Annotated in this window: 49 protein-coding genes and 2 pseudogenes (2 of these 51 running past the window's edge); 17 read left to right on the top strand and 34 right to left on the bottom strand. The window is 71.0% G+C overall.

The genetic code is table 11. From position 1 onward, the window contains the following. On the bottom strand, positions 1–328 hold the 5' portion of the coding sequence (locus H4N64_RS06910; protein WP_186281198.1) for a DoxX family protein. Its footprint begins 200 nt before the window's first position; the window shows 328 of its 528 coding nt (coding positions 1–328); its start codon is at positions 326–328; its stop codon lies beyond the left edge, outside the window. Positions 329–486: 158 nt separating this feature from the next. Continuing rightward, positions 487–1,764, bottom strand: a complete 1,278-nt coding sequence (locus H4N64_RS06905) for a hypothetical protein (protein ID WP_186281197.1) — start codon at positions 1,762–1,764, stop codon at positions 487–489. Positions 1,765–1,930: 166 nt separating this feature from the next. Here H4N64_RS06905 and H4N64_RS06900 point away from each other — a divergent pair, with 166 nt between their 5' ends. Then, a complete protein-coding gene (locus H4N64_RS06900) occupies positions 1,931–2,818 on the top strand; it encodes a DUF4429 domain-containing protein (RefSeq protein WP_186281196.1) in 888 nt (295 codons plus the stop codon). On the opposite strand, the gene H4N64_RS06895 is transcribed toward H4N64_RS06900, so the two are convergent. After that, positions 2,815–3,609 (bottom strand): class II aldolase/adducin family protein, encoded by a 795-nt coding sequence (locus H4N64_RS06895; protein WP_186281195.1) that lies wholly within the window; start codon positions 3,607–3,609, stop codon positions 2,815–2,817. The genes H4N64_RS06900 and H4N64_RS06895 overlap by 4 nt on opposite strands. 163 nt (positions 3,610–3,772) lie before the next feature. Between H4N64_RS06895 and H4N64_RS06890 the strand changes: the two genes are divergently transcribed. After that, the gene (locus tag H4N64_RS06890) at positions 3,773–4,384 is read left to right on the top strand and encodes a hypothetical protein (protein ID WP_186281194.1); all 612 of its coding nucleotides are present in this window, start codon (positions 3,773–3,775) and stop codon (positions 4,382–4,384) included. A 52-nt stretch (positions 4,385–4,436) separates the two neighbouring features. Further along, positions 4,437–4,910: a pyridoxamine 5'-phosphate oxidase family protein gene (locus H4N64_RS06885; protein ID WP_186281193.1), complete on the top strand. Its 474-nt coding sequence runs from the start codon at positions 4,437–4,439 to the stop codon at positions 4,908–4,910. 3 nt (positions 4,911–4,913) lie between these two features. On the opposite strand, the gene guaA is transcribed toward H4N64_RS06885, so the two are convergent. Then, the gene (gene guaA, locus H4N64_RS06880; RefSeq protein ID WP_186281192.1) at positions 4,914–6,488 is read right to left on the bottom strand and encodes a glutamine-hydrolyzing GMP synthase; all 1,575 of its coding nucleotides are present in this window, start codon (positions 6,486–6,488) and stop codon (positions 4,914–4,916) included. 308 nt (positions 6,489–6,796) lie between these two features. Here guaA and H4N64_RS06875 point away from each other — a divergent pair, with 308 nt between their 5' ends. Then, positions 6,797–7,102, top strand: coding sequence for a chorismate mutase (locus H4N64_RS06875; protein WP_186281191.1), 306 nt, complete (start codon positions 6,797–6,799; stop codon positions 7,100–7,102). Positions 7,103–7,741: 639 nt separating this feature from the next. After that, entirely contained in the window at positions 7,742–8,770 is a 1,029-nt protein-coding gene (locus tag H4N64_RS06870; protein WP_186281190.1) for an LPXTG cell wall anchor domain-containing protein, read from the top strand. Positions 8,771–8,853: 83 nt separating this feature from the next. Here the strand turns inward: H4N64_RS06870 and H4N64_RS06865 are convergent, their stop codons facing one another. The 8 genes and pseudogenes from H4N64_RS06865 to H4N64_RS06830 form a co-directional block, all read right to left on the bottom strand. Beyond that, positions 8,854–10,629 (bottom strand): GMC oxidoreductase, encoded by a 1,776-nt coding sequence (locus H4N64_RS06865; protein ID WP_186281189.1) that lies wholly within the window; start codon positions 10,627–10,629, stop codon positions 8,854–8,856. 39 nt (positions 10,630–10,668) lie between these two features. Next, positions 10,669–12,282 (bottom strand): succinic semialdehyde dehydrogenase, encoded by a 1,614-nt coding sequence (locus H4N64_RS06860; protein WP_186281188.1) that lies wholly within the window; start codon positions 12,280–12,282, stop codon positions 10,669–10,671. Between the two features lie 104 nt (positions 12,283–12,386). Further along, a complete protein-coding gene (locus tag H4N64_RS06855) occupies positions 12,387–13,910 on the bottom strand; it encodes a protein kinase domain-containing protein (protein ID WP_186281187.1) in 1,524 nt (507 codons plus the stop codon). Between the two features lie 14 nt (positions 13,911–13,924). Then, positions 13,925–15,580 carry a serine/threonine-protein kinase gene (locus tag H4N64_RS06850; protein ID WP_186281186.1) on the bottom strand — a complete coding sequence of 552 codons (1,656 nt, stop codon included), beginning with the start codon at positions 15,578–15,580 and terminating at the stop codon, positions 13,925–13,927. A 114-nt stretch (positions 15,581–15,694) separates the two neighbouring features. After that, positions 15,695–16,783, bottom strand: a pseudogene (locus H4N64_RS06845) (serine/threonine-protein kinase); the annotation flags it as partial. A gap of 82 nt (positions 16,784–16,865) precedes the next feature. Beyond that, positions 16,866–18,488, bottom strand: a complete 1,623-nt coding sequence (locus H4N64_RS06840; protein ID WP_186281184.1) for a serine/threonine-protein kinase — start codon at positions 18,486–18,488, stop codon at positions 16,866–16,868. Between the two features lie 129 nt (positions 18,489–18,617). Then, entirely contained in the window at positions 18,618–21,284 is a 2,667-nt protein-coding gene (locus tag H4N64_RS06835) for a protein kinase (RefSeq protein WP_186281183.1), read from the bottom strand. A gap of 175 nt (positions 21,285–21,459) precedes the next feature. Continuing rightward, on the bottom strand, positions 21,460–23,382 hold the full coding sequence (locus H4N64_RS06830; RefSeq protein WP_186281302.1) for a serine/threonine-protein kinase: 1,923 nt from the start codon (positions 23,380–23,382) through the stop codon (positions 21,460–21,462). A 170-nt stretch (positions 23,383–23,552) separates the two neighbouring features. Here H4N64_RS06830 and H4N64_RS06825 point away from each other — a divergent pair. Further along, a pseudogene (locus tag H4N64_RS06825) lies at positions 23,553–24,587 on the top strand (serine hydrolase domain-containing protein); the annotation flags it as partial. A 101-nt stretch (positions 24,588–24,688) separates the two neighbouring features. Here the strand turns inward: H4N64_RS06825 and H4N64_RS06820 are convergent. Then, complete coding sequence (locus H4N64_RS06820; RefSeq protein WP_186281182.1) at positions 24,689–26,395, bottom strand: FAD-dependent oxidoreductase; 1,707 nt, start codon at positions 26,393–26,395, stop codon at positions 24,689–24,691. 293 nt (positions 26,396–26,688) lie between these two features. Between H4N64_RS06820 and H4N64_RS06815 the strand changes: the two genes are divergently transcribed. Continuing rightward, entirely contained in the window at positions 26,689–27,897 is a 1,209-nt protein-coding gene (locus tag H4N64_RS06815) for a nucleotide sugar dehydrogenase (RefSeq protein WP_186281181.1), read from the top strand. A gap of 408 nt (positions 27,898–28,305) precedes the next feature. Here H4N64_RS06815 and H4N64_RS06810 read toward each other — a convergent pair whose 3' ends face one another. The 4 genes from H4N64_RS06810 to H4N64_RS06795 all read right to left on the bottom strand — a co-directional run bounded on the left by H4N64_RS06810 (position 28,306) and on the right by H4N64_RS06795 (position 32,629). Continuing rightward, positions 28,306–29,430 carry a GuaB3 family IMP dehydrogenase-related protein gene (locus H4N64_RS06810; protein ID WP_186281180.1) on the bottom strand — a complete coding sequence of 375 codons (1,125 nt, stop codon included), beginning with the start codon at positions 29,428–29,430 and terminating at the stop codon, positions 28,306–28,308. Positions 29,431–29,537: 107 nt separating this feature from the next. Next, the gene (gene guaB / locus H4N64_RS06805; RefSeq protein WP_186281179.1) at positions 29,538–31,043 is read right to left on the bottom strand and encodes an IMP dehydrogenase; all 1,506 of its coding nucleotides are present in this window, start codon (positions 31,041–31,043) and stop codon (positions 29,538–29,540) included. Positions 31,044–31,185: 142 nt separating this feature from the next. Then, on the bottom strand, positions 31,186–31,773 hold the full coding sequence (locus H4N64_RS06800; RefSeq protein WP_127178445.1) for a sigma-70 family RNA polymerase sigma factor: 588 nt from the start codon (positions 31,771–31,773) through the stop codon (positions 31,186–31,188). A 244-nt stretch (positions 31,774–32,017) separates the two neighbouring features. Beyond that, positions 32,018–32,629, bottom strand: coding sequence for a response regulator transcription factor (locus H4N64_RS06795; protein WP_003948568.1), 612 nt, complete (start codon positions 32,627–32,629; stop codon positions 32,018–32,020). 381 nt (positions 32,630–33,010) lie between these two features. On the opposite strand from H4N64_RS06795, the gene H4N64_RS06790 reads away from it, so the two are divergent. Then, positions 33,011–33,340 (top strand): WhiB family transcriptional regulator, encoded by a 330-nt coding sequence (locus H4N64_RS06790; RefSeq protein ID WP_186281178.1) that lies wholly within the window; start codon positions 33,011–33,013, stop codon positions 33,338–33,340. A 68-nt stretch (positions 33,341–33,408) separates the two neighbouring features. Here H4N64_RS06790 and H4N64_RS06785 read toward each other — a convergent pair whose 3' ends face one another. Beyond that, positions 33,409–34,326, bottom strand: a complete 918-nt coding sequence (locus H4N64_RS06785) for a LysR substrate-binding domain-containing protein (RefSeq protein ID WP_186281177.1) — start codon at positions 34,324–34,326, stop codon at positions 33,409–33,411. Between the two features lie 80 nt (positions 34,327–34,406). Here H4N64_RS06785 and H4N64_RS06780 point away from each other — a divergent pair, with 80 nt between their 5' ends. The 3 genes from H4N64_RS06780 to H4N64_RS06770 all read left to right on the top strand — a co-directional run bounded on the left by H4N64_RS06780 (position 34,407) and on the right by H4N64_RS06770 (position 36,716). Continuing rightward, the gene (locus H4N64_RS06780; RefSeq protein WP_186281176.1) at positions 34,407–35,075 is read left to right on the top strand and encodes an MOSC domain-containing protein; all 669 of its coding nucleotides are present in this window, start codon (positions 34,407–34,409) and stop codon (positions 35,073–35,075) included. Positions 35,076–35,163: 88 nt separating this feature from the next. Next, a complete protein-coding gene (locus H4N64_RS06775; protein ID WP_186281175.1) occupies positions 35,164–35,937 on the top strand; it encodes an SDR family NAD(P)-dependent oxidoreductase in 774 nt (257 codons plus the stop codon). A 71-nt stretch (positions 35,938–36,008) separates the two neighbouring features. Further along, positions 36,009–36,716 carry an ester cyclase gene (locus tag H4N64_RS06770; protein ID WP_186281174.1) on the top strand — a complete coding sequence of 236 codons (708 nt, stop codon included), beginning with the start codon at positions 36,009–36,011 and terminating at the stop codon, positions 36,714–36,716. A 54-nt stretch (positions 36,717–36,770) separates the two neighbouring features. Here H4N64_RS06770 and groL read toward each other — a convergent pair whose 3' ends face one another. From groL to H4N64_RS06750, 4 genes are all read right to left on the bottom strand, one after another. Beyond that, positions 36,771–38,396, bottom strand: a complete 1,626-nt coding sequence (gene groL / locus H4N64_RS06765) for a chaperonin GroEL (RefSeq protein ID WP_186281173.1) — start codon at positions 38,394–38,396, stop codon at positions 36,771–36,773. A gap of 122 nt (positions 38,397–38,518) precedes the next feature. Next, positions 38,519–38,827 carry a co-chaperone GroES gene (gene groES / locus H4N64_RS06760; protein WP_015658413.1) on the bottom strand — a complete coding sequence of 103 codons (309 nt, stop codon included), beginning with the start codon at positions 38,825–38,827 and terminating at the stop codon, positions 38,519–38,521. 300 nt (positions 38,828–39,127) lie between these two features. Beyond that, positions 39,128–39,823 (bottom strand): polysaccharide deacetylase family protein, encoded by a 696-nt coding sequence (locus H4N64_RS06755; RefSeq protein WP_186281172.1) that lies wholly within the window; start codon positions 39,821–39,823, stop codon positions 39,128–39,130. Then, entirely contained in the window at positions 39,820–40,749 is a 930-nt protein-coding gene (locus H4N64_RS06750) for a polysaccharide deacetylase family protein (RefSeq protein WP_186281171.1), read from the bottom strand. The genes H4N64_RS06755 and H4N64_RS06750 overlap by 4 nt, the downstream gene beginning before the upstream one ends. A 90-nt stretch (positions 40,750–40,839) precedes the next feature. Between H4N64_RS06750 and H4N64_RS06745 the strand changes: the two genes are divergently transcribed. Further along, the gene (locus H4N64_RS06745; RefSeq protein WP_186281170.1) at positions 40,840–42,000 is read left to right on the top strand and encodes a THUMP-like domain-containing protein; all 1,161 of its coding nucleotides are present in this window, start codon (positions 40,840–40,842) and stop codon (positions 41,998–42,000) included. 22 nt (positions 42,001–42,022) lie between these two features. On the opposite strand, the gene H4N64_RS06740 is transcribed toward H4N64_RS06745, so the two are convergent. From H4N64_RS06740 to H4N64_RS06730, 3 genes are all read right to left on the bottom strand, one after another. After that, positions 42,023–43,066 (bottom strand): LCP family glycopolymer transferase, encoded by a 1,044-nt coding sequence (locus tag H4N64_RS06740; protein ID WP_186281169.1) that lies wholly within the window; start codon positions 43,064–43,066, stop codon positions 42,023–42,025. 73 nt (positions 43,067–43,139) lie between these two features. Further along, positions 43,140–44,492 (bottom strand): glycoside hydrolase family 10 protein, encoded by a 1,353-nt coding sequence (locus H4N64_RS06735; RefSeq protein WP_186281168.1) that lies wholly within the window; start codon positions 44,490–44,492, stop codon positions 43,140–43,142. Positions 44,493–44,592: 100 nt separating this feature from the next. Further along, on the bottom strand, positions 44,593–45,657 hold the full coding sequence (locus H4N64_RS06730) for a LacI family DNA-binding transcriptional regulator (RefSeq protein WP_186281167.1): 1,065 nt from the start codon (positions 45,655–45,657) through the stop codon (positions 44,593–44,595). A gap of 122 nt (positions 45,658–45,779) precedes the next feature. Between H4N64_RS06730 and H4N64_RS06725 the strand changes: the two genes are divergently transcribed. Next, positions 45,780–48,074 (top strand): beta-xylosidase/alpha-l-arabinosidase, encoded by a 2,295-nt coding sequence (locus H4N64_RS06725; protein ID WP_186281166.1) that lies wholly within the window; start codon positions 45,780–45,782, stop codon positions 48,072–48,074. Positions 48,075–48,104: 30 nt separating this feature from the next. Beyond that, positions 48,105–48,620: a hypothetical protein gene (locus H4N64_RS06720; protein ID WP_186281165.1), complete on the top strand. Its 516-nt coding sequence runs from the start codon at positions 48,105–48,107 to the stop codon at positions 48,618–48,620. On the opposite strand, the gene H4N64_RS06715 is transcribed toward H4N64_RS06720, so the two are convergent. Genes H4N64_RS06715 through tsaB form a run of 4 tightly spaced genes read right to left on the bottom strand, consistent with a single transcriptional unit; the run spans position 48,571 to position 51,098 of the window. Continuing rightward, a complete protein-coding gene (locus H4N64_RS06715) occupies positions 48,571–48,828 on the bottom strand; it encodes a hypothetical protein (protein WP_186281164.1) in 258 nt (85 codons plus the stop codon). The genes H4N64_RS06720 and H4N64_RS06715 overlap by 50 nt on opposite strands. Then, a complete protein-coding gene (gene tsaD, locus H4N64_RS06710; protein WP_186281163.1) occupies positions 48,825–49,934 on the bottom strand; it encodes a tRNA (adenosine(37)-N6)-threonylcarbamoyltransferase complex transferase subunit TsaD in 1,110 nt (369 codons plus the stop codon). The genes H4N64_RS06715 and tsaD overlap by 4 nt, the downstream gene beginning before the upstream one ends. After that, positions 49,927–50,424, bottom strand: coding sequence for a ribosomal protein S18-alanine N-acetyltransferase (gene rimI / locus H4N64_RS06705; RefSeq protein ID WP_186281301.1), 498 nt, complete (start codon positions 50,422–50,424; stop codon positions 49,927–49,929). The genes tsaD and rimI overlap by 8 nt, the downstream gene beginning before the upstream one ends. Positions 50,425–50,441: 17 nt before the next feature. Continuing rightward, on the bottom strand, positions 50,442–51,098 hold the full coding sequence (gene tsaB / locus H4N64_RS06700) for a tRNA (adenosine(37)-N6)-threonylcarbamoyltransferase complex dimerization subunit type 1 TsaB (protein ID WP_186281162.1): 657 nt from the start codon (positions 51,096–51,098) through the stop codon (positions 50,442–50,444). 108 nt (positions 51,099–51,206) lie between these two features. On the opposite strand from tsaB, the gene H4N64_RS06695 reads away from it, so the two are divergent. Continuing rightward, positions 51,207–51,761 (top strand): hypothetical protein, encoded by a 555-nt coding sequence (locus tag H4N64_RS06695; RefSeq protein WP_186281161.1) that lies wholly within the window; start codon positions 51,207–51,209, stop codon positions 51,759–51,761. A 4-nt stretch (positions 51,762–51,765) separates the two neighbouring features. Here H4N64_RS06695 and H4N64_RS06690 read toward each other — a convergent pair whose 3' ends face one another. The 5 genes from H4N64_RS06690 to H4N64_RS06670 form a co-directional block, all read right to left on the bottom strand. Next, a complete protein-coding gene (locus H4N64_RS06690) occupies positions 51,766–51,924 on the bottom strand; it encodes a hypothetical protein (RefSeq protein ID WP_186281160.1) in 159 nt (52 codons plus the stop codon). 130 nt (positions 51,925–52,054) lie between these two features. Next, positions 52,055–52,561 carry a tRNA (adenosine(37)-N6)-threonylcarbamoyltransferase complex ATPase subunit type 1 TsaE gene (tsaE, locus tag H4N64_RS06685; protein ID WP_186281159.1) on the bottom strand — a complete coding sequence of 169 codons (507 nt, stop codon included), beginning with the start codon at positions 52,559–52,561 and terminating at the stop codon, positions 52,055–52,057. After that, complete coding sequence (locus H4N64_RS06680; protein ID WP_186281158.1) at positions 52,533–53,750, bottom strand: alpha/beta fold hydrolase; 1,218 nt, start codon at positions 53,748–53,750, stop codon at positions 52,533–52,535. Before H4N64_RS06680 ends, tsaE begins: the two co-directional genes overlap by 29 nt. 42 nt (positions 53,751–53,792) lie before the next feature. Next, positions 53,793–54,971, bottom strand: a complete 1,179-nt coding sequence (alr, locus tag H4N64_RS06675) for an alanine racemase (protein WP_186281157.1) — start codon at positions 54,969–54,971, stop codon at positions 53,793–53,795. Positions 54,972–55,015: 44 nt separating this feature from the next. Further along, a complete protein-coding gene (locus H4N64_RS06670) occupies positions 55,016–55,879 on the bottom strand; it encodes a L,D-transpeptidase family protein (RefSeq protein WP_186281156.1) in 864 nt (287 codons plus the stop codon). 101 nt (positions 55,880–55,980) lie between these two features. On the opposite strand from H4N64_RS06670, the gene H4N64_RS06665 reads away from it, so the two are divergent. Then, entirely contained in the window at positions 55,981–56,352 is a 372-nt protein-coding gene (locus H4N64_RS06665) for a holo-ACP synthase (RefSeq protein WP_186281155.1), read from the top strand. Between the two features lie 22 nt (positions 56,353–56,374). After that, on the top strand, positions 56,375–57,465 hold the 5' portion of the coding sequence (locus H4N64_RS06660; RefSeq protein ID WP_186281154.1) for an NAD(P)H-hydrate dehydratase. It continues 343 nt past the right edge of the window; only the first 1,091 of its 1,434 coding nucleotides appear in the window; it begins with the start codon at positions 56,375–56,377; the stop codon falls past the right edge of the window.

The following is a 57,465-nucleotide window of genomic DNA, read 5'->3' as shown; positions in this document are numbered from 1 at the left end:
CGAACAGGCCGAGGAGGGTGCCGATGCCGACGGCCAACTCGCCGAAGGCGATGGCGTAGCCGAAGGCGACGGGGTTGTCGAGGGCGGTGTCGACCAGGGAGGGGATGGCGGAGGAGTCGCGGACGGCGCGCATCATGTCGCCGATGGAGCCCGAGCCGGAGTCCTTCAGGAAGGAGCTGTCGGTGAGTTTGTCGAGGGAGGCGTAGATGAAGGTGACGCCCAGGAAGATACGGAGAGGGAGGAGGGCGTAGCGGGTGGCCAGGTCCCGCCAGTCGTGGCCGCCGTCCAGATAGGGGTCATGTGTGTCGGTACGGAAGCCATGAGTCATCGGTGCCGCCTCTCGCCCATCGGGACGTGCCCCTCAAGGGACGATACGTACACCGACCGGGGCCCGCTCAATCCTGACCGGACCATTTTCTCCGGCTTGACGGTTTTTCGCCCCCGCCCTCATTGACGCAGGCGCGGTCAGTATTGCCGGAGGCGCGGTCACTCCGTCACATCGATCGCGTACCGCCCCGTCTCCACCCCCGCGACCGTCACCACCTGCACCTCCACCCGTCCCGGCTCCACATCCGCGGGGACCGGGACCGTCAGGACCGTGTCTGTCGGGTTGCTGAAGCCTCCGGTGACCGGGACCAGGGGGACGTGGACGTTGACGGGGCCGATGCGGACGACCATGCGGGAGAGGCGGTCGGCCGTGCCCGCGCCGGGTGGGACGAAGCCGGCGCCGCGGATCTCGATGTCGTCGCCCGTGCGGATCGGGCCGTCGAGGTCGCCGGCCTCGCGGGAGCGGACCACGGAGAGGATCACCGGGCGGCCGCCCTCGGCGTACTTGCCGGCCAGGTAGGTCGCCGAGGAGATCAGGACGACCACCGCCAGGCCCCAGGGGAGGTCGGGGAGTTGGTCGGGGCGGCGGGCGAGGCGTACCGCGGCGAACAGGAGGGCCACCGCGCTGATCACCACGTACTGGATGTCGGCGAAGGTTCCCCGGCCCGCGTCGTCCGTCAGGAGGTCGGAGGCCCGGGGGCGGTCCGCGCGTACCTTCTGCAGGCGTTGGCCCAGCACCCGCAGGCCCACCACCCGGCGCACCAGCACCGCAAGGGCGCAGACCACCGCGAGGACGGTCACCACACCGACCCCGCGGGCGAGTTCGAGGCCGGAGATCAGGGCGTCGCGTTCGGCGGGGTCGGAGGCCGCTGCGAGGCGGCCCACCAGGACCAGCACCGCGTACGCCATGAACAGCACCCACGCCGCGGCCACCGCGCGGGAGGTGGACAGCCGGTTGTCCTCGCCGATGACGGGGGCGAGCGCGCCGCCCCGGGCGCGGTGGAACCACGAGGCCGCCGTCAGCCCGCCCGCGGTCACCACCGCCGCCAGCAGTCCGGCCGTACGGGCGCTCGTCCAGCCCGCGCCGATCGCGGTGAGCGCCTGCACGAGGAGCAGGGCGACGACCAGGGCCCATACCGTGTACGCGGTACGGCGCCACAGGCGGGCCAGCCAGGCCTCGCCCTCGGCGCGGCCGCGTTCGGCGACCAGTTCGGCGGACTGGGTGAGCTCCTCCGAGACCCACTGCCGGGACGCCGACGCCGAGTGGGCGACCGCCGCGGGCAGCCCCTGCCCGGCCGCGAACTCGTCCCGCTTCAGCAGGAATTCGGCCACCGCGCGCCGGTGCCCCGCACGCGCCCCGTGCGGACAGTCCCCGCAGGTGCAGCCACCCGCGTGGACACCCGTGTCCGAGCCCTGTCTCGCCTCCTGCACCGCCACGTCCGACGCCCGCCTTCCCGCGCTCCAGTACCGCCACAACTCCAGTGCGACGACAGCGAATTGTGCCCTACACCACCCCGGGCCACCTCGCCAGGTCCGGTCCGCGGAAGGCCTGTCGGGAGTGATGTGCGGGCCGCCGTGTTGACCCGGCTGGGAGAATTCCCCTATGGCCGAGATCATCCAGCGCGACGGGACCTGGGCCTTCGACGGCACCACGGTCAGGATCACGCCGGGTCTGCACCGATCGGTGCCGCTGTTCCGGCAGACGTACGGGGAGATCGCCGTACCGCTGGAGGCCGTCGCCGGGGTCGTCTTCGAACCCGAACGCAAGCGCGGACGGCTGCGGATGCGCCTGCGCGAAGGCGCCGACCCGCTGCTGCACGCGACCGGCGGGCGGCTGCCCGATCCGGCGGACCCGTACCGGCTGGCGGTGGACGTCGACCGCGCCGGGGTCGCCGAGTACGTGGCCGAGGAGATCCGCCGCTCCCTGCTGCTGGACCAGATCCCGAACGATCCCACCAAGGCCTATCTGCTGCCCGGTCCCCCGGTGCCGGTGTCGGTCCGTTCCTCCGACGGCACGGTCTCCTTCGACGGCATCCAGGTGCGCATCGACTGGGCCGACACCTCCGACCGGGTCAAACGGGCCACCGGGCCCCGGATCATCAACATCGCCGATGTCGTCGGGGTCGAGTGGCTGCCCAACTCCGGCTACGAGGACGGCTTCCTGCGCTTCGTGACCCGGGAGACGACGTTCTCCAAGCTCCCGCCGGAGAAGGACCCCTACGCCCTCGACCTGTGGGGCAGCGCCCGCCGCGACCTGCTCACCGCGCTCGTCGCCACCGCCGTGACCGCCCGCCTCCCGCACCCCTCCACCCGCACGGGTGTGGAGTACGCGGAACGCGACCGCCGGCTCACCGCGGCCGTACCGCCGTCGGCCGACCATCACGACGTACTCCTGCGCAGGCTGCGCGAGTTGGGCGAGCTGTACCGGGACGGAGTGCTCACGGACGAGGAGTTCGCGATGACCAAGGCAGCCGTGCTCAGGGGCTTCTAGCTCAGCAGGTCCGGCTCGCTCCGGCTCACGTCCTGCCACAACGGCTGATAGTTGATCCACGCCACCAGATCCCCGCCGAGCTGCTCCCGCGTCGCCACCGCCGCCTTGTGGTCGATCAGCACCGGCCGGCCCGCCGCCTTCGCGGTCAGCTGCACCTGACAGGAGCGCTCCAGCGACAGAAACCACCAGGCCGCCGCGTCCACCGAGTCCCCCACGGTCAGCAGCCCGTGGTTGCGCAGCACGAGCGCCTTGTTCGAGCCGAGCGCGGCGGCGATACGACGGCCCTGCGCAGCGTCGACGGCGACACCGCTGTAGGCGTCGTACAGGGCGATGTCCTCGTAGAAGGCGCAGCTCTCCTGGGTGATCGGGTCGAGGAGCTCGCCGAGGGCCGCGAGCGCGCGGCCGTGCACGGAGTGACAGTGGGCGACGGCGACGACATCGGGGCGGGCGGCGTGCACCTGGGCGTGGACGGTGAAGGCGGCCTGGTTGACGTGATAGCGGCCCTCGACGACCTGTCCGTCCGAGTTGGCCAGCACCAGATCGCTGACGGTGACGTGCTTGAAGGGCATCCCGAAGGGGTTCACCCAGAAGCAGTCGCTGAACTCCGGATCGCGCGCGGTGATGTGCCCCGAGACCCCGTCCTCGAAGCCGAGGCGCCCGAAGATCCGCAGCGCGCCCGCGAGCCGTTCCTTGCGGTGCCGGCGTTCGTCCTCGACCGACTCGTGCATCGGCGGCATGGCGAAGCGCAGCCGGTCGGTGGGGAGCGGAAGCGGCGGCGTGGGCCCGAGCATGTGGCAGCCTCCTGCACTGGTTCCTTTACGGCCCGGAAGTTACCGCCGGTCAGGGCAAAAGGGCAGGGCCGAGTTGTAAAGATGACGCACAACCCTTTCAGGGACTCGGCGGTCTGGGATGCGGAATCAGTAGTTCAGCAGCATTTTTCAGCCAGGAGCCCCCGTGAGCCTCGCCGACCGTCACGTCACCGCCCTCATGCGGCAGCTCGCGTCCCAGGACGTCGTCGAGCTCGTCCACCCCTTCGCCGAGTGGGAGACCCTCGGCGCCCTCGTGTACATCGCCGAGTGCTACGGCTTCCGGTTCGCGGACGTGCGCCACATCGGCAAGCAGAAGTCCGTGTGCGTCCGTCTGGTCCGGGACGCCGACCCGCGGGCCCAGCAGCGCGCGGCGGCCAACGCGGCCGCGTTCCCGCAAGCGGGTGCGGGCGGCCCGGTGCCCGGCATGTACCAGGGCTCGCTGACGCCGGTCCCCGAGGCACAGCCGGACGTCGACCTGATCACGATGCTCATCCGGTACGACGCCCTGGGCGCCGCCGCCAACCGCAAGCAGTTGATCACCATGTCCTGGGCGTTCCCGCTGTTGTTCGTGCTGCTGGCAGCGCTGACCGGCAAGTTCGCGGTCCTGCTCACGCTCGCCGCGCTGACTCCGGCGTTCCTGCTGATCACCCTGCGCGTGAACGAGGCCCGCCGCGCCAAGCTGGCCCAGCGTCTGACTGCGGCGGGCTGCACGCCGGTGCGGGACGAGCAGGGGCGGGAACGGTTCGTACGCGTCTGAAGGCACCGGATAGCAGACAGAAGATGTCGGGATTCGGCGCCACACTCGTCGTATGACGAACAGCTGGGCCACCTTCACCACCGCCGAACCCGACCTCGCCGAGCTCATCGAGGAGCGCTTCGGCGCCTTCACCCACCACATCCTCGCCACCCTCCGCAAGGACGGATCCCCGCGCACCACCGGCCTCGAGGTCCGCTTCCTCAACGGCGAGCTCTGGCTCGGCATGATGCCGGACTCGCTCAAGGCGCTCGACCTGCGCCGCGACCCGCGCTTCGCGCTCCAGGCGAACCCGGGGGACGGTACCGGCATGGGCGGCGGTGACGTCCGGATCAGCGGGCGGGCGGTCGAGGTCCAGGACCCGGCGGAGAAGGCCCGATACGGCGAAGAGGTGGAACCGCCGGAGCCGTTCCACCTCTTCCGTGCCGAGCTGACGGAGGTCGTGCGGACCTACGTCGAGGACGACAAGTACCTCGTCCTCCAAGTCTGGAAGCCCGGCGAGCCCCTGCGCCTGATCAAGCGCACGTAGGCCTTACTCCCACTCGATCGTGCCCGGCGGCTTCGACGTCACGTCGAGGACCACGCGGTTGACGTCCCGCACCTCGTTCGTGATCCGCGTCGAGATCTTCGCCAGGACGTCGTACGGCAGGCGCGACCAGTCGGCCGTCATGGCGTCCTCGGAGGAGACCGGGCGCAGGACGATCGGGGGGCCGTAGGTGCGGCCGTCACCCTGGACGCCGACCGAGCGGACGTCCGCGAGCAGGACCACCGGGCACTGCCAGATGTCACGGTCGAGGCCGGCCGCGGTGAGCTCCTCACGGGCGATGGCGTCGGCCTCGCGCAGCAGGTCGAGCCGCTCCTTGGTCACCTCGCCGACGATCCGGATACCGAGGCCCGGGCCCGGGAACGGCTGGCGCTGGACGATCTCCTCCGGCAGGCCCAGCCCTTGGCCGACCATGCGGACCTCGTCCTTGAACAGCTTGCGCAGCGGCTCGATGAGCTTGAACTCAAGGTCCTCGGGGAGGCCGCCGACGTTGTGGTGCGACTTGATGTTCGCCGTGCCGGTGCCGCCGCCGGACTCGACCACGTCCGGGTACAGCGTGCCCTGGACCAGGAACTCCACCGCAGGACCCGCGTCCGCGATGATCTCGGCCTGCGCCTGCTCGAAGACCCGGATGAACTCGCGCCCGATGATCTTCCGCTTCTCCTCGGGGTCGGAGACCCCGGCCAGCGCCTTCAGGAACCGCTCCTCGGCGTCCACGACCTTCAGCTGTACGCCGGTCGCCGCCACGAAGTCCTTCTCGACCTGCTCGGTCTCGCCCTTGCGCATCAGACCGTGGTCGACGTACACGCAGGTCAGCTGGGAGCCGATGGCCTTCTGGACCAGGGCCGCCGCCACGGCGGAGTCGACGCCGCCGGACAGACCGCAGATGGCGCGCTTGTCGCCGACCTGCTCGCGGATCGCCGCGACCTGCTCCTCGATGACATTGCCCGTGGTCCACGACGGGGTGAGCCCGGCGCCGCGGTACAGGAAGTGCTCCAGCACCTGCTGCCCGTGCGTGGAGTGCATGACCTCGGGGTGGTACTGGACGCCGTAGAGCTTCTTCTCGTCGTTCTCGAAGGCGGCGACCGGGACGACGTCCGTGGAGGCCGTGACGGAGAAGCCCTCGGGGGCGGCGGAGCAGGCGTCGCCGTGCGACATCCAGACGTGCTGCTCGGCCGGGGTGCCCTCGAAGAGGGTGGAGGACGTCCGGGAGACATGCAGGTCGGTGCGGCCGTACTCGCGGGCGCCGGTGTTGTCGACGGTGCCGCCGAGGCTCTGGGCCATCAGCTGGAAGCCGTAGCACATGCCGAAGACGGGGACGCCGGCCTCGAAGAGCGCGCGGTCGAGGCGGGGGGCGCCCTCCTCGTAGACCGACGAGGGGCCGCCGGAGAGGATGATCGCCGCCGGGTTCTTGGCGAGCATCTCCGCCACCGGCATGGTGCTCGGCACGATCTCGCTGTAGACCCGGGCCTCACGGACGCGACGGGCGATGAGCTGGGCGTACTGCGCGCCGAAGTCGACGACCAGAACGGTGTCGGGGGCGGCGGGGGTCGCTGGTGACACGGGTTGCCTTCCGGCGGCTTGAAAGTGGCTGTGCCACCGATTCTAACGGGGCGGCCGACGGCGGATTGCGTCTCAGGATGCGAACCGGGTTGGCGGTCACCGTGGGGAACGGCATACTGACCGCATGCTCACGCACCCGACCTTCCTCTTTACCTATGGCATCCGGCCCGCCGGCTGCCATGGTCGTGCTGCTTGAGCAACTGACAAGCGACTTCCCAGGCGCCCCGGGCCGACAAGGCCCGGGGCGTCTGTCGTTTCCGGGCCGTGTCGCCCCGGGGCACCCCCACCCCGTACAGGAGACCCCCGCCATGACCGCCACCGCAGCAGAGAAGACCACCGCGGCAGAGAAGACCGGCGCCCGCACCGACGAGGCCGCCTCGGTGATCACCGGTGCCAGGGAGCGCATCGACTCGCTCGACGACCGGATCATCGGTCTGATCCAGGAACGGATGGCCGTCTCGGCCGTCATCCAGGAGGCCCGGATCGCCTCGGGCGGGCGCCGGGTGAACCTCTCCCGCGAGATGGAGATCCTGGACCACTTCCGGGAGGCCCTCGGCAAGCCGGGCACCGCCCTCGCGATGACGCTCCTCGAACTGTGCCGCGGTCGCATCTGAGTTCGGTCCCGCCCTCACCCGTACGGCGCGTGACCGTGACGCGAAGCGCTTCGTTGGTGCTGGTGTCCGTGCCAGCCAGGGGCGGGCCCGAAAGAACCACGCGTGGCTCACTGGAGCGATGAGACGTACGGATCGTGCCGTGCGTCGTGGGACCTCGCTCCAGTCAAGTGACCGGACGGCAGGGGACAGCAGCCCGGTCACCCAAGAGAACGGTCGGCTCCGGGGACGCCCGGGGCCGACCGGCGGGAAACGATCAGGCAGCTCCCGACAGGACAACTCCAAGGCTGGGTCAAACGGTTGCAAAGACCGTGGCGATCCAGCACGATGCGAACAAGGCTCCGAAGTCCCAGAGGTCCAGACCTCCGCCCACGGCACACAAGCAAGCGGCGCAACCCCCCGGCGCCGCTCCCAGGCACCGGCGCTGCCCTGACGTCGGTGCTGACGAAAGAAGGGCCCCGCGGCTCCGTCCCGCGGGGCCCTTCGCCGTGCCCGGACGGCACCGACCGGACGGCACCGACATAAAAAACATGTGAGTGCGGGGGCAACCATTCACAGGGCTCGCGGATCAAACCAGGCGAACCAAGGGCCACGCCCGCGCCCCCATCGCGGAGGCCTCAGCATCGACTCTCCGAGGTCTTCATGAAGCTTCGCCGGGCCCTCGCCGTCGCGGCCGCGACGGCCGCCATCGCGCCGATCGCGCTGATGTCCGCCCCACCCGCGCTCGCCACGGGCGAGACGACGCCGACGCCGACCGCGACCGAGCCCACGCCCACCTCCGAGGAGAGCACGCCCTCGACGGAGGAGAGCTCCCCGGCGCCTACCCAGAGCAGCCCCTCCGCCGAGGAGAGCAGCCCGGCCCCGACCGGGTCCTCGCCGTCCGCCGCGGAGAGCAGCCCGGCCCCGGCCGAGAGCAGCCCCTCCGCCACCGAGAGCTCCCCCGCTCCCACCGAGAGCACCCCGTCCGACGACGAGACCGTCGAGGAGTGCCCGGTCGACGAAGAGGGCGACCCGATCTACGACATCAGCGAGGTGCTGCACAGCTCGCTGACCGGTCTGCCCGAGACCGTGGTGGCGGGCAGCGGCTGGACCGACTTCAAGTTCAACGTCAGCAACTCCAGCGACGAGACGATCGAGGACATCATGCCCGTCGTCGGCGTCGCCGCGATGGACTGGGAGCTGGAGGAGGACTACACCGACCTGGTCACCGTGCAGGTCAGGAGCGGCGGCACCTGGGTCGACATCGCCACCCAGTTCGGCGAGGGCGGCGCGCTCAACACCTTCACGCTCAAGGGCGGCCAGTCGATCAGCTACGACCTGCGGGTGAACATCAGCCGCGACGTCCCGAGCGCGGTCGGCATCGCCATCGGTCTGGCCGAGTACTCCACCGAGGACGGCTGCTGGACCTCCGAGGACGAGAACTACGGCATCTACTTCTTCGAGGTGCTGCCGGCCGGCTCGGACCCGGGCAAGCCGAACGACTCCAAGCCGCAGACCGGCGGCAAGGACGAGATCACGGACGTCGACGAGGTCGACGTGGACGGTGAGCTCGCCGAGACCGGCTCTGACTCGAACCTGCCGGTCATCGCCACCATCGGTGGTATCGCGATCGTCGCCGGTACGGGCGTCGTGTTCGCGATGAAGCGCCGCAAGGTGGGCGACGAGGCATAGGCCTCAACCGAAGCTCTCTGCAAGAAAAGAGAAGGACCTGTGCTCGGAGGGGGGTGCAGGTCCTTCTCGTTTTCCGTGTGCGGCTACTTCTTCGGCGGCACCGCCGGCATCCCCAGGAACGGCAGCCGCAGCGCGCCGAACGCCTCCGCCGGGACCGCGGGCGCCTTCGGCTCGACCGGCTGGAGCCGCTCGTAGGGCCGGTTCTGCGCCGGACGCTGGTCCTCCTCGCCCTTGTTGGGCCAGAACGACATCGCCCGCTCGGCCTGTGCCGTGATGGTCAGGGAGGGGTTCACGCCCAGGTTCGCCGAGACCGCGGCGCCGTCGACCACCGAGATGCCAGGGTGGCCGTACAGCCGGTGGTACGGGTCGATGACACCGGTCTCGGGCGAGGCGCCGATCGGACAGCCGCCGAGGAAGTGGGCGGTGAGCGGGGTGCCCATCAGTTCGCCGATGTTGGAGCCGGCGAAGCCGTTGATCTCGGCCGCGATGGCCGAGGCGCTCTCGGTGGCGGCACTGATCTGCATGGGGTTGGGGGCACCGTGCCCCTGGCGGGCGGTCAGCATGCCCTTGCCGACGCCGTCCGGTTTCAGGTACGTCGTCAGGGAGTTGTCCAGGGACTGCATCACCAGGCCGATGATGGTCCGCTCCGACCAGCGCCGGTTGGACAGGGAGCGCAGGATCAGCAGCGGGTGCCGGGCGGCGTTGCCCAGCCAGGCCGCGACGCGTGAGGCGCCCTCGGTGTAGGGCACCTGGAGGATCGTCAGGCTGCCCATGGAGTTGGAGCCCTTGCCGTAACGGACCGGCTCGATATGGGTGTTCGCGTCGGGATGGACCGACGACGTGATGGCGACCCCGCGGGTGAAGTCGACCTTCTTCTCACCGGTGACCTTGCGATAGCGCCGGTTGTCGGTCTGCGCGCCCACCAGCGCCTCGGAGTTGGTCCGGGTCAGCTCGCCCAGCCTCGGCGAGAGATACGGCAGACGCCCGCTCGCCTTCATCCGGTGCAGCAGGGTCTGGGTGCCGTAGGTGCCGGCGGCGAGGACGACGCGGCGGGCCTTGAAGGTGCGGCCCTCGCTCTTCTTCCGATCCGTCGGCAGGGTCACGACGGCGTACCCGCCCTGCGAGTCATCGGTGATCGACACCACTGTCGTCATCGGGTGCACGACCGCGCCGGCCTTCTCGGCGAGGTAGAGGTAGTTCTCGTTCAGGGTGTTCTTCGCGCCGTGGCGGCAGCCCGTCATGCACTCGCCGCACTCGGTGCATGCCTTGCGGGCGGGGCCCGCGCCGCCGAAGTAGGGGTCGGCGACCTGCTCACCGGGCTTCGCGCGCCCAGAGCCGTCCGCGTCCTCGCCGTCGCCGAAGAAGACGCCGACCGGGGCCATGTGGAAGGTGTCGCCGACGCCCATCCGCTGCGCCGCGGCCTTCAGATGGACGTCGGACGGGGTCATGGTCGGGTTGAGCCGTACGCCGAGCATGCGCTGGGCCTGGTCGTAGTGCGGCTTCAACTCCTCCTGCCAGTCGGTGATGTCCCGCCACTGCGGGTCGTCGAAGAACGGCTTCGGCGGTACGTAGAGGGTGTTGGCGTAGTTGAGGGAGCCGCCGCCGACGCCCGCGCCGGCCAGCACCATGACGTTGCCGAGCAGATGGATGCGCTGGATGCCGAACATGCCGAGCTTCGGCGCCCAGAGGTAGTTCTTCAGGTCCCAGGAGTTCTTGGGGAGGGTCTCGCGGGTGAAGCGGCGGCCGGCCTCCAGGACGCCTACGGTGTAGCCCTTCTCCGTCAGGCGAAGGGCGGTGACCGATCCGCCGAAGCCTGATCCGACGACGATGACGTCATAGTCGTATGCGTCCTGGGGCACGTGCGTTCTCTCCTTTGAGCAAGCAGTGCGGGGTGGGTTCTAGCGGAAGCGGAACGCCTTCATCAGACGCAGGCTGCGGCTCATGAAGGCCGCGTACTTCTCGTCGTCCATGCCGAGCGAGGGCGCCATCGGCAGCAGGCGCTGGTGGGCGACCGTCTGTGCCTCGGTGTACTTGAGGATGCCCTCGGAGCCGTGGCGGCGGCCGAGGCCCGAGTCCTTCATGCCGCCCATCGGGGACTGGACGCTGCCGTAGGCGGGGGCGTAGCCGTCGTTGACGTTGACCGTGCCGGTGCGCAGCCGGGCGGCGACCGCGCGGCCGCGGCTGCCGTCCTTCGTCCAGACCGAGGAATTCAGGCCGTACGGCGTGGAGTTGGCGTGCTCGATCGCCTCGTCCTCGGTCGTGAAGCGGTAGATGGAGACGACCGGGCCGAAGGTCTCCTCGGTGCACACGGCCATGGGCGCCTCGACGCCGTCGAGGATGGTCGGCTCGAAGAAGTACGGGCCGACGTCCGGGCGGGCCACACCGCCGGCGACGAGCTTCGCGCCCTTGGCGACGGCCTCCTCCACATGCCGCTTGACGGTCTCCAGCTGGCGCTCGCCGACCAGGGAGCCCATGTCGGCGCCGTAGGCGAGGGAGCGGCCGAGGCGCATGGCCTTGGTGCGGGCGGCGAAGCGATCGAGGAAGACGTCGGCGATCGACTCGTGGACGTACAACCGCTCGATGGAGATGCACAGTTGGCCGGCGGAGGAGAAGCAGGCGCGGACGGCGCCCGCGGAGGCCTTCTCGATGTCGGCGTCCTCCAGCACCAGCATGGCGTTCTTGCCGCCGAGTTCGAGCGAGACCCCGACAAGGCGGGCGGCGGCGCCCTGGGCGACCTCGCGGCCGGTGCGGGTGGAGCCGGTGAAGGAGACGTAGTCGGCGTGCTTGACGACCTCGGGTCCGACGACCGGTCCGTCGCCGAGCACGACCTGGAAGACCTCGGCGGGAAGCCCGGCCTCGATGAGCAGGTCACGGGCCCACAGGGCGGTCAGGCAGGTCTCGGTGTCCGGCTTCATGACGACGGCGTTGCCCGCGACGAAGGCGGGCAGGGCGTCGCCGACCGACAGCTCCAGCGGGTAGTTCCAGGGCGCGATCTGGCCGACGACTCCGCGCGGGTGGCGCAGCTCGGTCACCTTGGTGAGGGTCGGTATGGCGCCGGTGTGCCGCTTGGGCTTCAGGTAGGCGGCGGCCCTGCGGCCGTAATGGCGGGCCGCGACGGCGACGGCCTGCACCTCCTCGTGGGCGTGCAGGCGGGCCTTGCCGGTCTCCAGCTGGATCAGGTCGAGGACCTCGGCCTGGCGCTCCAGGACCAGGTCGTGGAAGCGCAGCAGTACGGCGGCGCGCTGCCGTACCGGGGTCTGCGCCCAGATCTCCTGGGCGGCGCGGGCCGCGGTGAACGCCTTCTCCACGTCCTCGGGCGTGGACTCCGGCAGGTCCGCCAGCTTCTCGCCGGTGAACGGCGTGTGGTTGGCGGTACGGCCCGAACCGACCACGCCCCGGGTCAGCTGGGCGACCAGCTCGGGGGTGACCACGTCGGCGGCGGTGCGGGCGCCCTCCGGGGCGGGGGCGAGGGGGTTCGTGCCGGTCTGTGCCGGGGCCTGCGAGTCCGTCATGACGCGCAGGGTATGCCGCGGCGGAGCCTTTGTGTACCCGGCGGTAACGGGGATTCACCGAGTGCTCACATGCCGCCAGCGTCCACTGGCAACGAATGCGCTGATCAGGGCGTTGTGGCAATCGTGAGCCGGTCACGGGCGGCCTTGAAAACCGCGGTGCCCTTCTTCTCCTCCGCCGTTCCCTTGGGCATCTCCACGCGCAGCTCGTACAGCCGGCCGTCGTCGGTGCGGACGAACAGCTCCATGACCCGGCGCCGGAGGTCCTTCTCGCCGTAGGTGCTGTCGGACTGTACGGCGTCCCAGCCCTGGAAGCTGGTTTCGGTGTACTGCGTGCTGGGGTCCTCGAAGAAGTCCCAGGTCGCCGCGTGCTGTTCAGCCTGACTCATGGGAGTTCCGGGTGCTGTGTCCCACTGGGTGAGGCGGACCTGGACGGATCCGGCCGCGTACTCCACCGCGCGGGGCTGGAAGGTGGCGCTGCCCTGGCGGGCGAACTCCTCGTACTCGGTGGGGAGGGCGAGCGTGGCGTTCATGGCCTTCTCGGGGTGCGCGGTCCAGGTGTCGCTCGGCGTCGGCTTCTGTACGGCGGTGTTCTTCGTTGCGGCGCCGCTGTCGGGGCCGGTGAGGAAGGAGATGCCGAGCCAGGAGGCGCCGACCAGGAGGCCGCCGAGGAGGGCGAGGGGGGCGGCGCGGCGGTGGAGCGGGGGCCTTACGACGGGTATCGGCTCGGCCGACGTGTCCGCGTCCGCCGCCAGCCGCATCGTCCCGATGTCGTCGCCGAACTCCTCCAGCTCCGAGGCGTCCTGAGGCTCGGGCTCCCGCCACTGCTCGGGGAGCACCGCCTCCAGCGCCGCCGCGGTCTCCTGCGCGTCCGGTCGTCCTGCGGGGTCCTTGGCCAGCAGCCGCAGGAGGAGCGGGCCGAGGGCGCCGGCCCGTTTCGGCTCGGGCGGGTCGACGGCGAGGATCGCGGCGAGCGTGGACTCCATCGTCGTACGGCGAAAAGGCGACCAGCCTTCGACGGCCGCGTAGAGGAGGACGCCGAGGGACCACAGGTCGGAGGCGGGGCCCGCGGTGCGGCCGGACATGCGCTCCGGGGCGATGAACTCCAGCGAGCCGACGAACTCGCCGGTGGCGGTGAGGGATTCCTCGCCCTGGATATGGGCGATGCCGAAGTCGGTGAGGACGACCCGGTCGTGCGGTCCGAGCAGGACGTTGGCGGGTTTGACGTCCCGGTGGACGATGCCGACGGAGTGCGCGGCGCGCAGGGCGCCGAGGACGGCGAGGCCGATGCGGGCGGACTCGGCGGGCTCCAGGGGGCCGCGTTCGAGCAGCTCGTGCAGGGACTCGCCGCGCACCAACTCCATGACGATCCACGGGAGTCCGTCCTCCTCGACGACCACGTCGTGGATGGAGACGGCGGACGGATGGTCGACGCGGGCGGCGGCCCGGGCCTCGCGGTAGAGCCGGTGGGCGGCCCGCTGGTACGCCTCGTCCTCGGGCTCGCCGGGCAACCGCGGCTGCTTCACGGCGACTTCGCGCTCGACCAGTTCGTCGAGCGCGCGCCACACCGTGCCCATGCCGCCGGAGCCGATGCGTTCGATCAGCCGGTAACGTCCGCCGACCAGTCGCACGTTGGAGCCTCAGTTCAGAGCGTTTTGATGTCCAGATCCGCGATCACGTTCTCGGCCACCTCGCGTCCCCGCTCGGTGAAATCACCCTTGCCCGGATAGCTGATCGTCACCTTATACATGTCGCCCTTGGACGTCTTGTAGTAGAAGATCTTCAGCTCACGGGGGCGCGGGTTCTGGGTGTCGTTCGTGGTGTAGGTGACCGTGTTCTCGGCAGCCTTCTTGCCCTTGTACTGGGTCTCCTCCGTCTGTGTGTCGGGTCCCTCGGGCATCGAGAGGTCGTAGCTGCCGGTGGCCTTGAACTCCTCGTTGTCGGCGTACATCTCGGCCGCGGCGGAGTTCTTGATCTGGTTCGACGTGTCCTCGGATTTGCGGGCCACGTTCACGCCGACCCAGATGCTGCCGCTGTAGTCGGAGTACGTCACCCAGTTCTTGTCGGTGTCGTCCGCGTCCGGCTTGGCCACCTGGTATTCCTTGGGCACGCTCAGGGTCACGCCCAGCCTCGGGTGGGCCCGGTCGACCCAGGGGTCCGGCTTCTCATCGGCGAACGGGTCGGCGATCACCAGGTACGTCGCCGCCAGCACCGCCGCTACGACCGTCGCGCCGAGCCCGATCAGCGTCTTGGCGCCGACCCGAACCCCCTTGCCGTCTCCCCCGAGTTGCACGACCTGCGTAGGCGCCGGCGCCGGAGGGTTCGCGGCCTTCTCCAGCAGCGCACGCGTCTGGGCGGCGTTGGGGCGGCGGGCCGGGTCCTTCTGGAGGAGGCCGGTGATGACCTCGGCGAGCGGGCCCTGCGCGGAGGCGGGCGCCGCCGGGGTGGCGTTGAGGACGGACTGGAGCGTGGCCGGGGTGTTGCTGCGGCGGAACGGCGAGACGCCCTCCGTCGCCGCGTACAGCACCACACCGAGGGACCACAGGTCGCTCGCGGGGCCCGGACGCTGGCCCAGCACCCGCTCGGGGGCGATGTACTCGGGCGAGCCGACAAAGCCGCCGGTGTCGGTCAGATTGGTCTCGCCCTCTATCTGGGCGATGCCGAAGTCGGTGAGCACGACCCGCTCGTGCCGCCCGAGCAGCACGTTGTCCGGCTTCACGTCCCGGTGCAGGATGCCCGCCGCGTGCGCGGCCTCCAGCGCACCGAGCACTTCAAGGCCGATACGGGCCGCCTCACGGGCGCCGAGGGTGCCCTCCTGGAGGACGTCGCCCAACGATCGGCCCTGCACCAGCTCCATGACGATCCACGGCTGGCCGTCCACGACGGCGACGTCGTGCACATTCACGACAGCCGGGTGGTCGAGCCGGGCGGCGGCGCGGGCCTCACGGCGCATCCGCTCGAAGGCGTTGACGCGTTCGCGTTCGGGAAGGTGGTCCGGGATCCGGGGCTCCTTGACGGCCACCTCGCGGTCCACGGTCTCGTCCTTGGCCCGCCATACGGTGCCCATGCCGCCGTGCCCGAGCTTGCTCAACAGCCGGTAACGGCCGGCGATCAGCCGCCCGGCACCGGGGTCCTGGGCGGGCTGATGCTGTTCCGGGACGACCTGGGTGGGCGCCGCGTACGGGTTGCCCGGGTGCGGCACATGGTCCGGGTGCGGCACGCCCGCGGGCGGCCTCGGCGGTTGCAGCCCAAAACTGGTTGGCTCGTCGGACCCGTAAGGGACTCCCCCGTTGTTGCTCATGCGTCCATCCATATCGCGCCAAGGGCCCCACGTTCCACCTCGAACACTGTCCGGTAGCAGACCCGTGACCCGGGGCGGGGCTTATCTCCCATTTATGTACCTGCGGGTGGACAGCGACGGTGAAGGGGTGACCGAGGGGGCCACGGACGTACTCACCGATGTTCCCGGAGTCGAACTCGAACTCGACGGTGGCGGAACGTTTCCGTTGCCCTCCCCGTTCACCAGCAACGCCACCGCAGATACCCCCGCCACCGCCACCGCGGCGACCAGCAGCACGCTCACCAGCACGCCCCGCCGGGACCGCCAGACCGACGGGACCGGCGTGACCGGCGCCGGCTGCGGTGCGCGCCCCGTGGCCAGGAAGTCCCGCAGCATCCACTCGGCCCGCGCCGCGTCCAGACGCCGTGACGGATCGCGCTCCAGCAGGCCCCGTACGACAGGCAGCAGGGGCGTGGCCTGCGGGGGCGGCCGTATCTCGTCGGAGACGACCGCGTGCAGGATGCCGCCCAACGAGTCGCGCCGGAACGGCGATTCACCGCTGACGGCCGTGCACAGCAGCGCGCCCACCGACCACAGGTCGGAGGCGGGCCCGGTCCTGGCGCCGGACATCCGCTCGGGCGCGGTGTACTCGGGCGAGCCCACGAAGGTGCCGGTCTCGGTGAGGGTGCTGGCGCCCGCGATCCGGGCGATGCCGAAGTCGGTGAGCACGACACGGCCGGTGCCCGCGTCGATGAGGACGTTCGCGGGCTTGATGTCGCGGTGCAGCACACCCGCCTCGTGCGCGGTGCGCAGCGCGCTCAGCAGATCGGCGCCGATCCGCGCGGCCTCGACGGCGTCGACGGGCCCGTGCGCGGAGATCCGGTCGGCGAGCGAGCCGCCGTCGATCAACTCCATGACGATGTAGCGCCGTTCGGCGTGCTCCACGATGTCGTGCACCACGATGATGTGCGGATGCCGCAGCCGCGCGACCGCCCGTGCCTCGCGAAGGGTGCGTTCACGGCGCCGCCGCAGGTCCGCCGGGGTGAGCGAGCCGGAGTCGCTCTCGTCGAAGGGGAACTCCTTGACCGCCACGCGCCGCTTGAGCAGTTGGTCGGTGGCCCGCCACACGACCCCCATCCCGCCGCGCCCGATCCGCTCCTCCAGACGGTAACGGCCCGCGATGACCCGGAAGTTGCTCTCCCCCTGATCCCCATGGGTCGCCATACGCCCCATCATGCCCCGCCGGACGGCCTGCCTCCGCGGTGCTGACCGGCCAACTCTGCTGGTGAACCGGCCGGCCCCGGAATCAGCCCTCGCGCCAGCTCCGCAGCACCGGCTCCAACCGCGGCTCGGCGGTGGCCCATTCGTCGGCGGGAGCGGCCAGGTAGATCGCGTACTCGACGCCGCTGCCGGCCATGTACATCTGGTCGACGGCCCGGTACGGCCCCGGGAAGTCCGTGTCCTTGGCCAGCGCGGTCCAGGTGTGCTCCAGACGTGCGCCCGGACGGTCGCGATAGAGATCGCGTTCCAGGCTCAGCGTCGTGTAGTCGACCAGCCGCTCGCCCAGTTGTCCGTCCAGGTCGACCATGTGGGCGTAGGGATCGTCGAAGTCGGGTGCGGTGTCCACGGCGATCCGCACGAAGTTCTTGCCGCCGTCCGGCGAGTAGTCGACCTGCTGGAGGGTGCCCGACTTCTGGTAGTTGCGCCGCGTCCAGCCCTTGGGCAGGGAGAGGCCGAAACCGATGGGGTCGTCGACGGGGACCCAGCCGGCGGGGACGGTGCTGTCGGGGCTCTGGCTCGGGCTGTTCTCGGGCGTCGGCGTGGGCGTAGGGCTCGGTGACGGGGACGTCCGGTGGTTCGTCTGCCGTCCCTCGTCCCACTTCTGCAGGGCCACGACCGTACCCCCGCCGACGAGGGCGGCGATGACGACGACCAGGGCCAGCGTGCGCAGCCGACGGCGCTTGGGCGGCGGGGTCGTGGCCTGATACGGCGTGGCTGTCGGCTGATACGGCGGAGTGGTCGCCTGATACGGCGTGGTCGGCCCCGTCCGTGGCGCCGTACCGGAGTCGGCGCGCGCGTGCTGCGTCGGCACGTACACCTGCGCCGCGTTCGGCCGCCGGCCCTCCGCCGCCTCGGCGAGCATCAGCTCGGCCGCTGTCGCGTCGGGGCGTACCGCGGGGTCCTTGTGCAGCAGGGCTGCGATGACGGGGGCGAGCGGACCGGCGTACGCGGGCCGCGCGGCCTCCTCCTCGACGACCGCCTGCATGGTGGAGAGCGGCGAGGTGCGGCGGAACGGCGAACGGCCCTCCACCGCCGTGTACAGGGTGGCGCCGAGGGCCCACAGGTCGGACGCGGAGCCCGGGTCGTGGCCGCGGATGCGCTCCGGGGCGAGGTAGTCGACGGAGCCGACGACCTCTCCGGTGCGGGTGATGGTGGTGTCGCCCTCGATCTGCGCGATGCCGAAGTCGGTGAGCAGGACGCGGCCGTCGTCGCCGAGGAGGACGTTGCCGGGCTTGACGTCGCGGTGCAGGACGCCGGCGGAGTGCGCGGCGCGCAGGGCGCGCAGCACCCACAGGCCGATCCGGGCGGCCTCGCGCGGCTCGATGCGGCCGTGGTCCTTGACCGCGTCGGCCAGCGAGTGGCCCTCGACCAGCTCCATCACGATCCACGGCCGGGCGTCATGGTCGAGCACGTCGTGCACGGTGACCACCGCGGAGTGGTTGATCCGCGCGGCCGCCCGGGCCTCCGCCCGGGTGCGGGCGAGGAGTCGCTCCTGGTCGCTCTCGGAGACGAAGTGGGCGGCGGTCAACTCCTTGATGGCGACGGCCCGGTGCAGCACCTCGTCGTGCGCACGCCACACTCGGCCCATACCGCCGCTGCCGATGGCGTCGGCCAGTCGGTAACGCCCCGCGAGGAGCTGGCCCTGCATCTGATTCACGTTGCCCCGCAATGTTCTTGACAGGGTCAGATTAGGGACCGGGTCGCTTCCAGGGAACAAGCGGGGTGACACAGAGACAGCACTGTGACGGTTGTCGTCACCCAGAGTCGGGGAGCTGGATCAGCCGGTGACCTGATAGGTGGCCGAGGCCTGCTCGAACAGCCGCGTGACCTCGTCCCGCTCGGCCTCCGGACCACGCACCTGCACCACGTGGTACCGCCCGTCGATCAGGATCGCGAGATTGCGTACGAACCGCTCGCGCCCCTCGTCGTCGGTCCAGGTGAACTGGCCCTCGGCCATGGTCCGCCCGCCCACCTCGATCGTCTTCAGCCCGGTGGAGGTCGCCCAACTGGAGTCCCGGTACGGCTGGAGCTCGGGCTCGTTCTCACGCTGGTACGCCATCGGGTCGTCACCGAACTCGTCGGCGGTGTCCCGGCCCGGTACGACGATGAGCTCGAAGTCGCCGTGCGCGTACACGACCTGCCCGCGTCCGTTCTTCGCCGCCCGGTCCCACCCGTTGGCCACGGCGACCCGGAACCCCTCGTCGTCCGCGCGCAGGGCGAAGCCGTCGGCGACATCGGGCCCGGTGGTCTGCGACGACTCGGGCGAACCCGCCGACTCCGAGGGGCTGTTCTCCTCGGCGGGCGAGGTCTGGTCGGGCCGGGGCTCACTGCTCGCGTCCGGCGCCTGACCGACCTCGCCCGTGGCGCCGGTCCGGTCGGCGTCGTCGGCTGCGCCGCCGTCGGCCTTGGGCATGAACAGCATGGCGTACGCGATGGCCCCGGCCATCAGCAGCAGGACCAGCACGAGCAGGGTACGGCCGAGGCTGCGCGGCGAACGCGCCTCCTGCCGGGCCCGCTTGTGCCGTCCGTGATGCGCGGGCAGCCCGGCGCGCCTCCTGCGCACCAGCTCGCCCCTGCGGCGCACCACCGGCAGCCGGCTGGCGTCGGCGGGTGGCGCTGCGACGACATGCGCCCCGGCCTCCGGCTCGGGCGCGGACCGCACGAGGGAGCGCAGCCAGCCGCGCAGCTCCTCGAAGTCGATCCGCTCGGTGGGGTCCTGCCGCAGCAACGACTCGACGACCGGCCTGAGCGGCCCGCACTCCTCCGCGAAGGCGGGCGGCTCGGCACACACCATCTGCACCAGTTCGGCGGTGGACTCCTCCGGGTACGGCGCATGCCCCTGCACGGCCCGGAACAGCAGCGCTCCGAGCGCCCACAGGTCGGTGGCGGGGCCGATGGGCGCAGCCAACTGCCAGTTCTCATGCACAGGACCGGCCTGCTCGGGCGCCCAACGCTCGGTGACAGGGCCGACGACGGCCATACGGGCCTGCCGAGCGCGCTCGGCGGCGAGCGCGGTGGCGGGGCCTCGACGGACGGGGGCGGCAGCGGCGAGGTCGTCCCAGCGGCTGGGGGGTGGGGCGGTGGGGGTACCGGGGGGCGTGATGCCGGCGGGGGTGGCACCGGGGGGTGTGATGCCGGCGAGTTCGGGGGCACCGGCGGGCGTGGTCCCGGCGGGGCCTGGGAGGGGCGCGCCTGCTCCCTGGGTTCCGGCGGGGCCTGGGAGGGGCGCCCCTGCTCCCTGGGTTCCGGCGGGAGAGGCGAGCGGGCCGGTCCCGGCCGGGGGCAGGGCGGTGCGGCCCGGGCCTGCCTGGACTTCTGGGCGGTTGGCCGTCTCCGGCGCCGCGCCGCCGACGCCTGTGCGGGGCGCGGCGCCGTGCCAGGACCCGGCGCGGACGCCGTAGGGGTCGGCGATCTGCCCGGGCGGCCCGGCGGGCGGCTGCTGTGCGCCGTTGGCGGAGGGGTACGGCGGTTGCGCCGCGCCGTTGGCCTCGGGGGCAGGGCGGGCGCCCGGCAAGGCGGCTCGGCCGTTCTGGGCCTCCTGGACTCGGGCCGCGGCCCTGGCCCCGGCTCGGTACGCGGCGATCGCTCCGGCCCGCGCCGCCCGGATGTCGCCGCCGCTCTCCACGGCCCGGGGCGCCGGCGCACCGGCACCCCCGCCGACCGGGTTCGCGCTGCCGCCGCCCGGTCCGGCGACCGGGGGCAGCCCACCGGCCGCCCGAGCCTCGATCGCGGCCCGCCGAGCGGCCTCGGGGTCCACCTCGACGGAGACGGAACCGCCGGAGGGGCCGCCAGGTCCGCTGAAGCCCGCGCCGCCCTCGTCATCGTCCGCCGGCACCGGGTCGTACCCGCACAGCGCCTCTTCCGCGGCCCCGACCGCCAGCCCGGTCAGCATCACGCGTCCGTCGTCGCAGACGAGCACCGTTCGCGCGGTGATGTTCCGGTGCACCCAGCCGTGCGCGTGCAGCACCCGCAGCGCCATCAGCACATCGGAGGCGACCTCGGCCGCCCGGTACGGCGTCAGCGGCTTCTCCGCGAGCAGCGCGGCCAGCGGTCGCGCCGACACCAACTCGCTGACGATCCACAGCGAACCGCCCTCGGCGAACACGTCGAAGACCTGGTCCAGCCGGGGATGGTCCGGAATCCGGGCCGCCGCCTGCGCGGCCTCCACTGCCCGCCGCACGGCCGGATCGGTGGGCCGCCGGGTACTGCCACGCGCCGCGGGTCGCCGCAGGGCACCCCGCTCACGCGCGGTGAAACCGTCGGGCAGTCCCTCCGCATCGAGCACCTCGGCCTCGACGACCTCCGGCAACGGCACCTGCCTGACCAGGACTTCCTGTCCGCTGTAGGTGTCGAAGGCCCGGGTCTCGGTGAGTTCGTACTCGTCGGACGGCGGCAGCGGCAGTCGGTAGCGGTCGGCGAGCACCCGACCCGCATAGTCGTCCACGATGCCTCCCCCGGCCGCCCGGTTGGTCAATTCCGTTCGCCTTGCGTCCCGTTGTGGCCTCATACCCGGATGCGTACGGTCCGCAAGCACTCACGATACGTGCCGGAGGCAACCCGCAAAGAGGGGATGCCAGATCTCACGCACCAAACCGTGACCACTCACTACACGCGGTGGATCACGGCTTCGGTTCGAAGGACCTCGTGAACGTCCGCCATGTGTCCTTACGCAGCTCACTGCCCCAATTGGCGGCTTTCGCCGTGTACATCAGCCCATACCCGAGATGGTCGTCGACCACGAACCCACGGTCGATGCTCCGGTACTTCGTGCCGCTCTCGACATAGGTGAACTCCCAGTCGGCCGTGTTCCAGTCCCGGTAGTTCACCGCCTCGATTCGGATCCGCTGGTACTGGGCGCGCTGCATGGCGCCCTCCTGGTTCTTCCAGTCGGCGACGGGGTCGTCCTTGGGCGCGGTGGTCCAACCGATGAGCAGCTTCTGCCCGTTGGGTCCGGTGAACCGGTCACCCGCGTCGCCCGTGGACTGGTACTTCCACCCCTTGGGCAGCCCGATGGAATACCCCTGGCTGCCCTGATGGGTGGAGGCCACACCCCTGTCACCGCCGGACGAACCGTCCGAGCCCGTACCGCCACCGGCCGAAGCGCTCGCGCCGGCGCTCGGTGTCGATCCGGTCGTCGCGGACTGACTCGCCTGCCCCTCCGGACGCGTCCCGCCGCTCTCGTCCTCCTTGGTGTCGGCACTGGCGCTCGCCTTGGTCGACGCCTTGGTGCCACCGCCACTCGCCGTGTCCTCGGGATCGTCCCCGTTGAAGGCGAACGCCAACACCACACCGATGACGGCCAGCACCACGACCACGGCGATGATCACCAAGGTCCGCCGCGGCACCACATCGGTCAGCGGCGCCCTGGGCGCCGGCCGAGGCGGCAGATCCGGCGGCGTCATCACAGGCCACCCCGAACTACGCCCGCCCGACTGCGCGTTGCCCCCAGAGGTACTCCGCTGCTCGGCACCGCCCGAAGCCGCCCCGCCCGATCCGGAGCGGGAAACCGCCGTCTCACCACCCGACTTGGCACGAGAGGAGGCCCCAGACCCCGCCGAGACAGCGGCCTTACGCACGGAACGCAACGCCCCCCGCAACCGCTCCCCGGCCTCCGCGGGCGCGTCGGGCTGCGCCGGCAGCGGCACGACCTTCGTCGCGTCCGGCGCCTCCACCTCCGCCGCCTTGGGCTCGGGCGCGTGGATGACGTCGTTCAGCATCGACCGCGCACCGGCGTCGTCGAGCCGCTTCGCCGGGTCCTTGGTGAGCAGCCCGTAGATGACGTCCCTCAGCGGCCCGGCGTTCTTGGGCTCCTCCAACGGCTCGGTCATCACCGCGGTGAGCGTCGCGATGGCGGAGCCCTTGTCGTACGGCGGCACACCCTCGACCGACGCGTACAGCAGCCCTCCGAGCGACCACAGGTCGGCCGCAGGTCCCGGCTTGTGCCCGCGGGCCCGCTCCGGGGAGATGTAGGAGGGCGCGCCGACGAGCATGCCGGTGGAGGTGATGGACGGGTCGCCCTCGACCTGGGCGATGCCGAAGTCGGTGAGCACGACCCGGCCGTCCTCGGCGATCAGCACGTTCGACGGCTTCACGTCCCGGTGCAGGATGCCCTCACGGTGGGCCGAGCGCAGCACGTCGAGCACCGCGAGCCCGACCTCCGCCGCACGCCTCGGCTCCAGCAGGCCGTCCTCCCGGATGACCTCGGCGAGCGACTTGCCCTCGACGAGCTCCATCACGATCCAGGGCCGGTCGTCCTCGTCGACCACGTCGAAGACCGTCACCGCGCTGTTGTTGCGGATCCGCGCGATGGCCTTGGCCTCCCGCAGCGTCCGCGTGATCAGCCGGCGCTTCTCCTCCTCGTCGATGTTCGAGGGGAACCGCAGCTCCTTCACGGCGACGGTCCGGCCCAGGGTCTCGTCCTCGGCACGCCACACCGTGCCCATGCCGCCGCGGCCCAGCACATCTCCCAGCCGGTACCGCCCGGCGAGGAGACGACCGTTGTTGTCCTGCCGGGATGCTCCCGCCCGCTCCGCCTCCGACATGCGTCCCCTCATGCAACCCGCCCTGACAGAGCCTCCATTGTCTCTCACCCGACAAGTGCCCGACGCCCAGGGTGCCGCTGGTGCGCGAGAACTCCGGCGCCCGGGGGCACCCCTGGCGGAACTGCTCGTTCCGCACCCTGCATGATGGGCCGCGAGAAGGAGGTCCCGCCATGCCGCCGCTCCGGACCCTACTGGCCGTTGCTGTGGCCCTGGCCCTCCTCGCGCTCGCCCCGTCCGCCTCGTCCGCGCCCACCGAAGCGGCCGCGGACGCGGTGCTTCCGCTGCTGGTCACCCGGGGCGGCGCCCCGGCCGCGGCGCTGCTCACCCAAGACGCGAGGAGCGGCACCCACTACGCCCAGGCCGGCGCCGGTATCTCCTTCGTCGACCACTTCCGAGCGGGCAGCATCACGAAGACCTTCATGGCGACGGTCGTCCTGCAACTGGCCGCCGAACACCGGCTGTCCCTGTCCGACACGGTGGAGCAGCACCTGCCGGGCCTGGTGCGCGGAGCCGGCAACGACGGGCGCGCGCTGACCCTTCGTGCCCTGCTCACCCATACCAGCGGCCTGTACGACTTCACCGCCGACACCGGGGGCATGGTCCCCCTCTCCCCTCGTCAGGCCGTCCGCCTCGCACTCACCCACTCCCCGGCCGACCGCGGCCGCTTCGTCTACTCCAACACCAACTACGTCCTGCTCGGCCTGATCGTCCAGCAGGTCACCGGCCGCTCCTACGCGGCCGAGGCCGAACGCCGGCTGATCGCTCCCCTGCGCCTGACCGGCACCTCCTTTCCCGGATCGCTCACTACGCTTCCCTTCCCGCACGGCCGCGCCTACACCTCCGGCGGGCGCGATGTCACCGAGCTCGACCCGCGGGTGGCCGGAGCCGCGGGTGAGCTGGTGACCACGCTCGCCGATCTGGACCGCTTCTACGCGGCGCTGCTCGGCGGTGAACTGCTGCCCCCGCGCCGGCTGCGCGAGATGCTCGACACCCGCGCCGCACACGGCTCGTACGGCATGGGCCTGTTTCCCGTGAAGCTGCCCTGCGGCACCACGGTGTGGGGCCACAACGGGATCATCTCCGGCAGCTATGTGCGCACCGCGGCCACCGTCGACGGACGCCGTGTCCTGACCTACCGGGTGAACACGACGGCGGTGGCGGACCCCGGTCTCGAACCCCGGTTGCTCACCGCCGAGTTCTGCCCCGCACCAGGTAGAACGGCCGGGTTCCGGGCGAAGATCCCGGTTCAACACACTCGTTCGAGTGAAGAACAGGGCTGCGGCGGCCGACGTCGACACCGCAGGCGTCACAGCGGCACGATGTCCGGCGCTCCCAACCGCGCCGCGTCCGCCGTCAGATCGTCCGGCTGCCGCTGGGACTCCCGCTCCGCCTCCACCCGCTTCTCGTAGTGCTGGATCTCGCGCTCGATGTGGTCTTTGTCCCAGCCGAGGACCGGCGCCATCAGCTCGGCCGCCTCCCGGGCGCTGAGGGTGCCGCGGTCGAAGGTCTCGATGGAGATGCGGGTACGCCGGGTCAGCACGTCGTCCAGGTGCCGCGCGCCCTCGTGCGAGGCGGCGTACACCACCTCGGCACGCAGATAGTCGTCGGCCGCCTTCAGCGGCTCGCCCAGCGAGGGGTCCGCGGTGACGAGGTCGAGCACCTCCTCCGCCAGCGCTCCGTACCGGTTCAACAGGTGCTCCACACGCACCACATGAAGCCCCGTCCGGGCGGCGATGCGCGCCCGCGCGTTCCACAGCGCCCGGTACCCTTCCGCGCCCAGCAGCGGGATGTCCTCGGTGACACACTCGGCGACCCGCATGTCGAGCCCGTGCACCGCCTCGTCCACCGCGTCCTTGGCCATCACCCGGTACGTCGTGTACTTGCCGCCCGCCACGACCACGAGCCCCGGCACCGGATGGGCCACGGTGTGCTCGCGCGACAGCTTGCTGGTGGCGTCGGACTCTCCGGCCAGCAGCGGCCTGAGGCCCGCGTACACGCCCTGGACGTCGTCCCGGGTGAGCGGCACCGCGAGGACGGAGTTCACATGCTCCAGGAGGTAGTCGATGTCCGCGCTGGAGGCGGCCGGGTGCGCCTTGTCGAGGTCCCAGTCGGTGTCCGTGGTGCCGATGATCCAGTGCCGACCCCAGGGGATGACGAACAGGACGGACTTCTCGGTGCGGAGGATCAGCCCCGTCATGGAGTGGATGCGGTCCTTGGGTACGACCAGGTGGATGCCCTTGGAGGCGCGGACATGGAACTGCCCCCGCTCCCCCACCATGGCCTGGGTGTCGTCGGTCCACACACCGGTGGCGTTGACGACCTGCTTGGCGCGAACCTCGTACTCCCCGCCCGCTTCGACGTCCTGCACCCGGGCGCCGACCACCCGCTCGCCCTCGCGCAGGAATCCGGTCACGCGCGCGCGATTGGCGACCTTGGCGCCGTACGCGGCGGCGGTGCGCACGAGGGTGGCGACAAACCGGGCGTCGTCCATCTGGGCGTCGTAGTACTGAAGCGCACCGACCAGCGCGTCCTTCTTCAAGGCGGGCGCCACCCGCAGGGCGTGACGGCGGCTCAGGTGCCGGTGTACGGGCAGGCCTCGGCCATGGCCGCGCGCCATCGACATGGCGTCGTAGAGGGCGACGCCGGAACCGGCGTACAGCCGCTCCCAGCCCTGGTGCTGAAGGGGGTACAGGAACGGCACCGGCTTGACCAGGTGCGGGGCGAGCCGGTCCAGCAGCAGGCCGCGCTCCTTGAGCGCCTCCCTCACCAGCGCGAAGTCGAGCATCTCCAGATAGCGCAGGCCGCCGTGGATCAGCTTGCTGGACCTGCTCGACGTGCCCGACGCCCAGTCACGCGCCTCGACCAGGCCGGTGGACAGGCCTCGGGTCACCGCGTCGAGGGCGGTGCCGGCGCCGACGACTCCGGCGCCCACCACCAGCACGTCCAGCTCGTGCTCGGCCATTGATGCGAGTGACTCGGCGCGCTGCGCCGGCCCCAGTGTCGCTGTCCTCACCGCTGCCTCCCGCTGTAGGTAGCACCGGCCGCACCCGTGGGGCGAAGCCCGGTCGTATCCCCCATGCCCAAATTCTGACCGGGTTGCCCGACTTCAGCCACCAGTCGCCCCCAGCCTGTGGACAACCTTCACGGATCTGTCCGGCAGCCGTCGCCCGCCCGCCGGAAACACACAGTGGATCAATCCCGTATTTCGGTCATATTTACTCCTAGTCTGACATTGCGCTCGCCCATCCTGTCCACAGGGCTTGCTCACCTGTCCCGCTTCGGTTATTGGGAAGGACGGCCCACGCCATGCCCGCAGATCTCGCCGTCATCGGACTCGGCCCGTACGGCCTGCCCCTGGCCCAGGCCGCCGCGGCCGCCGGCATCCCCACGCTCGGTTACCGGACCGGTCCCGAACGCGGCTCCCTCAGCCCCGCCGAACTGCGCCGCATGCTCGCGGCTGGCTTCCGGCACGCCACCAGCCCGGCCGAACTCGGCCGCGTGCGTACCGCCGTCATCTGCGCGCCGACCCCGCGCGGAGCGGACGGCGGGCTCGACCTCGGCCAGGTGGAGTCGGCCGCCCGCACCCTGGCCGGGCACATGCGACCGCACACCACGGTGATCCTGGAGTCCCCCGTCCCCCCGGGCACCACCGAGGACGTCCTGCGCCCGCTCCTCGAAGGGGCCTCGGGCCTGCGCGCGGGCCGCGACTTCCACCTCGCCTACTCCCCCAGCCGAGTGGACCCCGGCAACCGCGACTTCACCCCCGCCAACACCCCGAAGGTGATCGGCGGTCTCACCCCCGCCTGCACGGAATCGGCCGCCGCCTTCTACGCCCGTCTCACCGACAAGGTGGTACGCGCGCGTGGCCCGCGAGAAGCGGAGACGGTGCAGCTCCTGGAGACGAACTTCCGCCACGTCAACATCGCCCTCGTCAACGAAATGGCCGTCCTCTGCCACGACTTGGGCGTCGACCTCTGGGACGTCATCCGCTGCGCGGAAACCAAACCCTTCGGCTTCCAGGCCTTCCGCCCCGGCCCCGGCGTCGGCGGCCACACCGTCCCCCAGGACCTGACCGGCCACACCGGCCGCACCCTGCGCATGGTCGAACTCGCCCAGCAGGTCAACCACCAGATGCCCCGTTACGTCGTCCAGCGCGCCGCGACCCTCCTGAACGAGCACGGAAAGTCGGCGCGGGGGGCGCGAGTACTGCTACTCGGAGTCACCTACAAAGCGGACCTCGCCGACCAGCAGTCCACCCCCGCCGAGGAGATCGCCGTCCGCCTGATGAGCCTCGGCGCCTCCGTCAGCTACCACGACCCCCACCTCCCGTCGTGGACCGTCCTGGACCGCCCACTCCCCCGAGCGGACTCCCTCTACGAGGCGGCGGCCGACGCCGACCTGACGATCCTGCTCCAGCAGCACCGGACGTACGACTTGCAGGGGCTCTCGGTGAAGGCGCAGCTGCTGCTGGATACGCGGGGGGCTACGCCTACGGGGGCGGCGCACAGGTTGTGAAGAGGGGCGCGCGGGGTTACTGAGCCTCTGGGCTGGTGGCGTGAGGCACCCGGCGCCGGTACTTTGGACACAGGTGGAGCCCACCGCAGCGGCCACTGCGGCAGGCTCCAGGCGATTTACGAAGTGTCCACCCCTAGGCTTTGTAGGGGTGGCCGCTCATCGCCCATAAATCCGCAAGATCCACCTCCTCTGGCACTTCACCATCCACAGACGGATCCGATCCCAGCGGGTGGGCTTGCGGTGACGTCCCATGGGCGCCCCCTTCCACGACACCGCCCAGTGGCCTGGTAGACGGTCCGTTGGAGATCGGGCCAGGCCCCGAGGAGCGAGGCCTGGAACCAAATCCCAGCGCATGCAAAAGGGGCCGGTCACCCCACCGGGCAACCGACCCCACAGGCGCCGTAAGACCTACCGCTGATGCTGCGAGTCAGCCACCGTGACCTCGACCCGCTGGAACTCCTTCAGCTCGCTGTAGCCGGTCGTGGACATCGCGCGGCGCAGGGCGCCGAAGAAGTTCATGGAGCCGTCGGGAGTGTGCGACGGCCCGGTGAGGACCTCCTCGATGGTGCCGACCGTGCCGAGGTCGACCTTCTTGCCGCGCGGCAGCTCCTCGTTGACGGCCTCCATGCCCCAGTGGTGACCGCGACCCGGCGCGTCGGTCGCACGGGCCAGCGGCGAGCCCATCATCACGGCGTCCGCGCCGCAGGCGATGGCCTTCGGGAGGTCACCGGACCAGCCGACACCGCCGTCCGCGATGACGTGCACATACCGGCCGCCGGACTCGTCCATGTAGTCACGGCGGGCCGCCGCCACGTCCGCGACCGCCGTCGCCATCGGGACCCGGATGCCCAGCACATTGCGCGTGGTGTGCGCCGCGCCGCCGCCGAAGCCGACCAGGACGCCCGCCGCGCCGGTGCGCATCAGGTGCAGGGCCGCGGTGTACGTGGCGCAGCCGCCGACGATCACCGGGACGTCGAGCTCGTAGATGAACTGCTTCAGGTTCAGCGGCTCGTGCGAACCGGAGACGTGCTCCGCCGAGACCGTCGTACCGCGGATGACGAAGATGTCCACCCCCGCGTCGACGACCGCCTTGGAGAACTGGGCCGTGCGCTGCGGGGAGAGCGCGGCGGCCGTGACCACGCCCGAGTCGCGCACCTCCTTGATGCGCGCGCCGATCAGCTCCTCCTTGATGGGGGCGGCGTAGATCTCCTGGAGGCGGCGCGTGGCGGCCTCCGTGGGCAGCTCGGCGATCTCGTCGAGGAGCGGCTGCGGGTCCTCGTACCGCGTCCACAGGCCCTCGAGGTTCAGCACGCCGAGGCCGCCGAGCTCGCCGATGCGGATCGCGGTCGCCGGCGAGACCACCGAGTCCATGGGGGCGGCCAGGAACGGCAGCTCGAAGCGGTAGGCGTCGATCTGCCAGGCGATCGAGACCTCCTTCGGGTCTCGCGTACGGCGGCTCGGGACGACGGCGATGTCGTCGAAGGCGTACGCCCGGCGGCCGCGCTTGCCGCGCCCGATCTCGATCTCAGTCACGTCTGTGGCCTTTCCCTGATGCGTTTCAGCGTCTTCCAGTATCGCCGACGGGCACGACAAGGGCGGCCCCGGAGCATGCCGGGGCCGCCCTGACGAAGGACCGGTGACTACTTACGGCTGTAGTTCGGCGCCTCGACCGTCATCTGGATGTCGTGCGGGTGGCTCTCCTTGAGGCCCGCCGAGGTGATCCGGACGAACCGGCCGTTGGCCTGGAGCTCGGGGACGGTGCGGCCGCCGACGTAGAACATCGACTGGCGCAGACCGCCGACCAGCTGGTGGACGACCGAGGAGAGCGGGCCCCGGTAGGGCACCTGGCCCTCGATGCCCTCGGGCACGAGCTGCTCGTCGGAGGCGACGCCCTCCTGGAAGTACCGGTCCTTGGAGAACGACTTGCGGTCGCCGCGGGACTGCATGGCACCGAGGGAGCCCATGCCGCGGTACGACTTGAACTGCTTGCCGTTGATGAACATCAGCTCACCCGGCGACTCCTCGCAGCCCGCGAGCAGCGAGCCGAGCATCACCGTGTCGGCGCCCGCGACCAGGGCCTTGGCGATGTCGCCGGAGTACTGCAGGCCACCGTCGCCGATGACCGGGATACCGGCCTCCTTGGCGGCCAGCGACGCCTCGTAGATCGCGGTGACCTGCGGCACGCCGATGCCGGCGACGACACGCGTGGTGCAGATGGAGCCGGGGCCGACACCGACCTTGATGCCGTCCACGCCGGAGTCGATCAGCGCCTGGGCGCCGTCCCTCGTGGCGATGTTGCCGCCGATGACGTCGACGCCGGCGGAGTTCGACTTGATCTTGGCGACCATGTCGCCGACCAACCGGGAGTGGCCGTGCGCGGTGTCCACGACGATGAAGTCGACACCGGCCTCGATCAGGGCCTGGGCGCGCTCGAAGGCGTCACCGGCCACACCGACCGCGGCGCCGACCAGCAGGCGGCCCTCGGCGTCCTTGGCGGCGTTCGGGTACTTCTCCGCCTTGACGAAGTCCTTGACCGTGATCAGGCCCTTGAGGACGCCCGCGTCGTCGACCAGCGGAAGCTTCTCGATCTTGTGCTTGCGCAGCAGCTCCATGGCCTCGACGCCGGAGATGCCGACCTTGCCGGTGACCAGCGGCATCGGGGTCATGACCTCGCGGACCCGGCGCGAGCGGTCCGTCTCGAAGGCCATGTCACGGTTGGTGACGATGCCGAGGAGGCGCTTGTCGCCGTCGGTGACCGGCACACCGCTGATGCGGAACTTGGCACACAGGGCGTCGGCCTCGGCGAGCGTGGCGTCCGGGTGCACGGTGATCGGGTCGGCCACCATGCCGGACTCGGAGCGCTTGACCAGGTCGACCTGGTTGGCCTGGTCCTCGATGGAGAGATTGCGGTGCAGTACGCCGACGCCGCCCTGACGGGCCATCGCGATCGCCATGCGCGACTCGGTGACCTTGTCCATGGCGGCGGACAGCAGCGGGATGTTGACCCGTACGTTCTTGGAGACGTACGAGGCGGTGTCGATGTCGTCGGGCGCCATGTCGGACGCGCCCGGCAGCAGCAGCACATCGTCGTAGGTCAGCCCGAGTGTCGCGAATTTGGCGGGCACTCCGTCGACGTTGGCAGTCATGACACCTTCCCCAAATGGCCTTGATCGGTGCGGATGTCCATGCTAACGGGAAGCACGGGGCGCAAATTCCACGGTCCCAGGTGACCTCGGGCTTCGTATGTTCGTACGGAATCGGGGCGACGCCTGTTCAAGAAAGGGCTGACTACTGTTCGGCCAGCGCCCGCAGCCGGCTCAGCGCCCGGTGCTGGGCAACGCGCACCGCTCCGGGTGACATTCCCAACATCTGACCCGTCTCCTCCGCCGTCAACCCCACCGCGATCCGCAGCAACAACAGCTCGCGCTGGTTCTCAGGGAGGTTGGCCAGGAGTTTCTTGGCCCATTCGGCGTCGCTGCTGAGCAGGGCGCGCTCCTCGGGGCCGAGGGAGTCGTCGGGGCGTTCCGGCATCTCGTCGGAGGGGACCGCCGTCGAGCCGGGGTGACGCATGGCCGCCCGCTGCAGGTCGGCGACCTTGTGCGCAGCGATGGCGAAGACGAACGCCTCGAAGGGGCGGCCGGTGTCCTTGTAGCGCGGCAGGGCGAGCAGGACGGCGACACAGACCTCCTGCGCGAGGTCCTCCACGAAGTGCCGGGCGTCACCCGGAAGCCGGGACAGACGGGTGCGGCAGTAGCGCAGCGCGAGGGGGTGGACATGGGCGAGCAGGTCGTGCGTGGCCTGCTCGTCCCCGTCTACGGCGCGATGGACGAGTGCACCGATCGCCCCTGCGGCAGTGGCCGCCTCGTCGTCGCGCATCGGTCCATGGTGCCTTGTGGCGCCGCGGTCCGTGGCACCGCGTCCGATGTTGTGCACCGAAGCGTTATGAGCAGGTGCGCCGGAACTCATCTCCTGCGCCCTCCCCTTCCGCTCGACCGACTTGTCCCCGAGAGACTCCACATCTCAAGGATGCGGCATCCGCGGCGAAACGAGCACCCGCGCCCCAAAGGGACGCGGACTGCCTCGCTGGACGACTGCCGCCGTCTGCTCCCAACGACAGGGCCTAGCGGACCAGGCCCCACCGGAACCCGAGCGCGACCGCATGCGCCCGGTCCGAGGCCCCGAGCTTCTTGAACAGCCGCCGGGCGTGCGTCTTGACGGTGTCCTCGGAGAGGAACAGCTCGCGGCCGATCTCGGCGTTGGAGCGGCCGTGGCTCATGCCCTCCAGGACCTGGATCTCGCGCGCGGTGAGCGTCGGCGCGGCGCCCATCTCGGCGGAGCGCAGCCGACGGGGGGCCAGGCGCCAGGTCGGGTCGGCCAGCGCCTGCGTCACCGTGGCGCGCAGCTCCGCGCGGGAGGCGTCCTTGTGCAGATAGCCCCGGGCGCCGGCGGCGACCGCGAGGGCCACGCCGTCGAGGTCCTCGGCGACGGTGAGCATGATGATGCGCGCACCGGGGTCGGCGGACAGCAGCCGACGCACGGTCTCGACGCCGCCCAGGCCGGGCATGCGTACGTCCATCAGGATCAGGTCCGAGCGGTCGGCGCCCCAGCGGCGGAGGACTTCCTCGCCGTTGGCCGCCGTCGTCACACGCTCGACGCCGGGCACGGTCGCGACCGCGCGGCGGAGCGCCTCTCGGGCAAGCGGGGAGTCGTCGCAGACGAGGACGGATGTCATGGCCGCCCTCCGCAGCTGATGCACGTCACCTTGAGCCTCCAGGCTGGTACGGAATCGTCACCTGTGCGGTCGACCGTCTCGGACGCCTGCCCGAGCGCTTGTTCTTTCAACCGCCTCCGCACTCTCAACGACGGTCACTCGAAAGAGTTACGGGGCCGTGCGCTGTCTTCGGCACTCTATGTGAGGGGGCGGACACGGTGCAGACATGCAGGGCAGACCCTCAAGCTTTCATCACAAGCCATGCCCCATTCGGCCCTTTTTCTTCCCTTTTTCTGGTGTCTGAGGCTAGATTCGCAATGAGTCATATTTTCATCTCCTTAGATCGTAGTTATACGGTCGTGGACACCGTATCCGCCCAGAACGGCTACAAGGGGTCACGTAATGGCAGATTTCTCCCGCCTTCCCGGACCGAACGCGGACCTGTGGGACTGGCAGCTCCTGGCTGCCTGCCGCGGGGTCGACAGCTCTCTCTTCTTCCATCCGGAGGGCGAGCGCGGTGCGGCTCGGAGCGCTCGTGAGAACTCGGCCAAAGAGGTCTGCATGAGGTGCCCTGTCCGCGCACAGTGCGCGGCGCACGCGCTGGCGGTGCGCGAACCGTACGGCGTCTGGGGCGGCTTGACCGAGGACGAGCGCGAGGAGCTCATGGGGCGGGCGCGCCACCGGCTGGTGTCGGCGTCGACCGGCGGCGGTCAGACCGCCTCGAACAATTGAAGTAACGTTTCTTCAAACTGGGGCACGCGTAGGCGTGCCCTTACTTCTTGCGCCCCGACGCGCCCCGACTACCGCCGGGCGTCCCGCACTTGACGGTCCGCCGCCCGCGCCAGCTGCTCCAGCGTCGCCGTCACCGCCGGCACCTGGGCGAGGTCGGGCAGGGTGAGGGCGACGATCTCCCGTCGTACCGCCGGTTCCAGCGTCACCATGCGTGCCCCGCGCGGGCGTACCGACTCAACGGCGAGTTGGGGCAGGACCGCCACGCCCAGACCCGCGCCGACCAGGCCGACCACCGCCGGATAGTCGTCGGTGGCGAAGTCGATGCGCGGGGTGAACCCGGCGCCCTCGCACACCTCGACCAACTGGCCGCGGCAGCGCGGGCATCCGGCGATCCAGGGCTCGGCGGCGAGTTCGCCGATCGCCACGGACTTCGCGCGCGCGAGCCGGTGCCGCTCCGGTACGAGGGCGACCAGGCGGTCGGTGAGCAGGGGCCGTACGACGAGGTCGTCCCATTCGCCTTCCTGGGCCGCCCCTTCGTAGCGGAAGGCGAGCGCGAGGTCGCAGTCGCCCTCGCGGAGCAGCTCGACGGACTTCGGCGGCTCGGCCTCCTCCAGGGAGACCCGGGTGCCGGGGTGGGCGGCACGCAGGGCGGCGAGGGCGGTGGGGACGAGGGTGGAGCTGCCGCTGGGGAAGGAGACCAGGCGTACCCGCCCGGCGCGCAGGCCCGCGATGGCGGCGACCTCCTCCTCGGCTGCGGTGAGCCCGGCGAGGATGCCTGCCGCGTGCCGGACGAGGGCCTCGCCCGCCTGGGTCAGGCGCATCTCGCGGCCGCTGCGGATGAGCAGGGGCGTGCCGACGGACGCCTCCAGCGCCTTCATCTGCTGGCTGACGGCGGGCTGGGTGCAGCCCAGTTCCCGCCCCGCCGCCGAGAAGGAGCCGGTGGCGGCGACGGCGCGCAGGACGCGGAGATGTCGGGCCTCGATCACACCACAAGAATAAGCGAGGCTTTGATACGGCGCTGATTAATGCGGTGAAGCTTTGGGCCTCCCTCGCCTACCGTGCTGTCATGAAGCTTCTGTCTGTGAACCTCGGCCGTCGGACATCCGTCCCCTACACGGACCAACCCGAGGGTGTGACCGGAATCGACAAGCGGCCGACCGACGCGGCGGTGCGGGTGGCGGCGCCGGGGCCGAAGGGAACCGGGGCGAGCGGTCTGGCCGGGGACGAGGTGTGCGACATGCGGCATCACGGCGGGGACGACCAGGCCGTGTACGCAGTGGCGCGCGAGGACCTGGACGACTGGGAACGGGAGTTGGGCCGGCCGCTGGCCAACGGCGCCTTCGGCGAGAACCTCACGACGACCGGCCTGGACGTGTCCGGCGCCCTGATCGGTGAGCGCTGGCGGGTCGGCTCCGAGGTGGTGCTGGAGGTGACCTGCGGGCGGATTCCGTGCCGTACCTTCCAGGGCCATGTGGGGGAAGAGCGGTGGGTGAAGCGGTTCACGGCGAAGGGGGCGCCGGGGGCGTATCTGCGGGTGATCGAGCCCGGTGAGGTGCGGGCGGGCGACGCGATCGAGGTCGTGCACCGGCCGGACCACGAGGTGACGGTGGCACTGCAGTTCCGGGCGGTCACCACAGAGCGGGAGCTGTTGCCGCGGCTGCTGCCGGCGGGGGAGGCGCTGCACCCGGAGTCGCTGGCGGCGGCGCGCAAGTACGTGGCGCAGCACGGGGGCTGACGTGACGTCGGGTGACCGGGTGGGTGGGTCCTGGGAAGGAGCCGGGCGTGGAGCGGATTCCTCCGGTCCGGGTCACTAATCTTGGTCCATGACAACGGCTCTCATCACGGGATCGACCGCGGGCATCGGCGCCGCGTTCGCACGGCGGCTCGCCGCCGACGGGCACGACCTCGTCCTCGTCGCACGGGACACCAAGCGGCTGCGCGAGCAGGCGACCGAGCTGCACGACCGGCACGGCATCGAGGCGGAGGTCCTGACCGCGGACCTGGCGAGGGACGAGGGCATCGAGGCGGTGGCCGCCCGGCTCGCCGACCGCAGGAACCCCGTCGACCTGCTGATCAACAACGCCGGTTTCGGCAACAGGGGCCGCTATCTCGACGTCTCCATGGCCGATGAGCTGAAGATGCTCAAGGTGCACTGCGAGGCGGTGCTGCGGCTGACGTCCGCCGCGACCGAGGCGATGCGCGAGCGCGGCCGGGGCGGGGTCGTCAACGTCGCCTCGGTCGCCGCCTTCGTGCCGCGCGGGACCTACGGCGCCTCCAAGGCCTGGGTCGTGCAGTTCACGCAGGGAGCGGCCCGGGATCTGGCGGGCAGCGGGGTGCGCCTGATGGCGCTGTGCCCCGGCTTCGTGCGCACCGAGTTCCATGAGCGGGCCGGGATGGGCACGGACAACATCCCGGGCTGGATGTGGCTGGACGCCGACAAGCTGGTCGCGTCCGCCCTCGGCGATCTGGCGCGGGGCAAGACGCTGTCGATCCCGGACCCCCGGTACAAGGTGCTGATGGGCGTCACGAAGGTCGTACCGCGCGGCATGCTCGGCGGGATCACCTCCAGGACGGGGCGCAAGTACGGGCCGCGGTAAAGCGCGAGTCCGGGCAACCGGAGGAGAATGGAGCTGTTTCGACCGGACCCTCGGGGGACGGAGGCAACGCCATGACGTTCGTACAGCTCATCGACTGCAAGACGAACCGGTTCGACGAGATGAACCGGCTGATGGACACATGGGTCGAGCAGACCAAGGGGAAGCGGACCGCGACGCACAGTGTGATCGGCAAGGACCGGTCCGACGCATCGCACTTCATCGAGATCGTGGAGTTCCCGTCGTACGAGGAGGCGATGCGGAACTCGAATCTCCCGGAGACCGACCGGATCTTCCAGGAGATGGTCGCCCTCTGCGACGAGATGCCGACGTTCACCGATCTGGACGTCGTGCGTGACGAGCAGCTCTACGAGGCGACCGCGCGGCGGTTCTTCGAGGAGCTGTCCGCGAAGGGCGATACGCCCACGTTCAACGACGTGCTGATCGAGGACTACCACGACCACGATCCCGCCAACCCGCAGGACAACATCGGGCTCGATGCGATCCGGCGCGAGGTGGAGATGTGGCGGGGCGGCTTCGACTTCTCGTTCACGATCGAGGACCAGCTGGCCCAGGGCGACCTGGTGTGCACCCGCTGGACCTGGAACGGCCTGCACAAGGGCGACTTCATGGGCATCGAGGCCACCGGCAAGAAGGTGTCCATGACCGGGTGCACCATCCAGCGGTGCACTCCGGACGGGAAGATCGCCGAGGGCTGGTGGCAGTACGACCGGCTGGGCCTGATGGAGCAGTTGGGCGCGCTGGACGAGCTGCAGCAGTAGGGCAACGTGAAGGCCCGGCACCCTCGGGGTGCCGGGCCTTGGTGCTGACGTGCGTCAGTGGGAGTGGCCGTGGCCGTGACCGGCGGCGGCCGGCTCCTCCTCTTCCTTCTTCTCGACGACCAGGGTCTCGGTCGTGAGCAGCAGGGAGGCGATGGAGGCGGCGTTCTCCAGGGCTGAGCGGGTGACCTTCACCGGGTCGATGACGCCGGCCTTGACCAGGTCGCCGTACTCGCCGGTGGCGGCGTTGAAGCCCTGGCCCTTGTCGAGCTCGGCGACCTTGGAGGTGATGACGTAGCCCTCCAGGCCGGCGTTCTCGGCGATCCAGCGCAGCGGCTCGACGACCGCGCGGCGGACCACGGCGACACCGGTGGCCTCGTCGCCGGTCTTGCCCAGACCGCCTTCGAGGACCTTCGCGGCGTGGACCAGCGCGGAGCCACCACCGGAGACGATGCCCTCCTCGACCGCGGCGCGGGTCGCGGAGATGGCGTCCTCCAGACGGTGCTTCTTCTCCTTCAGCTCCACCTCGGTGGCGGCGCCGACCTTGATCACGCACACGCCGCCGGCCAGCTTCGCGAGGCGCTCCTGGAGCTTCTCGCGGTCCCAGTCGGAGTCGGTGTTCTCGATCTCGGCCTTGATCTGGGCGACACGGCCCTGGACGTCGTCGGACTTGCCGGCGCCGTCGACGATGGTCGTGTCGTCCTTGGTGACGGTCACGCGGCGGGCGGTGCCCAGCACGTCCAGACCGGCCTGGTCGAGCTTGAGGCCGACCTCCTCGGAGATGACCGTGGCGCCGGTGAGGATCGCCATGTCCTGGAGCATCGCCTTGCGGCGGTCACCGAAGCCGGGGGCCTTGACCGCGACCGCGTTGAAGGTGCCGCGGATCTTGTTCACGACCAGGGTCGACAGGGCCTCGCCCTCGACGTCCTCGGCGATGATCAGCAGCGGCTTGGAGGCACCGGCCTGGATGACCTTCTCCAGCAGCGGCAGCAGGTCCTGGATGGAGGAGATCTTGCCCTGGTTGATCAGGATGTACGGGTCGTCGAGGACGGCCTCCATACGCTCCTGGTCGGACACCATGTACGGCGACAGGTAGCCCTTGTCGAAGGCCATGCCCTCGGTGAAGTCCAGCTCAAGACCGAAGGTGTTGGACTCCTCGACGGTGATGACACCGTCCTTGCCGACCTTGTCCATCGCCTCGGCGATGAGCTCGCCGACCTGCGAGTCCTGGGCGGACAGCCCGGCCACGGCGGCGATGTCGGACTTCTCGTCGATCGGGCGGGCGGTCGCGAGGAGTTCCTCGGAGACGGCGGCGACGGCCGCGTCGATGCCCTTCTTCAGCAGCGCCGGGGAGGCACCCGCGGCGACGTTCTTCAGGCCCTCGCGGACCAGCGCCTGGGCCAGCACGGTGGCGGTGGTGGTGCCGTCACCAGCGATGTCGTTGGTCTTGGTCGCCACCTCCTTCACCAGCTGGGCGCCGAGGTTCTCGAACGGGTCCTCGACCTCGACCTCACGGGCGATGGTGACGCCGTCGTTGGTGATGGTGGGCGCGCCGAACTTCTTGTCGATGACGACGTTGCGACCCTTCGGGCCGATCGTCACCTTGACCGTGTCGGCCAGCTTGTTGACGCCGCGCTCAAGGGCGCGACGGGCGTCCTCGTCGAACTTCAGGATCTTCGCCATGACAGCGGGAGCCCTCTCGGAATCTGTGGGTTCAAAAAAGACGCTGCGCCCCGGGCGCCCGGCTTCTTATGTGGTCGCGGGGGCCAGGGGCGCAGCTGGAAGCGAAATGCTTCGAGGTGGTCTTACTTCTCGATGATCGCGAGCACGTCGCGGGACGAGAGGACGAGGTACTCCTCGCCGTTGTACTTCACCTCGGTGCCGCCGTACTTGCTGTACAGCACGATGTCGCCGACCTTCACGTCGAGCGGCAGGCGCTCGCCGTTCTCGAAGCGGCCCGGACCGACGGCGAGGATGACGCCCTCCTGGGGCTTCTCCTTCGCAGTGTCCGGAATGACCAGGCCAGAAGCCGTGGTCTGCTCGGCGTCGAGCGGCTGGACCACGATGCGGTCCTCAAGCGGCTTGATGGCAACCTTGGAGCTGGCGGTCGTCACGATCCGACCTCCCCCTTCGGAGATCTCACGGGGTTAACTGTCTGAGGTGGCGACCAGGTCGATCCGTCGTCGCGGGTGCCGGACCTGCCCGTCGCGTAGTTGGCACTCTCATCTGCCGAGTGCCAGAGCCGAGACTATGACCGCGATTAGCACTCGGTCAAGCGGAGTGCCAATTCGCTGCGCTGGCCGGGCCGGATTCCTGGTCACCGGCGCTGCCGTGGCCGTCCCTGGGTGACTGCGCCCCCAGACCCCCTTCGGCCTGAACGGCCTCGCCCTCGAGCGCCGGACGGGCTATTGGGGCTACAGGTAGTCCTCCAGGCGGCCCACAGTAAGACCCCCAGCCCGGATCTCCCCCAGCAATCGCAGCGTCCGCTCCACCAGCGGCACCCCTGTCGGGTCGTCCGAGGGCAGCGAGACGATGTCGCCGGGGCGCAGGCGGTGCGGGCCCTCGGCGTACGTCAGAGTCCCCTCGCTCCCCATCGCCGCCCGCCACAGCACCACCGCCGAGATTCCGCAGCCGGCCGCCGCGCGCAGCGTCGTCGTGTCGTACGTGCCGTGCGGTGGGCGGAAGAGGCGGGGGCGGACGCCGAAGCGGGCGCGGAGTTTGTTCTGCTGGCCGCAGATCTCGGCGCGCTGACCGGCGTACGGCAGTCCGCGCAGGGCCGTGTGGTCGAGGGTGTGGTTCTGGATCGACGCGCCCACCGACTGAAGGCGCGCGAAGTGGGCGTAGCCCGGGCCGACCACGCTGTCCGTGAGGAACATGGCGACCGGGAGCCGCCGTTCACGGACCAGGTCGATGAAGCGGGGGTCCTGCTCGGCGCCGTCGTCGTAGGTGAGGAAGACGACCTTGTCCCGGGTCTGGATGTGCTCCACCACCGGCGGGAGGGGGACACGGGCCGCCTGTCCTCCCGGGCGGTCCGAGGGGCCCGCGGCCTGGGCGCAGCCCGTCAGGAGCAGGGCCACCACCGCCCCGGCAAGCGGACCCCGGGGCCTCACAGGTAGTCCTCAAGACGCGCCACCGCGTACCCCTTGGCGGTGACCTTTTCGAGGAACCGGCGGATCATGTCGGGCATGGTGCCCTTCCAGTGCTCCTTGCCCCGGAAGTGACTGAGCACGATGTCGCCGGGGTGGATGTCCCGGTCCCACTCGCGGTACTCCCAGCGGTCGACGAAGACCTCCTCGTTCCACAGGGGCGCGTGGGTGATGCCGCAGGCCTTGGCGGCGAGCAGGGTGTTCTCGTTGTAGCTGCCGAAGGGCGGCCGGAACAGGACGGGCCGCTTGCCGTACCGCTCCTCGATCACCTCCTGCATCCCGCAGATCTCGTACTTCTGACCGGCGTACGACAGCCCCGGCAGATACGGGTGATGGAGGGTGTGGTTGTTCAGGACCACGCCCGCCCCCTGCATCCGCTTGAAGTAGGCGTAGTCCTCCTTCACCAGGTAGTCGCTGAGGAAGGCGGTGTACGGGATCCTCAGCTCGGTCATCATCCGCAGGAACGCCGGGTCCTTCTCGGCGCCGTCGTCGATGGTGAGGAAGACGATCTTCTGCTGGGTGGGGATCGTGGTGAAGACCGGCGGGAGGTTCCGTTCGGCGTGTCCGTCGACCTCGAAGCCCTTGCGGGTGGTGATCCTCGGCTTCTTCGCGGGCGGTGCCGGGGCCGTCAGCGGGACCTTGGCGAGGCCCCAGCGTTTCGCGGCGGCGGCCCGGGCGGCGGCGGTGGCGCGCAGCTTGGTGGCGTAGGAGTCCAGGGCGCGGGCGGGGGGCGCCAGGAGGGGCTGCTGGCCGGGGGCGGGGCGGGGCTTGGGGCCGGTGCCCTGGGCGCAGCCGGAGGCGATGGCGGCGACGGCGAGCACGGCGATTCCGCCGCGGATCCGGGACCCTCGAATGGACCGGTTTTTATCATTTTGTACTACTAGTCGCATGGGGCTGGATCCTCCCAGGACCCCGCCCCGAACCCCCGCCGACACCGCCACGGCGGGCGCACCATCCACCGGCTGGCCCACAATGACCCGGTGAACGACCTCGCCCCCCTCCTCACGCCCGAGGGCCGCGCCCTCCTCGACGAAGTGCGCGGCACCGCCCCCGCCGACGAACTCGCGGTCGCCACCCGGCTGCGCCGGGACCACCCCGCCGAGCTGGTGTCGGCGGCGCTCGGACAAGCGCGGCTGCGGCAGCGGGCGGAGCCGAAGTTCGGCGCCGAGGACGCGCGGCGGATGTTCTTCACGCCGAACGGGGTCGAGCAGTCCACGCGGGCGAGCGTGGCGACGTACCGGGCCGAGCGCTTCCGGGAACTGGGCGTCACCTCCGTCGCCGACCTGTGCTGCGGGATCGGCGGGGACGCGATCGCGCTGGCGCGGGCCGGGATCCGGGTGCTGGCGGTGGACCGGGACCCCCTGACGGCCGCCGCCGCCCGCGCCAATGCCGACGCGCTCGGCCTCGCCGGACTGATCGAGGTACGCGAGGCGGATGTGACGGAGGTCGACACGGCCGGCTACGACGCCGTGTTCGTCGACCCGGCCCGGCGCGGTGGCCGGGGCCGGATCTTCGATCCCGAGGCCTACTCGCCGCCGCTGTCCTGGGCCGTGCAGGCGGCTCTGGGGGCGCCGCACGCCGCCCTGAAGATCGCCCCCGGCGTCCCGCACGAGGCGGTCCCCGCCGAGGCCGAGGCCGAGTGGATCTCGGACGGCGGGGATGTGAAGGAGGCGGTGCTGTGGTTCGGGACCGCTCCGGGCGCCGTCCGGGCGACCCTGCTCCCCGGACCCCGCACCCTCCTCGGAAGCGGCCTGCCCGACCCCGAAGTCCGGCCCGTAGGAAGGTACTTGTACGAGCCCGACGGCGCCGTCATCCGCTCCCACCTGGTCGCCGAGGTCGCCGAGGAACTGGACGGCGGTCTGATCGACCCGACCATCGCCTACGTCACCGCCGACACCCTGCGCCCCACCCCGTACGCCTCCGCCTACGAGATCACCGACCAACTCCACTTCAACGTCAAGAAGTTGAAGGCTCTGCTACGGCAGCGCGAGGTCGGCGTCCTCACCGTCAAGAAGCGCGGGTCCGCCGTCGAGCCGGAGGAGCTGCGCAGGAAGGTCAAGCCGCACGGGCCGAACTCGGCGACGGTGTTCCTGACCCGGGTCGCCGGGGCGCCGACGATGCTGCTCGGGCACCCGGCCTAGTTCCCCCAGGCGCTGGAAATTCTCAGCGCAGCGATTCCCACAGCTCGCTCGCCTCCGGCTCCTCCGCGACCACCCGGTTGCGGTCCGACGGAGCCGGTACGACGGGCATGGTCACCGTCGTCACGGAGTCGGCGGACAGATCCTTCAGGCTCTGGCCGAGGCGGGTCAGCTCGGTCAGGGAATCCAGGCCGGTGTCCGTGGTGAGGCTGCCGGTGACCGCGTCGGCGACCCGGTACAGCTTGGCGGGGTCGGTGAGCAGGTCGGTCGTGGAGATCTGCTCCAGCAGTGCCTTCACCAGCTGCTGCTGGAGGCCTATGCGGCCCAGATCGCTGCCGTCGCCTATGGCGTGCCGGGTGCGGGCGAGGGCCAGGGCCTGCTCGCCGTCGAGATGGTGGGTGCCGGCCTCCAGCGTGAGGTGGCTGTCCTCGTCGTCGATGTCCTCCTCGGTCGTGACGGTGACCCCGCCGAGCGCGTCCACCAGCTTCGCGAAGCCCGCGAAGTCGATCTCGATGTAGTGGTCCATGCGGACGTTCGTGAGCGACTCGACGGTCTTCACCGCACACACGGGACCGCCCACCGCGTAGGCGCTGTTGAACATGGCGTTGTAGGCGGCCTCGGTCGAACCGCCGTTCTCCAGCGGGCAGGAGGGACGCGTGACGAGGGTGTCGCGCGGGATGCTCACCACCGTCGCCTCGGAACGGCCCGCGTCGAGGTGGACCACCATCGCCGTGTCGGAGCGGGCGCCGGTGCTGTCGCCGCCGCCGAGCGCCTGGTTCTCCGCGCCGCTGCGCGAGTCGGAGCCGAGGACCAGGATGTTCAGGGCCTCGGTGGGCAGTTCCTCGGCCGTGGCGGTGGCCGACGGGGTCGGCTTCGCCGGACGGTTGTCGCCGAGCGCGGTGTTGATGTCGACGCTCTTGATGTTGTCGTTGAGCTGCCAGTACGCCCAGCCCGCCGCCCCGGCGGCCAGCACCAGCACGCCCGCGAGGGTGAGGCCGGCGATCCTCAGCGCTCTCGACCGCCGGCCCACTCGTCTGCCCTCGTCCCCGTTCGTCTCGTCTCCCGTCACGGACAGGAACGTAAGTCCGCATTATTACGGCGAGCGCGTCCGGGACCGGTTTCTTGGGAAATTCTCAGACTTCTCAGCCCAGGGTCACCGTCGGCACCGGATTGCTCCCGCTCCAGGACGCGTTGAAGCCGAAGGTCACCGAACCCCCGTCCGGAACCGTCCCGTTGTAGGAGGCGTTGGAGCAGCTGACCGCCGACCCCGACTGGGTGCAGGTCGCGTTCCAGGCCTGGGTGATCTGCTGTCCGGAGCCGTAGGTCCAGGTCGCCTTCCAGGACGACAGCGAGGCCCCGTCGCAGGCGATCCGCACCTGCCCGGTGAACCCGGTGTTCCACTGATTGACGACGCTGTACGTCGCCGTACACGCGCCAGTCGGCGGTGTGGTCGTACCGCCGAGGGCCTCCGCGATGGCGAAGTACGCCGGTTTCGGCGCGAAGTTCTCGTCGTACGGCGTCGCCGCGCCCTGCCCGGGGAAGGTGTCCGGGATCCAGGAGTCGGAGTCGGTGAAGCCCCAGACGGTGACGCCGACACAGCGGGTCACGGCCACGCAGGCGCTCACCACCTGCTTGTACTCGGTGGCCTGCTGGGCCAGTTCGGCGCTGTCCGAGGGCAGGTTCATCCGGATGTCCAGCTCCGTGATCGCCACGTCGACGCCGAGGTCGGCGAAGCGCTGGATGTTCTGCTGGAGCGTGGAAGGCACCTGGCCGAGGCTGAGGTGGGCCTGGAGTCCGACGCCGTCGATCGGGACGCCGCGCTCCTTCAGTGACTTCACCAGGTTGTACAGGGCGGTGGACTTCGCGTTGACGCCCTCGACGTTGTAGTCGTTGATGTACAGCTTGGCGCTGGGGTCGGCCGCTCGGGCCGCGGTCAGCGCCTCGGCGATGTAGTCGGCGCCGAGGCCGTTGTACCAGAGGGTCTGCCGGTAGGTGCCGTCCTCGTTGAACGGCTCGTTCACCACGTCCCAGGTGGCGAGCCGTCCCTTGTAGCGGCCGACCTCGGTGGAGATGTGGTCGGTCATGAGCCGGCGCAACTGGGCCGCGGTCCAGGTGCCGTTGGTCAGCCAGCTCGGGTTCTGGCTGTGCCAGACCAGGGTGTGGCCGCGCACCTGCTGGCCGCCCGCCTCCGCGAAGTCGACGATCTGGTCGGCCTCGGCCCAGTTGAAGGTGCCCCGGGTCGGCTCGACCGAGCCCCACTTCATGGCGTTGCCGGGAGTGAGCGCGTTGAACTCGCGCCCGGCGATCTCGCCGTAGGTGCCGGTGAGTTTGGAGCCGGTGACCGCAGTGCCGATCACCTTGCCCTTGGCGTCGGCCAGATCACGCAGCGGTTCGTCGGCCGCGTGCGCGGCGGGCGCCGTGAACAGCAGGCCTCCGAGCATCGCGACGCCCGTGAGGAGTGAAGCCAGGGTGGAGCCCGTTCTCAGAGATCTCATTGCGGGTGCCTCCGAAAGTTTCGGTCGTTCAAACGACTGGCTTCGGGCAGTGTGGAGGCGGCACGGAACACCCGTCAATACAGCAACAGACCCCTCCCCGCTAAACCGCCGGAGGCACTCCCGTACTGCTGCGCACCACGAGGCTCGTGGCCAGTTCCACCCGGGTCGCCGCCGGGTCGCCGTCCTCCTTGGCGAGGTCCAGCACCAGCTTGGCGGCCGCCTCGGCCATCTCGGTCAGCGGCTGCCGTACGGTCGTCAGCGGCGGCCCGACCCAGCGCGCGACCGGCAGATCGTCGAAGCCGACGACACTGAGGTCCTCCGGGATGCGCAGGCCCAGTTCGCGCGCGGCCTCGTACAGGCCGAGCGCCTGGAGGTCGTTGCCGGCGAAGACGGCGGTGGGCCGGTCCGGGCCGCGCAGCAGCTTCAGCCCTTCGCGGTAGCCGGTCTCGTGATGGAAGTCGCCGGGCCGGATCAGCGCAGGGTCGACCGGGAGCCCGGCCGTCTCCAGGGCCGCCCGGTAGCCGTCGATCCGGGCGCGGCTGCACATCATTCGCGAGGGGCCGGTAATGGCGCCGATCCGGGTGTGCCCGAGCTCGACCAGATGCCGGGTGGCGGCGAGCCCGCCCTGCCAGTTGGTGGCGCCGATGGACGGCACGTCGGCTCCCGGGTCGCCCGCCGGGTCCATCACGACGAACGGGATCGACCGGCTCATCAGCAGGGCACGCTGGGACTCGTCGAGTCCTGACAGCACCAGGATCACGCCGTGCGGGCGGCGGGCGGCGACCTGGTCGGCCCAGGTCCGCCCGGGGGTGAGGCGTCCCGCGCTCTCACTGAGGACCACGCTCAGTCCGGCGTCCCGGGCGACGTTCTCCACACCCCGGATGACCTCCATCGCCCACGCGCTCTCCAGCTCGTGGAAGACCAGGTCGATCAGGGGCGAACGGCTCGCCTCGGCGCGCCGGCGCCGGTAGCCGTGGGCGCGCAGCAGCTCCTCGACCCGGCTGCGGGTGGCGGGGGCGACGTCGGCTCTGCCGTTGAGGACCTTCGAAACAGTCGGCGCCGAGACGCCGGCCTCGCGGGCGATCTCGGCGAGCGTCGCGGTCTGCGCGGACCGACCTGTCGCGCGGGTTGTCGTCCGGGTTTCAGCGGGCTCGGAGGGTGTCATGGCGGCGATCGTATCCCTGCGTCCCCTCTTGACGAACCCTTCTCACCACGCCTAGGTTCCCGGAACATTCGAGGTGAATAACGAAACATTCGCGAGAGGCCATCCGCCCCGACAGGAGTTTCATGACCACCGCCCCCTGGCGCGACCCCGCACTGCCCGCCTCCGCCCGCGTCGACGACCTGCTCTCCCGGATGACCCTTCAGGAGAAGACCGCCCAGCTCTACGGCGTGTGGGTGGGCGCCGCCACGGACGGCGACGGAGTCGCCCCGCTGCAGCGTGAGATGACCGCCGACCACGACTGGGAGGAGCTGATCGGCCATGGCCTCGGCCAGCTCACCCGCTCCTTCGGCACCGCCCCCGTGGACCCGGCGCTAGGTGCGCAGGCGCTGGCCCGCGCCCAGCGCCGTATCACGGCCGCCGGACGTTTCGGCATCCCGGCCGTCGCCCACGAGGAGTGCCTGGCCGGCTTCACCACCTGGCGGGCCACCGCCTACCCGGTGCCACTGGCCTGGGGGGCGAGCTTCGACGCCCCGCTCGTCGAGGAGATGGCCCGCCGGATCGGCGAGGACCTGCGCTCGGCCGGCGTCCACCAGGGGCTCGCGCCCGTCCTGGACGTCGTGCGCGACCCGCGCTGGGGACGGGTCGAGGAGACGATCGGCGAGGACCCGTATCTGACCGGCACGATCGGCACCGCCTATGTGCGGGGCCTGGAGTCCGCCGGGGTGATCGCCACGCTCAAGCACTTCGCCGGGTACGCCTCCTCGGCGGGCGCCCGCAATCTCGCGCCGGTGCGGGCGGGCGTGCGGGAGTTCGCCGATGTGACGCTGCCGCCGTTCGAGATGGCGCTGCGCGAGGGCGGGGCGCGCAGTGTGATGGCCGCGTACACCGAGACGGACGGCGTCCCCGCCTCGGCGGACCCCGGGCTGCTCACCGAACTCCTGCGGGACCAGTGGGGGTTCACCGGCACGGTCGTCTCGGACTACTTCGGCATCGGCTTCCTCCGGTCGCTGCACCGCGTGGCCGCCACCGACGCCGAGGCGGCGCACGCGGCCCTGCGGGCCGGGATCGACGTGGAGCTGCCGACCCTGAAGTGCTACGGCAAACCGCTCGTGGACGCCGTCCGCGCGGGCGAGGTCCCCGAGGAACTGGTGGACCTGTCGGCCCGCCGCGTCCTGCTCCAGAAGTGCGAACTGGGCATGCTCGACGAGGACTGGGACCCGGAGCCCAAGACACGCATCGACCTCGACTCCACCGCCAACCGCGCCCTGGCCCGGCGTCTGGCCGAGGAGTCGGTGGTGCTGCTGGACAACCCGGACGGGGTGCTGCCGCTGGCCCCGGACACCAGGATCGCGGTCGTGGGCCCACGCGCCGCCGACGCCCTGGCCATGCTGGGCTGTTACTCCTTCCCGTCCCATGTCCTCACCCATCACCCCGACGTCCCGATGGGCATCGACATCCCGACCGTGCTGGAGGCACTGCGCACCGAACTCCCGGACGCGAAAGTGACGTTCGCCGAGGGCTGCGGGGTGTCGGACCCCGACACCGGCGGCTTCGAGGAGGCGGTGGCGCGGGCGTCCGAGGCGGATGTGTGCCTCGCGGTACTGGGCGACCGGGCGGGCCTGTTCGGACGCGGCACCTCGGGCGAGGGCTGCGATGTGACGGACCTGCAACTGCCGGGTGTGCAGGGCGAGTTGCTGGACACGCTGGTGGCGACGGGCGTCCCGGTCGTGCTGGTGCTCCTCACCGGCCGCCCCTATGCGCTCGGCCGCTGGCACGGCCGCCTCGGCGCGGTCGTCCAGGCCTTCTTCCCCGGCGAGGAGGGCGGCCCGGCGGTGGCGGGAGTGCTGTCGGGCCGGGTCAACCCGTCGGGACGCCTCCCGGTGAGCGTCCCACGGGTACCCGGCGGCCAGCCGTGGACGTATCTCCAGCCACCGTTGGGCCTCGCGGGAGAGGTCAGCAACCTGGACCCGACCCCGCTGTATCCCTTCGGCCACGGACGCTCGTACACCGGCTTCGCCTGGGAGTCCGACGCGGCGGAGGCGGAGATCGGCACGGACGGCTCGTACGAGATGAGCGTGACCGTCCGCAACACCGGTGACCGGCAGGGCGCGGAGGTCGTGCAGCTGTATCTGCACGATCCGGTGGCCTCGGCGACCCGGCCGGACGTCCGTCTGATCGGCTATCAGCGGCTGGAGTTGGCGCCCGGCGAGTCCCGGCGGGTGAGCTTCCGATTCCACGCGGACCTCTCCGCCTTCACAGATCGTTCAAATCTGAAGGTGGTCGAACCGGGCGTGCTGGAACTACGGTTGGGGGTGTCCAGCGCGGAGGTACTGCACACGGCTCGACTGACCCTCACCGGCCCGGTACGGGTGCTCGGCCCGGACCGACGGCTGGTGTGCGAGGCGGTGGTGTCCTGACCTTCGCTCCGGGAAACGGGGAGGGTTGCGATGGACAGGTACGTCCACCATGAACTGCGGTCCGTCATCACGGTGCTGGCCGTGTCCGCCGTCTGCATCCCGGCGACCGTCGGCGCCCATGGAGCGCCGGTCAGCGCGATGGGCCTGCCGCTGTTCCTCACCGGGCTGATCGGGTTCGCGACGCTGTTCACGCTGGCGCAGGCGACCCGGATCAAGTGGCTCAGCGAGGTGCTGGACTTCGAGGCGGCGGTCCCGCTGGAGGAGCCGCCGCCGGAGACGTCCCTGCTCCGCCGTCCGGTCAACCCGTGGCTGTTCGTCACGATGACGGCGGGGACCCTGGGCGTCGCGTTCGCCTGGGAACCCGCGGCGTCCCTGTTCCCCCTCTGGCTGGCGCTCGCCTGGCTGGGCCAGGCGGGGCTGGCCGCGGACTGGGAGCGCCGGCACGGCAAGGTGCTGTGGCGGGGCCACGACCCCGACAAGCCCTGGCGTCTTTCCTTCAGCCCCCGGCCACTGACTCGAACCGCCACCGGTGCACTGCCCGAGTGACCAACTCGCCGTCCGGCTCGGGCAGTTCGGGCACTACGGCGTCGAAGTCGCCGTCCCACCAGGTGATGACCAGCACCCGGTCCTGCGGGGCCCGGAAGGTCTCCCGGCGCAGCGGCCGCTCGGCGAGCTGCTGCCGGGAGACCCAGGCCAGCAGCTCCTCGCCCCGGCCCTCGGCCGCCCTGGCCTCCCACATCAGCGCGACCGTCACGGGTACCCCGCGGCGGAGCCGTTGTCGGATGCGGTCTCCTTGCTGACCTCGTGCACATGATCGTGTCCCGGCACATGCGGGTCGGTCACCGGCAGGGAGGAGTCGGCCGACAGGTCCCAGCTGGACGCAGGCCGGTTGCGCGCGACCATCTCCGCGCCGAGCGCGGCGACCATCGCGCCGTTGTCGGTGCACAACTTGGGCCGCGGCACCCTCAGTTCGATGCCGGCCGCCTCGCAGCGGTGCCGGGCCAGCTCCCGCAGCCGCGAGTTCGCCGCCACCCCGCCACCGATCATCAGGTGGTCGACGCCCTCGTCCTTGCAGGCCCGGACCGCCTTGCGGGTCAGCACATCCACCACCGCCTCCTGGAAGGAGGCCGCCACGTCCCGCACCGGCACCTCCTCCCCCGCGGCCCGCTTGGCCTCGATCCAGCGGGCCACGGCCGTCTTCAGACCGGAGAAGGAGAAGTCGTACGCCGGATCGCGGGGCCCGGTGAGCCCGCGCGGGAAGGCGATGGAGTTCGGGTCGCCCTCGCGCGCGTACCGGTCGATGACCGGGCCGCCGGGGAAGCCCAGGTTCAGCACCCGGGCGATCTTGTCGAAGGCCTCGCCGGCCGCGTCGTCGATGGTGGCGCCCATCGGCCGGACGTCGGAGGTGATGTCACCCGACAGCAGCAGGGAGGAGTGCCCGCCGGACACCAGCAGGGCCATCGTCGGCTCGGGCAGGGCGCCGTGCTCCAGCTGGTCCACGCAGATGTGCGAGGCGAGATGGTTCACACCGTAGAGCGGCTTGCCGAGCGCGTAGGCGTACGCCTTCGCCGCCGAGACCCCGACGAGCAGGGCACCGGCGAGGCCCGGACCGGCGGTCACGGCGATCCCGTCCAGATCCTTGGCGGTGACCCCCGCCTCCTTCAGCGCGCGGTCGATGGTCGGCACCATCGCCTCCAGATGCGCCCGGGAGGCGACCTCCGGCACCACCCCGCCGAAGCGGGCGTGCTCGTCGACGCTGGACGCGACGGCGTCGGCCAGCAGGGTCGTCCCGCGCACGATGCCGACGCCGGTCTCGTCGCAGGAGGTCTCGATCCCCAGGACCAGGGGTTCGTCAGCCATGGATCTCGGTTCCTTGTACTGAGGTGGAAGGGTCGGTGAGGCGCATCACCAGGGCGTCCACATTGCCCGGCTGGTAGTAGCCGCGCCGGAACCCGATGGCCTCGAAGCCGTAGCGCTCGTACATCTTCTGGGCGCGGACGTTGTCGATCCGGCACTCCAGCATCACTTCGGCGCACTCGAAGGCGGTGGCCGCCCGCAGCAGCTCGGTCAGCAGCCGCCCGCCGAGGCCGGTGCCCCAGTAATCGCGGGCGACGGCGATGGTCTGGATGTCGCCGACCGCGGCGCAGCCGCTGTCAGACGCAATCCCGGAGGCGGCGAGCCCCGCGTAGCCGACGATCCGGTCGCCGTCCACGGCCACGACGTACCGCCGGGTCGCCTCGGCACCGCGCGCGTGGGCCAGCTCGGACCAGAACATCCCCCGGGACCAGGCGTCCTCGGGGAAGAGATCCTTCTCCAGCTCCAGCACGGGATCGATGTCCCACCAGCGCATCTCGCGCAGTACCGCTGTCACTTGGGGGTGACCACCTTGTAGTTCTTGGGGACCTGGGCGTCGGGCCGGCGCAGATACAGCGGCCGCGGCGCGGGCAGCTCCTCACCGGCGGCAAGCCGCTCGGCGGCGAGGGCGGCCAGGGCCGCGGCGGAGACATGCTCGGGCTCATGCGCCTTGGGGAAGGTGTCGGGGTACAGCAGCGCACCGGCCCCGACCGCGGGGAGCCCCGCGACCCGCTCGGCGATGTCGGCGGGGCGGTCGACCGCCGGGTCGGTCAGACGGGTGCGGGAGTCGGCGTACGTCGCCCAGTAGACCTCCTTGCGCCGGGCGTCGGTGGCCACGACGAAGGGGCCCTTGTCGATGTCGGCCGCGTAGGCGAGACCGTCGAGGGTGCACACACCGTGCACGGGGACGCCGAGCGCGAGCCCGAAGGTGTCGGCGGTCATCAGACCGACCCGCAGCCCGGTGTACGGGCCGGGCCCGGTCCCTACGACGACGCCGGTGACGGCGTCGAGCTTCAGCCCCGCCTCGGCGAGCACTCGGTCGACGGCCGGCAGCAGCAGCTCACCATGACGGCGGGCGTCCACCTGACTCGACGAGACGATGACGTCCGTGCCGTCGTGCAGCGCGACGGTGACGGCGGGGGTGGCGGTATCCAGAGCGAGCAAGAGCACGCAAACAGCCTACGGCTCCCCGCGCCGGGGCACGGCCGCCCGGGAGGAGCGGTCACCGGCTGCTACCGTCGCCGCGAGGCACGACGTACGACAAAGAGGTGGGCGACGGTGGCAAGCAGCAGCTCCGGATTCGTGGCCGGGCTCACCACGGCGGCCCTGATGACCGTCGGCTTCCTCGCCTACCAGGCCTCGGCGAACGTTCCGGCCGACCTGGGCCGCCCGCACACCGGCAGCACGCCGGCGGTGGCCGCCTCCAAGGCACCCCGCGACAAGGAGCAGCCCGCCGCCCTGCCCGCCGGGTCCGGCAAGGGTGAACGGGTGGTGTACTCGGTGGACGACGACCGGGTGTGGCTGGTCGGCGCGGACGACAAGGTCAGGCGCACCTTCGAGGTGGACCCCGGCACGGTGGACCCGGCCCCGGGCGTCTACACGGTCACCTCCCGCTCGAACAAGGTCACCGGCACGGACGGCGTCCCCGTCGAGCACGTGGTCCGCTTCACCAGTGTGGGCGGCGTCGCCATCGGCTTCAGCGCGGCGGTGGACAACCCGGCCCCGGCCCCCGGCAATACGGCCCGCACGGGCGGCATCCGCGAGACCCGTGCGGACGGCGACGCGATGTGGAAGTTCGCGACGATCGGCCACAAGGTCGTCGTGATCCGCTGAGACCTCAGGCCGCCTTGCGCTCCTGCGTCCGCGGAGCACTCGGTTCCGGGGCGCGCGGCGGTGTCGATACGGCGGTTGCCGCGGCGCATGCCGCCAGCAGGTCGCGCATGGACACTCCGGACAGCGGACGCGGTGGCGTCGCGTCCCGTTCCGTGACCGACATGGACGCCTCCTGGGAGCCGGGGGCGGACGTAGTTAGGTACACCTAACTACGGGCTGGGTACCATGTGACCACGCCCGGGACGGCGAACGCAATATCTTGCCGACGTCTTGTCGGAATGTTCATCGACGTCTCAGGCGGACAGCCCTTCGAGACCCGCCTCGACCCAGCGCGCCCCCAGCCCGGTCACCGTGACATGCCGGACCTCGTCCGTCGTGTCGCCGACGGCCCGGTGGATGACGACCTGGAGCCGGTCCTCGGTCAGCTCCTCGACCTTGCCCTCGCCCCACTCCACGACGATCACGGAATCGGGCAGCGAGACATCGAGGTCGAGGTCCTCCATCTCGTCGAGCCCGCCACCGAGGCGGTACGCGTCGACGTGGACGAGCGGAGGACCGTCGCCGAGGGACGGATGGACGCGCGCGATCACGAACGTCGGGGAGGTGACGGCGCCCCGGACCCCGAGGCCCTCACCGAGCCCCCGGGTCAGCGTCGTCTTGCCCGCGCCGAGCTCCCCGCTGAGCATCACGAGGTCACCGGCGCGCAGCAGCTTGGCGAGACGGCGGCCGAGTTCCCGCATCTGCTCGGGAGAGGTGATGGTCAGCTCGGTCTCAGCCTGGTTGTGCGGTGCTGCTTCCATAGCCACCCACGGTAGCGCCCGCGGGCACCGCACCCGCGCGGGTGAGCAGGTCGGCGAGACGGTCGGTGACCACTTCCGGGTGTTCCAGCATCACCAGATGCCCGGCATCCGGCACGAGGACCAGCTCGGCGTCCGGCAGCAGATCGGCGATGGCCTCGCTGTGCTCGCTCGGCGTGACGAGGTCCTTGACCCCGGCCAGCACCAGCACCGGCAGATCCGCGAAGTGGGCGAGCGCCTCGGTCTTGTCGTGGTCGGCGAAGGCCGGGTAGTACTCGGCGACCACGTCGATCGGCGTGGCCTCGATCATCCGCTCGGCGAACCGCGCCACGGCCGGGTCGACGTCCCGGGAGGCGAAGGAGTACCGCTTGATGATCCCGGCGAACAGATCGGCGGTGGCCCGGCGCCCCTTCTCCACCAGCTCGGCCCGCTGCCCGAGCGCCTTCAGCACTCCGGGGAGCACCCGGCGCACGGCGTTGACGCCGGCTACCGGCAGCCCGAAGTTGACCTCGCCGAGCTTCCCCGACGACGTACCGACCAGAGCGACGGCGACGACCCGGTCCCGGATCAGCTCGGGGTACTGGTCGGCCAGCGCCATGACGGTCATCCCGCCCATGGAGTGGCCGACGAGCACGATCGGCCCGTCCGGCACGGTGGCGTCGATGACGGCCTTCAGATCCCGTCCGAGCTGCTCGATGTCGACCGGCACCCCGTCCTCGACCTGCGCGACACCCCGCGCGGAGCGGCCGTGGCTGCGCTGGTCCCAGTGCACGGTCCGTACGACACCCCTGAGCGCCGCCCGCTGGAAGTGCCAGGAGTCCTGGCTGAGGCAGTAGCCGTGGCTGAAGACGACGGTGACGGGAGCCGGGGCCTTGCGCCCGAACAGCCGGCGCCTGCGCGGGGCGGAGCCGCCCTCGGGCTCGACGTCGTCGACCTCGTAGTAGATCTCGGTGCCGTCATCGGCGTAGGCCTTGCCGGGCATGCCGCGCAGCGCGCCGTAGGGGCCCGCCGAGTCGAGCGCGAGACGGGCCTTCTGCCGCATCCCCCGGCCGACGGTGAGCCGCTCTATGGCGACCCCGGCCGCGGCGCCCGCGGCGACCACGCCTATCGCGGCACCCGCGATACCCGTCGCGCGGCGCCAGTTCCCGGCGGAGGCGACGGCCGCGACGGCCTCCGCACTGCTCTCGCTCACGTACCGCTCCTCTTCACCGGACTGCTGCTCGCCGCTGGGGCGTCACCCAGCCTGGCTCTCGTTCACATAGACGCGGGGAACACGGATTCCGATCCGGGTGACGATTTCATACGCGATGGTGCCGGCGGCCTGCGCCCAGTCCTCGGCGGTGGGCTCACCGCCGTCACCGGGCCCGAAGAGCACGGCCCGCTCACCCGGTTCGGGCTCGTCCCCGCCCAGGTCCACCACGAACTGATCCATCGCGATCCGCCCCGCGACGGTCCGCCACTTGCCGCCGACCAGTACCGGCCCGGCGGAGGAGGCGTGCCGAGGGATACCGTCCGCATACCCGACGGGGATGAGTCCAAGGGTGGTCGCACCGGGGGTGGTGTAGTGGTGCCCATAGCTGACACCGTGCTCACCGGGCACGTGCTTGACGAGCGCGACGGACGCGGACAGCGTCATCACCGGCCGCAGCCCGAAGTCGGCGGGACTGCCCAGCTCGGGGCTTGGCGAGACGCCGTAGAGCGCGATGCCGGTCCGTACGAGGTCGAAGTGGCTGTCCGGACGGGTCAGCGTGGCCGGGGAATTGGCGATGTGCCGCACCTCGGGGCGTATGCCCTGCTCCTCGGCGTGAGCCAGCATCTCCCGGAAACGTTCGAGCTGGGCGTCGATGGAGGGATGCCCGGGTTCATCGGCGCACGCGAAGTGCGACCAGAGCCCGGTCACCTTCACGAGCCCCTCCCCCTCGGCGGCGAGCGCCTCCCGGACCAGCTCGGCCCAGTCGTCGCCGGGCTGGCAGCCGCCGCGCCCGAGGCCGGTGTCGGCCTTGAGCTGTACGCGCGCGGGAAGACCGGCCTCGCGGGCCGCGGCGGTGACCTCGCGCAGGGCCCACAAAGCGCTCACCGAGACGTCCAGACGGGCCTCGATGGCCTCCCGCCAGGGCCCGCCCGGGGTCCACAGCCAGCACATGATCCGGACGTCGTCCGGCAGCCGCCCGTCCGCCCGCAGTGCGAGGGCCTCCTCGGGCGTGGCGGTGCCCAGCCAGGTCGCCCCCGCCTCGACGGCCGCGCGGGCGCAGGGCAGTGCGCCGTGGCCGTATCCGTCGGACTTCACGACGGCCATCAGGGCCGCGTCCGGCGCGAGGGCGCGCAGGGCCCGCACATTGGCCCGCACGGCGGCCAGATCGATCTCGGCGCGGGCCCGCAGGGGCGCGGTCCGCAGGGCAGCTGTTTCAGTCATGGCGCCCCCAGTGTCTCAGAGGGGTCCGACAGGCCGGTCGAGCCCTAGGTTCCGGGTCGCCTCCCCCAGACGTACACCCGGTCCCCCTTCTTCAGCACTTTCCACAGCTTCCGGGCGTCCCCGAGCCGCAGATTGACGCATCCCATCGACCCGACGGTGGTGAAGATCGACCCGTAGACGGCGTGGAAGGCCTGCCCGCCGCTGAAGAACTGCGAGTAGGGCATGGGCTGGTGGTAGAGCGTCGACACGTGGTTCTTGTGCTTCCAGTAGACCTTGTGCCATCCGGTACGGGTCCGGTACCCGGCCCGCCCACTGCGCATGGGCACCGGCCCGTAGACGACCTTCTTCCCCTTCTGCACCCAGGTCAGCTGCCGGCTGAGATCGACACAGGCGACGCGATACGACCGCACAGGGCACTTCTTGGCGGCGTTCGGGTTCTTGCGCGCGCCGACGAGTTGCATGGTGGCCCAGGTGACGGGCCCCGCGAAGCCGATGGCGGGCTTGATCTTGTGCTTGAGCTGAAAGGCCCGGATGGCCCGGCAGTCGGCGGCGGACTGCTTCCCGTCCACCTTGAGCTTCAGCCACCGCTCGACCTGCCGCTGATAGGGGCCGGCCCGCTTGCTGCACGCGACGCGCATCACGGCGTCCCCGAGAGGCACGTACTCGACGAGGTCGTAGGCCCCCTCGACGGCCTGCCGCGGCTCAACGGCGTCTTCACGCCCACCGGGTGTGTACACGGTCGGCGGCAGGATCTGGTCGGGCGTGTCGATGACCCACGACTTGGGCGCCACGCCGGGCACCAACTCGGCCTCGGGCCCGGGCCCGGCGACAGCACTTCCCGCCGGCAGCACAAAGGCCGTGGCCACCAGAGCCGCGACACCCCGATACGCAACACGCGAACAGATCATGCGATCAGCGAACCGCGCGGCCTGAGCGCCGAGGACGTGCCGCGCGGCGGGGTCACTCGGACGTACGCAGGCATCGAGGCGCCGGTCATAAGGTGCTCGGCATGAGCATCATCGGGGTCGGTATCGACGTGGCGGAGATCGACCGTTTCGCGGCTTCCCTGGAGCGGACGCCCGGGATGGCCCGACGTCTGTTCCTGGACAGCGAGTTGCTGCTGCCGAGCGGGGAGCGGCGGGGTGTCGCCTCGCTGGCGGCGCGGTTCGCGGCGAAGGAGGCGTTGGCCAAGGCGCTGGGCGCGCCTGCGGGCCTGCTCTGGACGGACGCGGAGGTCTTCGTCGAGGACTCCGGGCAGCCGCGGCTCCGGGTGACGGGGACGGTGGCGGCCCGGGCGGCGGAACTCGGCGTGCGGTCCTGGCATGTGTCTCTCAGTCATGACGCTGGCGTGGCCTCGGCGGTGGTGGTCGCGGAAGGCTGAGGGGCGCGAGAGACTCGACCGTATGCGTACTGCGTACAGCGTGGAGACGGTCAGGACTTCGGAACGGGAACTGATGGTTCGGCTGCCGGAGGGGACGCTGATGCAGCGGGCGGCGGCAGGCCTCACCGCGGCCTGCGCGGACCTCCTCGGCCGGGTCTACGGCAGCCGCGTCGTGCTGCTGATCGGCAGCGGCGACAACGGCGGCGACGCGCTCTACGCCGGTGCCCGACTGGCCCGACGGGGCGCGGGCGTGACGGCGGTACTGCTGGCGCCCGAGCGGGCGCACACGGGCGGCCTCGCGGCACTGCGCGGGGCGGGCGGAAGCGTGACCGGGACCGATGCGGCGGCACCGCTGATCGACCGGGCGGACCTGGTGCTGGACGGCATCGTCGGAATCGGCGGCAAGGGCGGCCTACGGCCGGACGCGGCACCGCTGGCCGAGGCGGCGGCGCGTTCCCGGGCCACCGTGGTGGCCGTGGACCTGCCGAGCGGGGTGGACGCCGACACCGGCGAGGTGCGCGGCCCGGCGATCCACGCCGACCTCACCGTCACCTTCGGCACCCACAAGCCGGGCCTGCTGATCGATCCGGCGCGGGAGTACGCCGGTACGGTCCGCCTGGTCGACATCGGCCTTGAGCTGCCGCAAGAGGCGGAAGTCGAGGCGTTGCAGCACGCGGACGTGGCACGGCTGTTGCCGGTGCCGGGCGCGGAGAGCGACAAGTACCGGCGGGGCGTGGTCGGCATCGCGGCCGGTTCCGCGCGGTACCCGGGGGCGGCGGTACTGGCGGTCGCGGGCGCGCTGCGGGGCGGCGCGGGAGCCGTGCGGTACGTCGGCCCGGCGGGGGAGGCGGTACTGGCCCGCTTCCCGGAGACCCTGGTCTCGGACAAGGGCCCGGGCAAGGCGGGCCGGGTACAGGCCTGGGTGGTCGGGCCGGGCGCCGGGGACGACGCGGCGACGGTGGCGGAGGTGCTGGAGGCGGACGTACCGGTCCTGCTGGACGCGGACGGCCTGCGCCTGGCGGACCGGGAGGCGGTACGGACCCGCACGGCCCCGACCCTGATGACCCCGCATGCCGGAGAGGCGGCGGCACTGCTGGGCGTGTCCCGCGAGGA

The sequence above is a fragment of the Streptomyces cupreus genome (assembly GCF_014257025.1).
Classification (GTDB): domain Bacteria; phylum Actinomycetota; class Actinomycetes; order Streptomycetales; family Streptomycetaceae; genus Streptomyces; species Streptomyces cupreus.
This window is presented reverse-complemented; position numbering and strand designations above follow the sequence as displayed.

Coding starts and splice junctions, on each gene's coding strand:
- H4N64_RS06875 (WP_186281191.1), top strand. CDS start 6,797: ATGACCGCCACCGCAGCAGAGAAGACCACCGCGGCAGAGAAGACCGGC.
- H4N64_RS06770 (WP_186281174.1), top strand. CDS start 36,009: ATGACGTTCGTACAGCTCATCGACTGCAAGACGAACCGGTTCGACGAG.
- H4N64_RS06730 (WP_186281167.1), bottom strand. CDS start 45,657: ATGACACCCTCCGAGCCCGCTGAAACCCGGACGACAACCCGCGCGACA.
- H4N64_RS06870 (WP_186281190.1), top strand. CDS start 7,742: ATGAAGCTTCGCCGGGCCCTCGCCGTCGCGGCCGCGACGGCCGCCATC.
- H4N64_RS06860 (WP_186281188.1), bottom strand. CDS start 12,282: ATGACGGACTCGCAGGCCCCGGCACAGACCGGCACGAACCCCCTCGCC.
- H4N64_RS06815 (WP_186281181.1), top strand. CDS start 26,689: ATGCCCGCAGATCTCGCCGTCATCGGACTCGGCCCGTACGGCCTGCCC.
- groL (WP_186281173.1), bottom strand. CDS start 38,396: ATGGCGAAGATCCTGAAGTTCGACGAGGACGCCCGTCGCGCCCTTGAG.
- H4N64_RS06895 (WP_186281195.1), bottom strand. CDS start 3,609: ATGCTCGGGCCCACGCCGCCGCTTCCGCTCCCCACCGACCGGCTGCGC.
- H4N64_RS06725 (WP_186281166.1), top strand. CDS start 45,780: ATGACCACCGCCCCCTGGCGCGACCCCGCACTGCCCGCCTCCGCCCGC.
- tsaD (WP_186281163.1), bottom strand. CDS start 49,934: ATGGCTGACGAACCCCTGGTCCTGGGGATCGAGACCTCCTGCGACGAG.
- H4N64_RS06790 (WP_186281178.1), top strand. CDS start 33,011: ATGGCAGATTTCTCCCGCCTTCCCGGACCGAACGCGGACCTGTGGGAC.
- H4N64_RS06800 (WP_127178445.1), bottom strand. CDS start 31,773: ATGCGCGACGACGAGGCGGCCACTGCCGCAGGGGCGATCGGTGCACTC.
- H4N64_RS06750 (WP_186281171.1), bottom strand. CDS start 40,749: ATGCGACTAGTAGTACAAAATGATAAAAACCGGTCCATTCGAGGGTCC.
- H4N64_RS06735 (WP_186281168.1), bottom strand. CDS start 44,492: ATGAGATCTCTGAGAACGGGCTCCACCCTGGCTTCACTCCTCACGGGC.
- H4N64_RS06900 (WP_186281196.1), top strand. CDS start 1,931: ATGGCCGAGATCATCCAGCGCGACGGGACCTGGGCCTTCGACGGCACC.
- H4N64_RS06665 (WP_186281155.1), top strand. CDS start 55,981: ATGAGCATCATCGGGGTCGGTATCGACGTGGCGGAGATCGACCGTTTC.
- H4N64_RS06690 (WP_186281160.1), bottom strand. CDS start 51,924: ATGTCGGTCACGGAACGGGACGCGACGCCACCGCGTCCGCTGTCCGGA.
- H4N64_RS06850 (WP_186281186.1), bottom strand. CDS start 15,580: ATGAGCAACAACGGGGGAGTCCCTTACGGGTCCGACGAGCCAACCAGT.
- guaB (WP_186281179.1), bottom strand. CDS start 31,043: ATGACTGCCAACGTCGACGGAGTGCCCGCCAAATTCGCGACACTCGGG.
- H4N64_RS06670 (WP_186281156.1), bottom strand. CDS start 55,879: ATGATCTGTTCGCGTGTTGCGTATCGGGGTGTCGCGGCTCTGGTGGCC.
- H4N64_RS06840 (WP_186281184.1), bottom strand. CDS start 18,488: ATGCAGGGCCAGCTCCTCGCGGGGCGTTACCGACTGGCCGACGCCATC.
- H4N64_RS06885 (WP_186281193.1), top strand. CDS start 4,437: ATGACGAACAGCTGGGCCACCTTCACCACCGCCGAACCCGACCTCGCC.
- H4N64_RS06795 (WP_003948568.1), bottom strand. CDS start 32,629: ATGACATCCGTCCTCGTCTGCGACGACTCCCCGCTTGCCCGAGAGGCG.
- H4N64_RS06780 (WP_186281176.1), top strand. CDS start 34,407: ATGAAGCTTCTGTCTGTGAACCTCGGCCGTCGGACATCCGTCCCCTAC.
- rimI (WP_186281301.1), bottom strand. CDS start 50,424: ATGCGCTGGTGGGACATCGATCCCGTGCTGGAGCTGGAGAAGGATCTC.
- tsaE (WP_186281159.1), bottom strand. CDS start 52,561: ATGGAAGCAGCACCGCACAACCAGGCTGAGACCGAGCTGACCATCACC.
- alr (WP_186281157.1), bottom strand. CDS start 54,971: ATGACTGAAACAGCTGCCCTGCGGACCGCGCCCCTGCGGGCCCGCGCC.
- H4N64_RS06830 (WP_186281302.1), bottom strand. CDS start 23,382: ATGTCGGAGGCGGAGCGGGCGGGAGCATCCCGGCAGGACAACAACGGT.
- H4N64_RS06720 (WP_186281165.1), top strand. CDS start 48,105: ATGGACAGGTACGTCCACCATGAACTGCGGTCCGTCATCACGGTGCTG.
- H4N64_RS06775 (WP_186281175.1), top strand. CDS start 35,164: ATGACAACGGCTCTCATCACGGGATCGACCGCGGGCATCGGCGCCGCG.